The 54,102-nt window shown below is 63.1% G+C and carries 58 protein-coding genes (2 of these 58 running past the window's edge); 34 read left to right on the top strand and 24 right to left on the bottom strand.

The window, feature by feature from the left end; genetic code table 11:
* Positions 1 to 533 carry the 5' portion of a glycine--tRNA ligase subunit alpha gene (gene glyQ / locus AC0Z2B_RS10955; protein ID WP_008367129.1) on the bottom strand. The gene continues 415 nt to the left of window position 1, outside the view, so only the first 533 of its 948 coding nucleotides appear in the window; the start codon lies at positions 531 to 533; its stop codon lies beyond the left edge, outside the window.
* Between the two features lie 82 nt (positions 534 to 615).
* Between glyQ and AC0Z2B_RS10950 the strand changes: the two genes are divergently transcribed.
* The gene (locus AC0Z2B_RS10950) at positions 616 to 1,167 is read left to right on the top strand and encodes a DNA-3-methyladenine glycosylase I (RefSeq protein WP_476296623.1); all 552 of its coding nucleotides are present in this window, start codon (positions 616 to 618) and stop codon (positions 1,165 to 1,167) included.
* 38 nt (positions 1,168 to 1,205) lie between these two features.
* Entirely contained in the window at positions 1,206 to 2,093 is an 888-nt protein-coding gene (locus AC0Z2B_RS10945; protein ID WP_476296621.1) for a lysophospholipid acyltransferase, read from the top strand.
* Between the two features lie 153 nt (positions 2,094 to 2,246).
* On the opposite strand, the gene AC0Z2B_RS10940 is transcribed toward AC0Z2B_RS10945, so the two are convergent.
* The 5 genes from AC0Z2B_RS10940 to def are packed head-to-tail and all read right to left on the bottom strand — an operon-like array spanning position 2,247 to position 6,773.
* Entirely contained in the window at positions 2,247 to 2,540 is a 294-nt protein-coding gene (locus AC0Z2B_RS10940) for a tetratricopeptide repeat protein (RefSeq protein ID WP_476296745.1), read from the bottom strand.
* 33 nt (positions 2,541 to 2,573) lie between these two features.
* A complete protein-coding gene (trkA, locus tag AC0Z2B_RS10935; protein WP_416421674.1) occupies positions 2,574 to 3,947 on the bottom strand; it encodes a Trk system potassium transporter TrkA in 1,374 nt (457 codons plus the stop codon).
* Between the two features lie 12 nt (positions 3,948 to 3,959).
* Positions 3,960 to 5,273, bottom strand: coding sequence for a 16S rRNA (cytosine(967)-C(5))-methyltransferase RsmB (rsmB, locus tag AC0Z2B_RS10930; protein ID WP_416421675.1), 1,314 nt, complete (start codon positions 5,271 to 5,273; stop codon positions 3,960 to 3,962).
* Positions 5,270 to 6,208: a methionyl-tRNA formyltransferase gene (fmt, locus tag AC0Z2B_RS10925; RefSeq protein WP_476296619.1), complete on the bottom strand. Its 939-nt coding sequence runs from the start codon at positions 6,206 to 6,208 to the stop codon at positions 5,270 to 5,272. The genes rsmB and fmt overlap by 4 nt, the downstream gene beginning before the upstream one ends.
* 58 nt (positions 6,209 to 6,266) lie before the next feature.
* Positions 6,267 to 6,773: a peptide deformylase gene (gene def, locus AC0Z2B_RS10920; RefSeq protein ID WP_416421677.1), complete on the bottom strand. Its 507-nt coding sequence runs from the start codon at positions 6,771 to 6,773 to the stop codon at positions 6,267 to 6,269.
* A 150-nt stretch (positions 6,774 to 6,923) separates the two neighbouring features.
* Here def and AC0Z2B_RS10915 point away from each other — a divergent pair, with 150 nt between their 5' ends.
* From AC0Z2B_RS10915 to tsaC, 3 genes are all read left to right on the top strand, one after another.
* The gene (locus AC0Z2B_RS10915) at positions 6,924 to 7,949 is read left to right on the top strand and encodes a LysM peptidoglycan-binding domain-containing protein (RefSeq protein ID WP_476296617.1); all 1,026 of its coding nucleotides are present in this window, start codon (positions 6,924 to 6,926) and stop codon (positions 7,947 to 7,949) included.
* A 90-nt stretch (positions 7,950 to 8,039) separates the two neighbouring features.
* Positions 8,040 to 9,134: a DNA-processing protein DprA gene (gene dprA / locus AC0Z2B_RS10910; protein WP_476296615.1), complete on the top strand. Its 1,095-nt coding sequence runs from the start codon at positions 8,040 to 8,042 to the stop codon at positions 9,132 to 9,134.
* A gap of 36 nt (positions 9,135 to 9,170) precedes the next feature.
* Positions 9,171 to 9,725, top strand: coding sequence for an L-threonylcarbamoyladenylate synthase type 1 TsaC (tsaC, locus tag AC0Z2B_RS10905; RefSeq protein WP_416421680.1), 555 nt, complete (start codon positions 9,171 to 9,173; stop codon positions 9,723 to 9,725).
* 103 nt (positions 9,726 to 9,828) lie between these two features.
* Here tsaC and AC0Z2B_RS10900 read toward each other — a convergent pair whose 3' ends face one another.
* Positions 9,829 to 10,803 carry an NADPH:quinone reductase gene (locus AC0Z2B_RS10900; RefSeq protein ID WP_476296613.1) on the bottom strand — a complete coding sequence of 325 codons (975 nt, stop codon included), beginning with the start codon at positions 10,801 to 10,803 and terminating at the stop codon, positions 9,829 to 9,831.
* A 166-nt stretch (positions 10,804 to 10,969) separates the two neighbouring features.
* On the opposite strand from AC0Z2B_RS10900, the gene hemF reads away from it, so the two are divergent.
* Both hemF and aroE read left to right on the top strand, forming a co-directional pair.
* Complete coding sequence (hemF, locus tag AC0Z2B_RS10895) at positions 10,970 to 11,884, top strand: oxygen-dependent coproporphyrinogen oxidase (RefSeq protein ID WP_416421682.1); 915 nt, start codon at positions 10,970 to 10,972, stop codon at positions 11,882 to 11,884.
* Between the two features lie 54 nt (positions 11,885 to 11,938).
* Positions 11,939 to 12,763 (top strand): shikimate dehydrogenase, encoded by an 825-nt coding sequence (aroE, locus tag AC0Z2B_RS10890; RefSeq protein WP_416421683.1) that lies wholly within the window; start codon positions 11,939 to 11,941, stop codon positions 12,761 to 12,763.
* On the opposite strand, the gene AC0Z2B_RS10885 is transcribed toward aroE, so the two are convergent.
* From AC0Z2B_RS10885 to betC, 3 genes are all read right to left on the bottom strand, one after another.
* Complete coding sequence (locus AC0Z2B_RS10885) at positions 12,760 to 14,328, bottom strand: SulP family inorganic anion transporter (protein ID WP_476296611.1); 1,569 nt, start codon at positions 14,326 to 14,328, stop codon at positions 12,760 to 12,762. The genes aroE and AC0Z2B_RS10885 overlap by 4 nt on opposite strands.
* 121 nt (positions 14,329 to 14,449) lie before the next feature.
* Positions 14,450 to 15,370: a choline ABC transporter substrate-binding protein gene (gene choX / locus AC0Z2B_RS10880; RefSeq protein WP_416421685.1), complete on the bottom strand. Its 921-nt coding sequence runs from the start codon at positions 15,368 to 15,370 to the stop codon at positions 14,450 to 14,452.
* Positions 15,371 to 15,387: 17 nt separating this feature from the next.
* Entirely contained in the window at positions 15,388 to 16,908 is a 1,521-nt protein-coding gene (gene betC / locus AC0Z2B_RS10875) for a choline-sulfatase (protein WP_476296610.1), read from the bottom strand.
* A 115-nt stretch (positions 16,909 to 17,023) separates the two neighbouring features.
* Here betC and AC0Z2B_RS10870 point away from each other — a divergent pair, with 115 nt between their 5' ends.
* The 5 genes from AC0Z2B_RS10870 (at position 17,024) to AC0Z2B_RS10850 (ending at position 23,989) form a co-directional block, all read left to right on the top strand.
* Positions 17,024 to 17,932, top strand: coding sequence for a choline sulfate utilization transcriptional regulator (locus tag AC0Z2B_RS10870; RefSeq protein WP_476296608.1), 909 nt, complete (start codon positions 17,024 to 17,026; stop codon positions 17,930 to 17,932).
* 145 nt (positions 17,933 to 18,077) lie between these two features.
* Entirely contained in the window at positions 18,078 to 20,216 is a 2,139-nt protein-coding gene (locus tag AC0Z2B_RS10865; RefSeq protein WP_476296606.1) for a type I secretion system permease/ATPase, read from the top strand.
* Positions 20,213 to 21,637, top strand: coding sequence for an HlyD family type I secretion periplasmic adaptor subunit (locus AC0Z2B_RS10860; protein ID WP_476296604.1), 1,425 nt, complete (start codon positions 20,213 to 20,215; stop codon positions 21,635 to 21,637). Before AC0Z2B_RS10865 ends, AC0Z2B_RS10860 begins: the two co-directional genes overlap by 4 nt.
* 336 nt (positions 21,638 to 21,973) lie before the next feature.
* Positions 21,974 to 23,530 (top strand): hypothetical protein, encoded by a 1,557-nt coding sequence (locus tag AC0Z2B_RS10855; protein ID WP_476296602.1) that lies wholly within the window; start codon positions 21,974 to 21,976, stop codon positions 23,528 to 23,530.
* A gap of 126 nt (positions 23,531 to 23,656) precedes the next feature.
* Entirely contained in the window at positions 23,657 to 23,989 is a 333-nt protein-coding gene (locus AC0Z2B_RS10850) for a DOPA 4,5-dioxygenase family protein (RefSeq protein ID WP_476296600.1), read from the top strand.
* Positions 23,990 to 24,104: 115 nt separating this feature from the next.
* Here the strand turns inward: AC0Z2B_RS10850 and AC0Z2B_RS10845 are convergent, their stop codons facing one another.
* From AC0Z2B_RS10845 to trpB, 4 genes are all read right to left on the bottom strand, one after another.
* Positions 24,105 to 24,557, bottom strand: coding sequence for an anti-virulence regulator CigR family protein (locus tag AC0Z2B_RS10845; RefSeq protein ID WP_416421689.1), 453 nt, complete (start codon positions 24,555 to 24,557; stop codon positions 24,105 to 24,107).
* A gap of 33 nt (positions 24,558 to 24,590) precedes the next feature.
* Positions 24,591 to 25,031 carry a hypothetical protein gene (locus tag AC0Z2B_RS10840; RefSeq protein ID WP_416421690.1) on the bottom strand — a complete coding sequence of 147 codons (441 nt, stop codon included), beginning with the start codon at positions 25,029 to 25,031 and terminating at the stop codon, positions 24,591 to 24,593.
* A gap of 125 nt (positions 25,032 to 25,156) precedes the next feature.
* Positions 25,157 to 25,969, bottom strand: a complete 813-nt coding sequence (gene trpA, locus AC0Z2B_RS10835) for a tryptophan synthase subunit alpha (RefSeq protein ID WP_476296598.1) — start codon at positions 25,967 to 25,969, stop codon at positions 25,157 to 25,159.
* Positions 25,966 to 27,189, bottom strand: a complete 1,224-nt coding sequence (gene trpB / locus AC0Z2B_RS10830) for a tryptophan synthase subunit beta (protein WP_416421692.1) — start codon at positions 27,187 to 27,189, stop codon at positions 25,966 to 25,968. The genes trpA and trpB overlap by 4 nt, the downstream gene beginning before the upstream one ends.
* A gap of 113 nt (positions 27,190 to 27,302) precedes the next feature.
* On the opposite strand from trpB, the gene AC0Z2B_RS10825 reads away from it, so the two are divergent.
* Positions 27,303 to 28,199, top strand: a complete 897-nt coding sequence (locus AC0Z2B_RS10825) for a LysR family transcriptional regulator (protein WP_476296596.1) — start codon at positions 27,303 to 27,305, stop codon at positions 28,197 to 28,199.
* Here AC0Z2B_RS10825 and AC0Z2B_RS10820 read toward each other — a convergent pair.
* A complete protein-coding gene (locus tag AC0Z2B_RS10820; protein WP_416421694.1) occupies positions 28,196 to 28,519 on the bottom strand; it encodes an ElaB/YgaM/YqjD family protein in 324 nt (107 codons plus the stop codon). The two genes, AC0Z2B_RS10825 and AC0Z2B_RS10820, sit on opposite strands and share 4 nt — an antisense overlap.
* A gap of 150 nt (positions 28,520 to 28,669) precedes the next feature.
* On the opposite strand from AC0Z2B_RS10820, the gene AC0Z2B_RS10815 reads away from it, so the two are divergent.
* Together AC0Z2B_RS10815 and AC0Z2B_RS10810 are read left to right on the top strand one after the other, a co-directional pair.
* Positions 28,670 to 28,885: a dodecin gene (locus AC0Z2B_RS10815; protein ID WP_416421695.1), complete on the top strand. Its 216-nt coding sequence runs from the start codon at positions 28,670 to 28,672 to the stop codon at positions 28,883 to 28,885.
* A 123-nt stretch (positions 28,886 to 29,008) separates the two neighbouring features.
* Complete coding sequence (locus AC0Z2B_RS10810; protein ID WP_416421696.1) at positions 29,009 to 29,224, top strand: DUF1161 domain-containing protein; 216 nt, start codon at positions 29,009 to 29,011, stop codon at positions 29,222 to 29,224.
* 127 nt (positions 29,225 to 29,351) lie between these two features.
* Here AC0Z2B_RS10810 and AC0Z2B_RS10805 read toward each other — a convergent pair whose 3' ends face one another.
* On the bottom strand, positions 29,352 to 30,353 hold the full coding sequence (locus AC0Z2B_RS10805) for an LLM class flavin-dependent oxidoreductase (RefSeq protein WP_416421697.1): 1,002 nt from the start codon (positions 30,351 to 30,353) through the stop codon (positions 29,352 to 29,354).
* Positions 30,354 to 30,552: 199 nt separating this feature from the next.
* On the opposite strand from AC0Z2B_RS10805, the gene AC0Z2B_RS10800 reads away from it, so the two are divergent.
* Both AC0Z2B_RS10800 and AC0Z2B_RS10795 read left to right on the top strand, forming a co-directional pair.
* On the top strand, positions 30,553 to 30,981 hold the full coding sequence (locus AC0Z2B_RS10800; protein ID WP_416421698.1) for an OsmC family protein: 429 nt from the start codon (positions 30,553 to 30,555) through the stop codon (positions 30,979 to 30,981).
* Between the two features lie 85 nt (positions 30,982 to 31,066).
* Positions 31,067 to 31,303, top strand: a complete 237-nt coding sequence (locus tag AC0Z2B_RS10795) for a DUF1161 domain-containing protein (RefSeq protein WP_416421699.1) — start codon at positions 31,067 to 31,069, stop codon at positions 31,301 to 31,303.
* Here AC0Z2B_RS10795 and AC0Z2B_RS10790 read toward each other — a convergent pair whose 3' ends face one another.
* Positions 31,304 to 31,717, bottom strand: coding sequence for a PA0061/PA0062 family lipoprotein (locus AC0Z2B_RS10790; RefSeq protein WP_476296593.1), 414 nt, complete (start codon positions 31,715 to 31,717; stop codon positions 31,304 to 31,306).
* Between the two features lie 50 nt (positions 31,718 to 31,767).
* Positions 31,768 to 32,181, bottom strand: a complete 414-nt coding sequence (locus tag AC0Z2B_RS10785) for a PA0061/PA0062 family lipoprotein (protein ID WP_476296591.1) — start codon at positions 32,179 to 32,181, stop codon at positions 31,768 to 31,770.
* Positions 32,182 to 32,240: 59 nt separating this feature from the next.
* Here AC0Z2B_RS10785 and AC0Z2B_RS10780 point away from each other — a divergent pair, with 59 nt between their 5' ends.
* Positions 32,241 to 33,329 carry an aminopeptidase gene (locus AC0Z2B_RS10780; RefSeq protein WP_476296589.1) on the top strand — a complete coding sequence of 363 codons (1,089 nt, stop codon included), beginning with the start codon at positions 32,241 to 32,243 and terminating at the stop codon, positions 33,327 to 33,329.
* A 32-nt stretch (positions 33,330 to 33,361) separates the two neighbouring features.
* Here AC0Z2B_RS10780 and AC0Z2B_RS10775 read toward each other — a convergent pair whose 3' ends face one another.
* Together AC0Z2B_RS10775 and AC0Z2B_RS10770 are read right to left on the bottom strand one after the other, a co-directional pair.
* On the bottom strand, positions 33,362 to 34,009 hold the full coding sequence (locus AC0Z2B_RS10775; RefSeq protein WP_473004993.1) for an HAD-IA family hydrolase: 648 nt from the start codon (positions 34,007 to 34,009) through the stop codon (positions 33,362 to 33,364).
* 14 nt (positions 34,010 to 34,023) lie between these two features.
* Complete coding sequence (locus tag AC0Z2B_RS10770) at positions 34,024 to 34,587, bottom strand: gamma carbonic anhydrase family protein (protein WP_476296587.1); 564 nt, start codon at positions 34,585 to 34,587, stop codon at positions 34,024 to 34,026.
* An 89-nt stretch (positions 34,588 to 34,676) separates the two neighbouring features.
* Between AC0Z2B_RS10770 and prlC the strand changes: the two genes are divergently transcribed.
* Positions 34,677 to 36,728, top strand: coding sequence for an oligopeptidase A (gene prlC / locus AC0Z2B_RS10765; protein ID WP_476296585.1), 2,052 nt, complete (start codon positions 34,677 to 34,679; stop codon positions 36,726 to 36,728).
* A complete protein-coding gene (locus AC0Z2B_RS10760; protein WP_416421706.1) occupies positions 36,725 to 37,006 on the top strand; it encodes a YheV family putative zinc ribbon protein in 282 nt (93 codons plus the stop codon). Before prlC ends, AC0Z2B_RS10760 begins: the two co-directional genes overlap by 4 nt.
* Here the strand turns inward: AC0Z2B_RS10760 and AC0Z2B_RS10755 are convergent.
* Entirely contained in the window at positions 37,003 to 37,644 is a 642-nt protein-coding gene (locus tag AC0Z2B_RS10755) for a phosphatase domain-containing protein (protein WP_476296583.1), read from the bottom strand. The two genes, AC0Z2B_RS10760 and AC0Z2B_RS10755, sit on opposite strands and share 4 nt — an antisense overlap.
* 322 nt (positions 37,645 to 37,966) lie before the next feature.
* On the opposite strand from AC0Z2B_RS10755, the gene AC0Z2B_RS10750 reads away from it, so the two are divergent.
* The 5 genes from AC0Z2B_RS10750 to AC0Z2B_RS10730 all read left to right on the top strand — a co-directional run bounded on the left by AC0Z2B_RS10750 (position 37,967) and on the right by AC0Z2B_RS10730 (position 43,361).
* On the top strand, positions 37,967 to 38,707 hold the full coding sequence (locus AC0Z2B_RS10750) for a gluconate 2-dehydrogenase subunit 3 family protein (RefSeq protein ID WP_476296581.1): 741 nt from the start codon (positions 37,967 to 37,969) through the stop codon (positions 38,705 to 38,707).
* A 2-nt stretch (positions 38,708 to 38,709) separates the two neighbouring features.
* Positions 38,710 to 40,494 carry a GMC family oxidoreductase gene (locus AC0Z2B_RS10745; RefSeq protein ID WP_476296579.1) on the top strand — a complete coding sequence of 595 codons (1,785 nt, stop codon included), beginning with the start codon at positions 38,710 to 38,712 and terminating at the stop codon, positions 40,492 to 40,494.
* 12 nt (positions 40,495 to 40,506) lie between these two features.
* Complete coding sequence (locus AC0Z2B_RS10740; RefSeq protein WP_476296577.1) at positions 40,507 to 41,808, top strand: c-type cytochrome; 1,302 nt, start codon at positions 40,507 to 40,509, stop codon at positions 41,806 to 41,808.
* A 142-nt stretch (positions 41,809 to 41,950) separates the two neighbouring features.
* A complete protein-coding gene (locus AC0Z2B_RS10735) occupies positions 41,951 to 43,009 on the top strand; it encodes a PA0069 family radical SAM protein (protein ID WP_416421711.1) in 1,059 nt (352 codons plus the stop codon).
* A gap of 97 nt (positions 43,010 to 43,106) precedes the next feature.
* A complete protein-coding gene (locus AC0Z2B_RS10730; protein ID WP_476296575.1) occupies positions 43,107 to 43,361 on the top strand; it encodes a type II toxin-antitoxin system YafQ family toxin in 255 nt (84 codons plus the stop codon).
* Positions 43,362 to 43,376: 15 nt separating this feature from the next.
* Here AC0Z2B_RS10730 and AC0Z2B_RS10725 read toward each other — a convergent pair whose 3' ends face one another.
* Positions 43,377 to 43,643, bottom strand: coding sequence for a type II toxin-antitoxin system RelB/DinJ family antitoxin (locus AC0Z2B_RS10725; protein ID WP_476296573.1), 267 nt, complete (start codon positions 43,641 to 43,643; stop codon positions 43,377 to 43,379).
* Between the two features lie 329 nt (positions 43,644 to 43,972).
* Here AC0Z2B_RS10725 and AC0Z2B_RS10720 point away from each other — a divergent pair, with 329 nt between their 5' ends.
* Together AC0Z2B_RS10720 and AC0Z2B_RS10715 are read left to right on the top strand one after the other, a co-directional pair.
* Positions 43,973 to 44,692, top strand: coding sequence for a carbonic anhydrase (locus AC0Z2B_RS10720; RefSeq protein WP_416421712.1), 720 nt, complete (start codon positions 43,973 to 43,975; stop codon positions 44,690 to 44,692).
* Between the two features lie 202 nt (positions 44,693 to 44,894).
* The gene (locus tag AC0Z2B_RS10715; protein WP_416421713.1) at positions 44,895 to 46,424 is read left to right on the top strand and encodes a SulP family inorganic anion transporter; all 1,530 of its coding nucleotides are present in this window, start codon (positions 44,895 to 44,897) and stop codon (positions 46,422 to 46,424) included.
* A 112-nt stretch (positions 46,425 to 46,536) separates the two neighbouring features.
* On the opposite strand, the gene AC0Z2B_RS10710 is transcribed toward AC0Z2B_RS10715, so the two are convergent.
* Entirely contained in the window at positions 46,537 to 47,175 is a 639-nt protein-coding gene (locus AC0Z2B_RS10710) for a hypothetical protein (protein ID WP_416421714.1), read from the bottom strand.
* Between the two features lie 327 nt (positions 47,176 to 47,502).
* Between AC0Z2B_RS10710 and coxB the strand changes: the two genes are divergently transcribed.
* Genes coxB through AC0Z2B_RS10690 form a run of 4 tightly spaced genes read left to right on the top strand, consistent with a single transcriptional unit; the run spans position 47,503 to position 51,708 of the window.
* Entirely contained in the window at positions 47,503 to 48,630 is a 1,128-nt protein-coding gene (gene coxB / locus AC0Z2B_RS10705) for a cytochrome c oxidase subunit II (protein ID WP_416421715.1), read from the top strand.
* A gap of 34 nt (positions 48,631 to 48,664) precedes the next feature.
* On the top strand, positions 48,665 to 50,257 hold the full coding sequence (ctaD, locus tag AC0Z2B_RS10700; RefSeq protein WP_416421716.1) for a cytochrome c oxidase subunit I: 1,593 nt from the start codon (positions 48,665 to 48,667) through the stop codon (positions 50,255 to 50,257).
* Positions 50,254 to 50,787: a cytochrome c oxidase assembly protein gene (locus AC0Z2B_RS10695; RefSeq protein WP_416421717.1), complete on the top strand. Its 534-nt coding sequence runs from the start codon at positions 50,254 to 50,256 to the stop codon at positions 50,785 to 50,787. Before ctaD ends, AC0Z2B_RS10695 begins: the two co-directional genes overlap by 4 nt.
* A gap of 33 nt (positions 50,788 to 50,820) precedes the next feature.
* Positions 50,821 to 51,708, top strand: coding sequence for a cytochrome c oxidase subunit 3 (locus AC0Z2B_RS10690; RefSeq protein WP_416421718.1), 888 nt, complete (start codon positions 50,821 to 50,823; stop codon positions 51,706 to 51,708).
* A gap of 6 nt (positions 51,709 to 51,714) precedes the next feature.
* Here AC0Z2B_RS10690 and AC0Z2B_RS10685 read toward each other — a convergent pair whose 3' ends face one another.
* Positions 51,715 to 51,918, bottom strand: a complete 204-nt coding sequence (locus tag AC0Z2B_RS10685) for a twin transmembrane helix small protein (protein ID WP_416421719.1) — start codon at positions 51,916 to 51,918, stop codon at positions 51,715 to 51,717.
* 25 nt (positions 51,919 to 51,943) lie between these two features.
* On the opposite strand from AC0Z2B_RS10685, the gene AC0Z2B_RS10680 reads away from it, so the two are divergent.
* The 3 genes in view from AC0Z2B_RS10680 to AC0Z2B_RS10670 are tightly spaced (at most 9 nt apart) and all read left to right on the top strand, a layout consistent with a single transcriptional unit that may run on beyond the window.
* Positions 51,944 to 52,699, top strand: coding sequence for an SURF1 family protein (locus AC0Z2B_RS10680; protein ID WP_476296570.1), 756 nt, complete (start codon positions 51,944 to 51,946; stop codon positions 52,697 to 52,699).
* The gene (locus tag AC0Z2B_RS10675) at positions 52,665 to 53,258 is read left to right on the top strand and encodes a hypothetical protein (RefSeq protein WP_476296568.1); all 594 of its coding nucleotides are present in this window, start codon (positions 52,665 to 52,667) and stop codon (positions 53,256 to 53,258) included. The genes AC0Z2B_RS10680 and AC0Z2B_RS10675 overlap by 35 nt, the downstream gene beginning before the upstream one ends.
* Before the next feature lie 9 nt (positions 53,259 to 53,267).
* Positions 53,268 to 54,102, top strand: partial view of a COX15/CtaA family protein gene (locus AC0Z2B_RS10670; protein ID WP_476296566.1) — the 5' portion only. It continues 215 nt past the right edge of the window; 835 of the gene's 1,050 nt are visible here — the first part of the coding sequence; the start codon lies at positions 53,268 to 53,270; its stop codon lies off the right edge, out of view.

Raw genomic sequence — 54,102 nt, 5'->3', positions numbered from 1 at the left:
CCCTGCAGGTACATGGCCAGGCGTTCCAGGCCGTAGGTGATTTCGCCGGTGACCGGGTAGCACTCGATGCCGCCTACCTGCTGGAAGTAGGTGAACTGGGTGACTTCCATGCCGTTCAGCCAGATTTCCCAGCCCAGGCCCCAGGCGCCCAGGGTCGGCGATTCCCAGTTGTCTTCGACGAAGCGGATATCGTGGACCAGCGGGTCCAGGCCGATGTGCTTCAGCGAGCCCAGGTACAGCTCCTGGAAGTTCTCCGGGTTTGGCTTCAGGACCACCTGGAACTGGTAGTAGTGCTGCAGGCGGTTGGGGTTTTCACCGTAGCGGCCGTCACCAGGACGACGGCTTGGCTGCACGTAGGCAGCGTTCCAGGTTTCCGGGCCGACGGCGCGCAGGAACGTGGCGGTATGGAAAGTGCCGGCGCCTACTTCCATATCGTAGGGCTGAAGCACCACACAACCTTGCTCGGCCCAGTATTGCTGGAGCGCGAGGATCAAGTCTTGGAAGGTACGCACGGCTGGCGTAGGCTGGCTCACGAAATTCACCTGTTTCTAGGGCTGCGAATATAAAGAGCGGGAGTATACCCCGATTCGCCCTGACCTCTACCCATGGAGCCTTATGCCACGCTGCTTTTGGTGCTCGGATGAGCCGATCTACCAGGCTTATCACGACGAAGAATGGGGGGTTGAGCTGCGTGACCCCGGTCGTCTGTTCGAATTGCTGCTGCTGGAAGGCTGCCAGGCCGGCCTGTCGTGGATCACCGTGCTGAAAAAGCGCGAGCACTACCGCCAGGTGATGTTCGGCTTCGACCCGCAGCGGCTGGCGCGCATGACCGACGCCGAGGTGGAAGAGCGCATGCTCGACCCCGGCATCATCCGCAACCGCCTGAAAATCAAGGCCGCGCGGCAGAACGCCCAGGCCTGGCTGAAGCTTGAAGACCCCGTGGCGCTGCTGTGGTCGTTCGTCGGCGGCAAGCCGCGTATCAACCATTTCCCCGATCGCAGCCACATTCCCACGCAGACGCCGGAAGCCGAAGCCATGAGCAAGGCGCTGAAGAAAGCCGGGTTCACCTTCGTCGGGCCGACCATCTGCTACGCCTTCATGCAGGCCTCGGGCATGGTCATGGACCACACCCAGGATTGTGATCGCTACGCCGCTTTGTGCCGCTGACGGTTACAATGGCGCCTTGCTGAAGAAAGGAGTGGGCTGTGGATAAGTTCAAAGGCGCCCTGATGGTCGGGGCCCTGCGGTTGTTTGCGATGCTGCCGTGGCGCGCGGTCGAGGCCGTGGGCTCGGCCATTGGCTGGCTGACCTGGAAGCTGCCGAACCGGTCGCGGGAAATCGTGCGCATCAACCTGGCCAAGTGTTTCCCCGAGCTGGACCCCGTCGCGCGCGAGCGCCTGGTGGGCCAGAGCATGATGGACATCGGCAAGAGCCTGACCGAGAGCGCCTGCGCCTGGATCTGGCCGGCCGAGAAGTCGCTGAAGCTGGTGCGTGAAGTGCAGGGGCTGGAAATCCTCGAGCAGGCCCTGGCCTCGGGCAAGGGCGTGGTCGGCATCACCAGCCACCTGGGCAACTGGGAAGTGCTGAACCACTTCTACTGCATGCAGTGCAAGCCGATCATCTTCTACCGCCCGCCCAAGCTCAAGGCAGTGGACGAACTGCTGCAGAAGCAGCGCGTGCAGTTGGGCAACCGAGTGGCGGCGTCCACCAAGGAAGGCATCCTCAGCGTCATCAAGGAAGTGCGCAAGGGCGGCCAGGTGGGTATTCCGGCCGACCCGGAGCCGGCGGAATCGGCGGGTGTGTTCGTGCCGTTCCTGGGCACCCAGGCGCTGACCAGCAAGTTCGTGCCCAACATGCTCGCCGGCGGCAAGGCCGTGGGCGTGTTCCTGCACGCGCTGCGCCTGCCTGATGGTTCGGGCTTCAAGGTGATCCTGGAAGCAGCGCCGGAGGCCATGTACAGCACTGACACCGAGACCTCGGTGGCGGCCATGAGCGAAGTGATTGCGCGTTATGTGCGGGCGTATCCGAGCCAGTACATGTGGAGCATGAAGCGCTTCAAGAAGCGCCCTGCCGGCGAGGCGCGCTGGTACTGACGATCAGTGGCGACGCGGATTCCCTGTAGCCGCTGCCGAAGGCTGCGCTGGCTCTGAACCACACTGAAGATCTTCAGCGTACTCGGGGGCCAGCGCAGCCTGGCGGCAGCGGCTACAGAGACCGTGGCTTCAGCTGGAGCAGGCAGGTTGTTGCTAAGGCGCCATGCGATCGAGCTTTTTCAGAAACACCGTCATTTCCTTCTCGGCCTGCTTGTCGCCATGGGCCTGCGCCGCCGTAATCCCCCGCTGCCACGCCGCCCGCGCGGCGGCCACGTCGCCCTGCCCCTGCAGCGCCTTGCCCAGCAGCTTCCACGCCGCCGAATACTTGGGGTCTTGCTCAACGCAACGGGCCAGGTGCTCCGCCGCCTTGGCATGTTCGCCCAGGTCCAGGTAACCCTTGCCCAGGCCAAAGCGCAGCAGCGAGTTATCCACACCCTTGGCCAGCATCTTCTCCAGTGATTCGAGCACGCGACAATCCTTCTAGAAGAAACTCAAGCCCACGTGGAACAGCTTCTCCACGTCACGAATGTACTTTTTATCCACAACGAACAGGATCACATGGTCACCCGCCTCGATCACCGTGGTGCCGCGGGCGATGATCACCTGCTCGTCGCGGATGATGGCGCCGATGGTGGTGCCTGACGGCAGCGCGATGTTCTCGATGGCCCGGCCCACTACCTTGCTCGACTTGGCGTCGCCATGGGCCACCGCTTCGATGGCCTCGGCGGCGCCGCGGCGCAGGGAGTGCACGCTGACAATGTCGCCGCGGCGCACGTGGGCCAGCAGCGTGCCGATGGTGGCCAGTTGCGGGCTGATGGCGATGTCGATTTCGCCGCCCTGCACCAGGTCCACGTAGGCGGGGTTGTTGATCAGGGTCATCACCTTGCGCGCGCCCAGGCGCTTGGCCAGCAGCGACGACATGATATTGGCCTCGTCATCGTTGGTCAGGGCCAGGAAAATGTCGGCCTGGGCGATGTTCTCCTCCACCATCAGGTCGCGGTCCGAGGCACTGCCCTGCAGGATGACCGTGCTGTTGAGGGTGTCGGACAGGTGCCGGCAGCGCGCCGGGTTCATTTCGATGATCTTTACCTGGTAGCGGCTTTCGATGGCCTCGGCCAGCCGCTCGCCGATCTGCCCGCCGCCGGCGATCACCACGCGCTTGTTGCTCTCGTCCACGCCGCGCAGCTCGCCCATCACCGCGCGAATGTCCTCGCGGGCGGCAATGAAGAACACCTCGTCATCGGCCTCTACCACGGTGTCGCCGCGCGGCAGGATCGCCCGGTCACGGCGGAAGATCGCCGCCACGCGGGTCTCGACGTTGGGCATGTGCTGGCGAATCTGCCGCAGTTGCTGGCCCACCAGCGGGCCGCCGTGGAAGGCTTTCACCGCCACCAGTTGCGCCTTGCCGTCGGCGAAGTCGATGACCTGCAGGGCGCCGGGAATCTCGATCAGGCGCTTGATGTAGTGGGTGACCACCTGTTCCGGGCTGATCAGCACGTCCACCGGGATGGCTTCGTTGGCGAACAGCGCGTCGCGGGTCAGGTAGGCCGCCGCGCGCACCCGGGCGATCTTGGTGGGGGTGTGGTACAGCGTGTGGGCCACCTGGCAGGCGACCATGTTGGTCTCGTCGCTGTTGGTTACCGCCACCAGCATGTCGGCGTCTTCGGCGCCGGCTTTCAGCAGTACCGTGGGGAACGAGGCGTGGCCCTGCACCGTGCGGATGTCCAGGCGGTCGCCCAGGCTGCGCAGGCGCTCGCCGTCGGTGTCCACCACGGTGATGTCGTTGGCCTCGCCCGCCAGGTGCTCGGCCAGGGTGCCGCCGACCTGGCCGGCACCCAGGATGATGATTTTCATCCGCTACTCCTGTCAGCTCGCGCGCTGGGCGGCGATCTTGATCAGCTTGGCATAGTAGAAACCGTCGTGGCCGCCTTCCTGGGCCAGCAGCTGGCGGCCGTGGGGCTGCTTGATACCGGCCGTGGTCGCCAGGTCCAGCTCGCGGGCGCCAGGGGTACGGGCCAGGAAGGCCTCGATGACCTCGGTGTTTTCCGTGGGCAGCGTCGAGCAAGTGGCGTATAGCAGCACGCCGCCCACTTCCAGGGTTGGCCACAGGGCGTCCAGCAGCTCGCCTTGCAGCGTGGCCAGGGCCTGGATGTCATCGGGCTGGCGGGTGAGCTTGATGTCCGGGTGGCGGCGGATCACGCCGGTGGCCGAGCACGGGGCGTCGAGCAGGATGCGGTTGAAGCTCTGCTTGTCCCACCACTGGGCCGTATCGCGGGCATCGCAGGCGATCAGCTGGGCGTCGAGGCCCAGGCGGTCGAGGTTTTCGCGCACGCGCACCAGGCGCTTGGCTTCCAGGTCGATGGCCACCACGCCTTTCAGCGCAGGTTCGGCTTCCAGCAGGTGGCAAGTCTTGCCACCGGGTGCGCAGCAGGCGTCGAGCACGCGCTGGCCGGGGGCCAGGTCGAGCAGGTCGGCGGCCAACTGCGCGGCCTCGTCCTGCACGCTGATCCAGCCGTCGGCAAAGCCGGGCAGGTCGCGCACGTCGCAGGCCTGCTCCAGCACGATGCCGTCGCGGCTGAACTGGCAGGCGCTGGCGCTGACTTCGGCCTGCTCGAGCAGCTTCAAGTAGGCGTCGCGGCTGTGGTGGCGGCGGTTCACCCGCAAAATCATCGGCGGGTGAGCGTTGTTGGCGGCGCAGATGGCTTCCCATTGCTCGGGCCAGAAGGCCTTCAGCGATTTCTGCAGCCAGCGTGGGTGCGCGGTGCGCACTACCGGGTCGCGTTCCATTTCTGCCAGCAGGTCGTTGCCCTCGCGCTGGGCGCGGCGCAGCACGGCGTTGAGCAGGGCCTTGGCCCACGGCTTCTTGAGCTTGTCGGCGCAGCCCACGGTTTCGCCGATGGCGGCGTGGGCCGGCACGCGGCTGTAGAACAGCTGGTACAGGCCCACCAGCATCAGCGCCTCGACGTCGGCGTCGGCGGCCTTGAACGGCTTTTGCAGCAGCTTCTCCGCCAAAGCAGACAAGCGCGGCTGCCAGCGTGCGGTGCCGAAGGCCAGGTCCTGGGTGAAGCCGCGGTCGCGGGCTTCCACCTTGTCCAGTTGCAGCGGCAGCGAGCTGTTCAGCGAGGCCTTGCCGCTGAGGACAGCGGCAAGGGCGCGGGCGGCGGCGAGACGCGGGTTCATTGGCCCAGCACCGCGCCAACGGCGAATTTCTCGCGGCGGCTGTTGAACAGGTCACTGAAGTTCAGCGGCTTGCCGCCGGGGAACTGCAGGCGGGTCAGGCACAGGGCCTGGTCGCCGCAGGCCACCACCAGGCCGTCCTTGCTGGCGCCCAGGATGGTGCCGGGCGCGCCCTGCCCTTCGCAGGTAGTGGCGGCCAGCACTTTCACGGCTTCGCCGTTCAGGGTGCTGTGACAGATGGGCCACGGGAAGAAGGCGCGTACCAGGCGCTCCAGCACTTCGGCCGGTTGGCTCCAGTCGATGCGGGCCTCGTCCTTGTTCAGCTTGTGGGCGTAGGTGGCCAGGGCGTCGTCCTGCACCTCGCCTTGCAGCGTGCCGGCGGCCAGGCCGGCGATGGCTTCGATCACGGCCGGCGGGCCCATCTGCGCCAGGCGGTCGTGCAGGCTGCCGCCGGTATCCTCGGCGCTGATCGGGGTGCTGACCTTGAGCAGCATCGGCCCGGTGTCCAGGCCCGCTTCCATGCGCATCACGGTCACGCCGCTTGCGGCGTCGCCGGCCTGCACCGCACGCTGGATCGGCGCGGCACCGCGCCAGCGCGGCAGCAGCGAGGCGTGGCTGTTGATGCAGCCCAGGCGTGGGATATCCAGCACTACCTGGGGCAGGATCAGGCCGTAGGCCACCACTACCATCAGGTCGGGCTTGAGCGCGGCCAGTTCGGCCTGGGCGTCTTCGTTGCGCAGGGTGGGCGGTTGCAGCACGGGGATGCCGTGCTCCAGCGCCAGCTGTTTCACCGGGCTAGGCATCAGTTTCTGGCCGCGGCCGGCCGGGCGGTCCGGTTGGGTGTACACGGCGACCACTTCATAAGGGCTGGCCAGCAGGGCCTTGAGGTGTTCGGCGGCAAATTCGGGCGTGCCCGCGAAAACGATGCGCATGCTCATGGATTACTCGCTGGAAAAGAAAAAGGCTTGCCGTGGCAAGCCTTTGGAATGTGAGGGGTCAAGCTTGCTGGCGGTGGGCTTTTTCCAGCTTCTTCTTGATCCGGTCACGCTTGAGCGTAGACAGGTAATCGACGAAGAGCTTGCCGTTGAGGTGGTCGCACTCGTGCTGGATGCACACGGCCAGCAGGCCTTCGGCGATCAGCTCGTAGGCCTTGCCGTCACGGTCCAGGGCCTTGATCTTGACGCGCTGCGGGCGGTCTACGTTTTCGTAGAAGCCGGGCACCGACAGGCAGCCTTCCTGGTATTGGCCCATTTCGTCCGTCAGGGACTCGAACTCGGGGTTGATGAACACCATGGGGGCGCTGCGATCTTCGCTCAGGTCCATGACCACCACGCGCTTGTGCACGTTGACCTGGGTGGCCGCCAGCCCGATGCCAGGCGCTTCGTACATGGTTTCAAACATGTCATCGACCAACTGGCGAACTTCGTCATCCACCACGGCCACGGGCTTGGCGATGGTACGCAGACGCGAGTCTGGAAATTCGAGGATGTTTAAAATAGCCATATGCGTATTTGCTGCACTGTGAGGTAAAGTCAAAGGTAGCAGCCGCGCAAGGTGCTTGGGGGCGGTCTGCCTGTCAAACGTTCTCCCAGGGAGAGAAGGGCCGCGTGGGCTGCGTTTCACGTGAACGTACATAATAAAGGGATTCACGGCATGAGGAAATCACTACTCGCCCTGCTGCTCATGGCGTGCGCCGGCCTGGCCAACGCCGATGTGCAGCTCAAGGACGGTTATCCACAGCGCTACACTGTGGTTCAGGGCGACACACTTTGGGACATTTCCGCCAAATTCCTGCGCCAGCCGTGGCAGTGGCCGCAGATCTGGCACGCCAACCCGCAAATCGCCAACCCTGACCTGATCTACCCCGGTGATTCGCTGGTGCTGAGCTACGTCAACGGCCAGCCGCAGCTGATGCTGGAGCGCGGTGCGTCGCGCGGCACCATCAAGCTGTCGCCGCACATCCGCAGCACGCCGGTGGCCGAGGCCATCCCGAGCATCCCGCTGCAGTCGATCAACGCCTTCCTGCTCAGCAACCGCATTCTCGACAGCAGCGAGGCGTTCGACAGCGCGCCCTACATCGTCGCTGGCCAGGGCGAGCGAGTGGTCAGCGGCATGGGCGACCGCATCTATGCGCGCGGCAGCTTCGACCCGGCCCATGCCTCCTACGGTATTTTCCGCAAGGGCAAGGTCTACACCGACCCGGTCACCCACGAGCAGCTGGGCGTGAACGCCGACAACATGGGCGGCGGCGAAGTAGTGGCTACCGAGGGCGACATTGCCACCATCAACCTGCAGCGCTCCAGCGAGGAAGTGCGCCTGGGCGACCGCCTGTTCGTCAGCGAGGAACGGCCGGTGAACTCCACCTTCCTGCCCAGCGCGCCGAGCCGGCAGATCAGCGGCACCATCGTGGATGTACCACGGGGTGTTACACAGATCGGCAAGTATGACGTGGTCACCCTGGACCGCGGCAACCGCGACGGGCTCAAGGAAGGCAACGTCCTGGCCATCTACAAGACCGGTGAAACCGTACGCGACCGGGTGACCGGCGAGCAGGTGAAAATCCCCGACGAGCGGGCTGGCCTGCTGATGGTGTTCCGCACTTATGAAAAGCTCAGCTATGGTTTAGTGCTCAACGCCAATCGCTCCCTGGCAGTGATGGACAAGGTGAGAAATCCCTAGCCCGTCGGGAAAGTTGTCAAACAGTTACCAACAGAGTTATCCACAGCTTTTGCCTGCCGCTGTACAGGGGCCTGAATCAAGGATGATCAGATGCCGCTCTTTGCCAACGATGCACTTCCCATGGATGAACTGGAGGCGCGGTTGCGCCTCCATCGCTTGACCGACACCGGGCCAAAACGCTTCCACCAGTTGTTCGAAGCCTTCGGTTCGGCAGCCGAGGCGCTGCGGGCGCCGCTATCGGCCTGGCGGGCGCTGGGCATGACCGCGGCCGCTTGCGACGCCCGTGCCAGCCCTGCGGTAAAAGCCGGCGGCAAGGCCGCAATGGCCTGGCTAGAGCGCCCGGGCCAGCATTTGCTGATGTTTGACGACCCTGGCTACCCTGCGCTGCTGGCCGAAACCAGTGGCGCACCGCCGCTGCTGTTCGTTGCCGGTGACCCCACCATCCTGGAAAAACCGCAGCTGGCCATCGTCGGTAGCCGGCGTGCATCGCGCCCTGGCCTGGACACCGCCGCGGCCTTCTCGCGCAGCCTGGCCAAGGCCGGTTTCGTCATCACCAGTGGCCTCGCCGCCGGCGTGGATGGTGCCGCTCACCAGGCCGCCCTGGACGTTGGCGGCCACACAATCGGTGTGTTGGGCACAGGTATCGAAAAACTTTATCCACAGCGGCACAAGGCACTCGCGGCGCGGATGGCTGCCGAGGGCAGCGCGGTGGTTTCCGAGTTCCCACTGGACGCCGAGCCCATCCCCGCCAACTTCCCGCGGCGCAACCGCATCATCAGCGGCTTGTCCCTTGGCGTGCTGGTGGTGGAGGCCAGCCTGGCCAGCGGTTCGCTGATTACCGCACGCCTGGCCAACGAGCAGGGCCGCGAGGTGTACGCCATTCCCGGCTCCATCCATCACCCGGGGGCCAAGGGCTGCCACCAGTTGATCCGCGATGGCGCGCAGCTGGTGGAGACCGTGGAACACATTCTCGAGCCCCTGCGCGGCTGGCAGCGGGTGGCCCTGCCGGCGCCACTGGTGGACCACCCGCTGCTGGCGCTGTTGCACGCGGCGCCGCAAAGCAGCGAGGCACTGATGCGTTCCAGCGCCTGGCCGCTGCCCAAGCTGCTGGAGGCGCTCACCGAGCTGGAGCTTGAGGGGCGCGTGGTCAACGAGGCCGGGCGTTGGTTTGCGCGCTCCAGCTAAGTACACTGCTCACAGCATTCAAGCGGAGTAACAGTGATGGTGAGCAGTTGGCGTGTGCAACAAGCCGCGCGTGAAGTGAAGGCAGGCGCGGTAATTGCCTATCCAACCGAAGCGGTTTGGGGTCTGGGCTGTAACCCGTGGGACGCGGAAGCGGTCTATCGGTTGCTGGCGATCAAGTCACGGCCTGTGGATAAGGGCCTGATCCTGGTAGCGGACAACATCCGCCAGTTCGATTTCCTCTTCGAGGATTTCCCCGAGATCTGGCTGGACCGCATGGCCAGCACCTGGCCGGGCCCCAACACCTGGCTGGTGCCGCACCAGGGCCTGCTGCCCGAGTGGATCACCGGCAAGCACAACAGCGTGGCGATTCGTGTCAGCGACCACCCGCTGGTGCGTGAGCTGTGTTCGCTGGTGGGGCCGATCGTGTCGACCTCCGCCAACCCGACCGGGCGGCCGCCAGCCATGAACCGCCTGCGCATCGAGCAGTATTTCCGTGGCCAGGTGGACCTGGTGCTGAACGGTGAACTGGGCGGGCGCAAGAACCCCAGCGTCATCCGCGACCTGGTGACCGGCGACGTGATCCGCCCGTAACGCTGGCCGTAAACACCCCGTCGTAGCAGCGGCCGAAGGCCGCGTCAGGCCCAACGCGGTGCCTGGGACGCGGCCTGCGGCCGCTGCTACGGTGCGTGTGGCGTTATGGCAGCAGAATGGTCGAACCCATGGTGCGCCGCGCCGACAGCTCGGTCTGCGCCTTCGCCGCTTCGGCCAGTGGGTAACGCTGGCTGATCTCCACGTCCAGCTTGCCGCTGGTGATCATCCCGAACAGCTCGTCGGCCATGGCCTGCAGGGTGCTGGCGGTGGCGTAGGTGCCCAGCGTCGGGCGGGTCACGTACAGCGAGCCCTTGGACGCCAGGACACCCAGGTTGACGCCGCTGACCGCGCCCGAGGCGTTGCCGAAGCTGACCACCAGACCGCGCGGTTCCACGCAGTCCAGCGAGGTTTCCCAGGTGTCCTTGCCGACGCCGTCGTACACCACCTGGCATTTCTTGCCATCGGTCAGCTCAAGCACGCGCTTGGTCACGTCTTCGCGGCTGTAGTCGATGGTTTCCCAGGCACCCAGGGCCTTGGCCCGCGCGGCTTTTTCCGGCGAGCTGACGGTGCCGATCAGCCGGGCGCCGATGGCTTTGGCCCACTGGCAGGCCAGGGAGCCGACACCGCCGGCGGCGGCGTGGAACAGAATGGTTTCGTCACGTTTCAGTTCATAGGTCTGGCGGAACAGGTACTGCACGGTCAGGCCCTTGAGCATCACCGCGGCGGCCTGTTCGAAGCTAATGGCCTCCGGCAGCTTCACCAGCACGGCGGCCGGCAGGGTGTGCACTTCGCTATAAGCGCCCAGCGGGCCGCCGGCGTAGGCCACGCGGTCGCCGACCTTCACCGAGGTCACTTCGCTGCCCACCGCCTCTACCACGCCCGCACCTTCGGTGCCCTGCCCCGACGGCAGGGACGGCACCGGGTACAGGCCGCTGCGGTAGTAAGTGTCGATGTAGTTCAGGCCGATGGCCTTGTTGCGTACCCGAACTTCCTGCGGGCCCGGCTCGGCTGGCTGGAAGTCGACGAATTCGAGGACTTCCGGACCACCGTTAGTGCTGAACTGAATACGTTTGGCCATCTGCAATCTCCTGAAACAGGCATGGAAAGCCCCTATCGGACGCCTTTGTAACCGCGCCGTCAACCGCTCAAAGTGGGCCGCGGGTGCTATGCTACGCGCCGAATTTGCTCTCGGGCGGCGGTAATCCCCAGCGCTGCCCGGCCTTTGCCCGTTACAAGGTGATGCCATGACTACCCGCACCGAAGCCGTAAAAGCCTACCTGCTCGACCTGCAAGAGCGGATCTGCAGCGCCCTTGAAACTGAAGACGGTGGCGCCCGTTTTGTCGAGGACGCGTGGAACCGCGCCGCCGGTGGCGGCGGCCGCACCCGGGTGATCGAGAACGGCACGGTGATCGAGAAAGGCGGGGTCAACTTCTCCCACGTCTTCGGCAGCGGCCTGCCGCCGTCGGCTAGCGCCCACCGCCCGGAACTGGCGGGCCGTGGCTTCGAAGCCCTGGGTGTGTCTCTGGTGATCCACCCGCACAACCCCCACGTGCCGACGTCCCACGCCAACGTGCGCTTCTTCATTGCCGAGAAGGAAGGCGAGGAAGCGGTGTGGTGGTTCGGTGGCGGCTTCGACCTGACGCCCTACTACGCCAACGAAGACGACTGCATTCACTGGCACCGCGTGGCCGAGCGCGCCTGCGCGCCGTTTGGCGAAGACGTGTACCCGCGCTACAAGGCCTGGTGCGACCGCTATTTCCATATCAAGCACCGCAACGAACCGCGCGGCGTGGGCGGCCTGTTCTTCGACGACTTGAACGAGTGGGACTTCGACACCAGCTTCGCCTTCATGCGCGCCATCGGCGACGCCTACCTGGAGGCGTACCTGCCCATCGTGCAGCGCCGCAAGGCCATGGCCTACACCCAGCAGCAGCGTGAATTCCAGGAGTTCCGCCGTGGCCGCTACGTGGAATTCAACCTGGTGTACGACCGTGGCACCCTGTTCGGCCTGCAGTCGGGCGGCCGCACCGAGTCGATCCTGATGTCGCTGCCGCCGCAAGTGCGCTGGGGCTACGATTGGAAGGCGGCGCCGGGCAGCGAAGAAGCGCGCCTCACCGACTACTTCCTCACCGACCGCGACTGGCTCGGCCAGGCCTGACGGCCGCTGTGGATAACCTATTATTTGCCTGCCCTTGAATTAGGAACTGCCTGCATGGACCGTTACGTCGTCTTCGGTAACCCGATTGGCCACAGCAAGTCGCCCGCCATCCACCGCCTGTTTGCCGAGCAGACCGGCCAGGCCATGGAATACGGCGCGCGGCTGGCGCCGCTGGATGACTTTGCCGGCAACGCCCTGGAGTTTTTCCAGGACGGCCTGGGCGCCAACGTGACGCTGCCGTTCAAGGAAGACGCCTTCCGCCTGTGCAGCGTGCTCACCCCCCGCGCCCAGCGCGCCGGCGCGGTGAACATGCTCACGCGCCTGCCCGACGGCACCCTGCGCGGCGACAACACCGACGGCGTGGGGCTGGTGCGCGACCTGCTGAACAACGCCGGTGTCACCCTCAAGGGCAAGCGCATTTTGCTGCTGGGCGCCGGTGGCGCGGTACGCGGCGTGGTGGAATCGCTGCTGGAACAGCAGCCGGTGTCACTGGTCATCGCCAACCGCACCGTGGACAAGGCCGAGTTGCTGGCGCAGATCTTCGCCGGCCTGGGCCCGGTGGCCGCCAGCGGTTTCGACTGGCTGGAAGAGCCGGTGGACGTGATCATCAACGCCACCTCGGCGAGCCTTGCCGGTGACCTGCCGCCGATCAAGAGCAGCCTGATCCAGCCGGGCGTCACCGTGTGCTACGACATGATGTACGGCAAGGAGCCCACGCCGTTCTGCCGCTGGGCCGCCGAGCACGGCGCCGCCCAGGCCCTGGATGGCTTCGGCATGCTGGTGGAACAGGCCGCGGAGGCCTTCACCTACTGGCGTGGCGTGACCCCGGACTCGAAGACGGTGATGGCCACCCTGCGCCAGGAAATGGCCGCCGGCTAACCTTCGAACTGGATGGGGCAGTTGGCCGCCCCTTCCAGCTTGTGCAGCTCCTCGATCACCTGCGCCCGTGCGTGGCGCAGGGTCAGGCTGCGGGCCTGGGCGCGCAGCCGCCGCGCTTCCTGGTGCAGCATCTCCACCCCCGAATAATCGATGAAGTTGATCTGCTGCGCGTCGATCACCACGCGCTGGCCCTGCGCGCGCTGCAGCCGTACCTGCAGGTAATGGCTGGCGCCGAAGAAGATCGAACCGCCTACGCGCAGCACTTCCTCGTCGCCGTCGCGCCACTGCTGCACCCGCGGTTGCGAGGTGCGCTTGAGGTAGAAGAACAGCGATGCCAGCACCCCGGCGTAGATGGCCGTCTGCAGCTCCAGCAGCAGGGTCGCCAGGCACGTCAGCGCCATCACCACGAACTCCGAGCGGCTGACCCGGAACAGCGCGCGAATGCCGCGGTGGTCCACCAGCCCCCAGCTGATCAGCAGAATGCTGCCGGCCATGGCGGCAATGGGAATCTGCGCGATCAGCTGCGCGCCGGTCACCGCGAATAGCGCCACCCATAGCGCCGAGAACACCCCCGCCAGCGGCGAGCAGGCGCCGGCTTCATAGCTGAGCCCGGAGCGGGTGAACGAGCCTGCCGACAGCGAGCCGGAGAAGAATGCACCGATGACGTTCGACAGGCCCTGGGCGCGAACTTCCTGGTTGGCGTCGAGCAACTGTTGCGAACGTGTGGCGATCGAGCGGGCAATCGACAGGCTGGTCACCAGCCCCAGCATGCCCACGGCCACGGCGCTGGGCAGCAGCCGCAGCACCAACGCCGGGTCCGTGGGCAGCGGGCTGAACGGCGGCAGCTGGCCGACGAATTCGCTGACCCGGCGCACGTGGCCGAACATCCCCGGCCACAGCCACGCCAGCAGGCTGCCGCTGACCAAGGCAATCAGCAGGGTCGGCCAGCGCGGCACCAGCGCCTTGAGCACCAGGCCCAGCACCAGGGTGAACAACCCCAGCAGCAGCGACGGCTGGTCCACTTCGGCCAGGTGCTGGAACAGGTTGCCGAGGCTGGCCAGCGCGGTCGCCTGGCTGCTGAGCTCGATGCCCAGCAGGCTTGGCAGCTGGCCGATGGCAATGACAATGGCGGCGCCGAGGGTGAAGCCCAGCACCACCGAATGGGAGACAAAATTCACCAGCGCGCCGAAGCGCAGCATGCCCAGCAGCCACTGGAAAATGCCGGCGAGGAAGGTCAGCAGCAGGATCAGCGTCACGTAGTCCTGGGTGGCCGGCACCGCCAGCGGGCTGACGCTGGCGTACAGCACGATGGAAATGGCCGCCGTGGGCCCGCAGATCAGGTGCCACGACGAGCCCCACAGGCACGCGATCAGCACCGGGATGATGGCTGCGTACAGGCCGTATTCCGGCGGCAGGCCGGCGATCAGCGCGTAGGCGATGGACTGCGGCAACGCCAGGATCGCGCCGCTCAGGCCCACCACCAGGTCACGGCTGACGCTGGCGCGGGTCTGGCGTGGGAGCCAGGCCAGGAAGGGCAGGATTTTTTCCAGTCTGGAGCGCTGCATTGATTCCTCTTGTTGCCAACCCCGTAGCCGCTGCCGCAGGCTGCGCTGGCCTTCGGGTACGCTGGGGATCTTCAGTGAAGCGAAGGGCCAGCGCAGCCTTCGGCAGCGGCTACGGGGCCGGTTAAAGCTTGGCTTTCACGGCGGGCAGCGCGTCCTGCCCGTCCACGGTCTTCACGCCGTCCAGCCACTTGTCCAGCACCGTGGGGTTGGCCTTGATCCACTTCTTCGCCGCGTCCGGGTAGCTGGCCTTGGTCTTCACCACGTCGGCCATGATGCTGTTCTCCATGTCCTGGGTAAAGGTCAGATTGCCCAGCAGCTTGGCGACGTTCGGGCACGCCTGTGCATAACTCTTGCGGGTCAGGGTGTAGACGCTGCCGCTGGCGCCGAAGTACGCCTCGCCGCCGCTCAGGTAGTGCATCTTGATCTCGACGTTCATCGGGTGCGGCGTCCAGCCCAGGAACACGATGAAGCGCTGCTTATCCACAGCCCGGCGCACTTCCGACAGCATCGCCTGCTCGCTGGATTCCACCAGTTTCCATTGGCCCAGGTCGAACTCGTTCTTCTTGATGATCTGCTGGATCGACAAGTTCGCCGGCGCACCGGAGCCAATGCCGTAGATCTTGCCGCCGAACTTGTCGGCGTATTTGTTCAGGTCGGCGAAGCTGTGCACGCCGGCGTCCCACACGTAGTCCGGCACCGCCAGGGTGAACTCTGTGCCTTCCAGGTTCTTGGCGTACTGGGTGACGTCGCCGGTGGCCACGAACTTGTCGTAGAAACCCTGTTGCGCCGGCATCCAGTTGCCGAGGAAGACATCCACCTTGCCGTCTTTCAAGCCGCCGTAGGCGATGGGCACCGCCAGGCTGTCGACCTTGGCCTTGTAGCCCATGCCATCCAGCAGCAGACCGGTGATGGCGTTGGTGGAGGCGATATCGCTCCAGCCGGGGTCGGCCATCTGCACCGTGCTGCAGCTTTGCTCATCGGCCAGTGCCTGCAGGCTGGCCACGGCCAGCAACGCGGATACCACCACTGTGGATAACTTCATCGGCTTCCCCTCATCGATTATTGATCTTGGCAGGGTTGTGGATAACGGGCCTTGCGCTCCAGGTCATCGAGGTCGATGTGGTTGCGCATGTACTGCTGGCTGGCGTCCACCCACGGCTGGTGGTCCCAGCTCTTCAGCGTGCCCAGGCTCAGGGCCTGGGCCACCAGGCGGCGCCGGCGCTGGCTGGCCAGCACCTGTTGGCGTATGGCCGCCACGTCCCACTTGGCGCGCGCCTCGGCCAGCAGCGCGGCGAACAGCGTCGCGTGTTGCGGCGATTGGCTCAGGTCCTCGCGTTCGTGCGGGTCATGGCGCACGTCGAAGAGTAGGCAAGGGTCGTCCTCGCTGTAGATAAATTTGAAGTCGCCGCGGCGAATCATCATCAACGGGCCCACCGTGCCTTCGGCCATGTACTCGCCGAACACCTCGTCGTGGCCGCCCTGGCCTTGCAGGTGGCTCACCAGCGAGCGGCCGTCCAGCGGCAAGCGCGAGTCGACTTCACCGCCGGCCAGTTCCACCAGGGTGGGCAGCAAGTCGGCGGTGGAGACTGCCGCGCTCACCCGCCCGGCCTGGAACTGCCCCGGTGCACAGACCAGCAGCGGCACCCGCGCCGACATCTCGAACCAGTGCATCTTGTACCAGAGCCCGCGCTCGCCGAGCATGTCGCCGTGGTCGCCGGAGAAGACGATGATGGTGTCCTCGGCCAGGCCGGTTTCCTCCAGCGTCTCCAGCAGCTTGCCGACGTTGCTGTCGATGTAGCTGCAGGCGCCGAAATAGGCGCGGCGGGCTTCACGAATCTTGTCCACGGGCAGCGGCTTGTCCCACAGGTCATACACCTTCAGCAGGCGCTGGGAGTGCGGGTCCAGTTCCGCCTGGCCCGGCACGTTGGCCGGCAGCGGAATGTCCTCGTCGCGGTACAGGTCCCAGAAGCGCTTGGGAATGGTGTAGGGGTCGTGGGGATGGGTCATGGATACGGTCAGGCAAAACGGCTGTTCGCCGTCCTCACGTACGTGGTCGTAAAGATACTGTTGGGCCTTGAACACCACCTCTTCATCGAAATCCAGCTGGTTGGTGCGCACGCACGGCCCGGCCTGCAGCACCGAGGACATGTTGTGGTACCAACTGGGGCGCACGTCAGGTTCATCCCAGTTCACCGCCCAGCCGTAGTCGGCGGGGTAGATGTCGCTGGTCAGGCGCTCTTCGTAGCCATGCAGCTGGTCCGGGCCGCAGAAATGCATCTTCCCCGACAACGCCGTGCGGTAGCCCAGGCGGCGCAGGTAGTGGGCATAGGTGGGCACGTCGGCGGGGAAATCGGCGGCGTTGTCGTAGGCGCCGATTTTGCTGGGCAACTGGCCGCTCACCAGGGTGAAGCGCGACGGCGCACACAATGGGCTGTTGCAGTAAGCGGCGTCGAACACCACGCCGCTGGCCGCCAGGCGGCTCAGGTGGGGCAGCTTGATCGGCGAGTTTTCGGCATAGAAGGGCAACAGCGGCGCGGCCATCTGATCGGCCATGATGAAGAGAATATTCTTGCGCTTCATGGGTGGGCGGCATTCCATAGTGTTGAATTATGCGAAAGTGCTTCCAACCGAGCATGCGACCGCGCTGCCATGCGGTAAAGCCCACGTCAGGCAATGCCTAGGATAAGCCCAGCTAATGTTTGATAGCCTCGCCGATCTGTCCCTCGACCTGCTGCGCGCCTTTGAATGCGCCGCCCGACAGCGCAGCTTCACCGCCGCTGCGGCCGAACTGGGCACCACCCAGCCTGCCGTCAGCCAGCAGATCAAGCGCCTGGAAGAGCAATTGGCCACGCGCCTGTTCGACCGCATCTACCGCGGCATCGAACTGACCGACGCCGGCCGCAGCCTGTTCGATGCGGTGCAGGCCGGTTTCGGCCAGATCGACGATGCCCTGGCCGCCCTCACCGCCCAGCCCCAGCACGAGGTGCTGCAGGTGGCCACCGACTTCGCCTTCGCCGCCTACTGGCTGATGCCGCGCCTGCACCGCTTCCACCAGGCCCACCCCCATGTCGATGTCAGCCTGGTGACCAGCGAACGCAGCCACGCCATGCTGCGCAGCGACATCGACGTCGCCGTGCTGTTCGGCGACGGCCGCTTCAAACAGGGCGACAGCCACTGGCTGTTCGCCGAAGAAGTCTTCCCCGTGTGCAGCCCGCGCCTGCTTGAAAACCAGGTCACCCCCCTGCCCGCCCAAGCCCTGCTCGACCTGCCGCTGCTGCACCTGCGCGGCGAAAGCACCACCCACTGGTTCAACTGGACCACTTTGTTCCGCCAGCTGCACATCCCCAGCGCCCCTGCCCCGGGCCAACTGCGGTTCGACAACTACACCCTGCTGATCCAGGCCGCCATCGCTGGCCAGGGCGTGGCCATCGGCTGGCGCCACCTGGTGGACGCGTTGATCGAGCAGGGCCTGCTGTGCCGGCCCATCGCTGCAACGGCCAGTTCGGCGCTGGGGTATTACGTGGTGGTGCCGCAACGGAAACGGCGGGGGGAGATGGTGGGGCGGTTTGTGGAGTGGTTGATGGCTGAGCAGCTGTCCTCGTAGAACCGGAATCGTCCTACGTTGATGTCGGAGGCGGGACTACTTACGGATGCGAAATCGTCTCATATGCTCGGGACTTGGAATTAATCCTACAGCGCTGGTCGACTGAGTTTCGTCCTGGCTGTGGCCAAGTTCAGGGACAGAGAAAATGTCGACCACGGATTCTGCCGATTGCACAGATACAGGGCTCGCCTGCCTGTTGATGCTGGCTCGTTTGCATCAGATCGTTGTATCGCCTGAGCAGCTAAGGCATGAGCTAGGCAGCGGCTGTACGAATTTTGACCCAACGCAAATTCTGCAGGCCGCGAAAAAGCTAGGGCTCAAAGCAAAGCTCACGCGCAGCTCCGTCGATCGGCTCGCGCACCTTCCTCTGCCCGCGATAGGCGTATGCACGGACGGTCAATTTTTCATCCTCGCCAAGCTTATTGATGGGCGGGTACTGATTCACGACCCCTTGGTCGGGCGTGCTGAATATTCGAGCTTTGAGGATCTTGCCGAACGCTGGGTTGGAGAATTGATCCTCCTGAGGTCTCAAGCGTCAATCGTGGGGGAACTGGCTCGGTTTGACTTTACCTGGTTCATTCCAGCAATCATCAAATACCGGAGATTGCTCACCGAGGTCTTCGTCGTCTCATTCGTGCTGCAGATATTTGCCCTTCTCACTCCGCTCTTTTTTCAAGTTGTCATGGACAAGGTCCTGGTGCATCGAGGCCTGACCACCTTGGATGTCATCGCAGTAGGGCTGTTGGTAATCATGCTGTTCGAGACCGCGTTAAGCGGCCTTCGTACCTACATCTTCTCCCACACTGCGAGCCGGATCGACGTTGAGCTTGGTGCTCGGTTGTTCCGACATCTTGTGGCGCTGCCAATCTCCTATTTCCAGGCACGACGAGTGGGGGATTCGGTTGCTCGAGTACGAGAACTGGAAAACATTCGGAGCTTTTTGACTGGGAACAGCATCACGCTGGTACTGGATGTTTTTTTCTCGGTCGTTTTTATTGGTGTCATGTTCATTTACAGCGGGTGGCTGACACTCGTTGTGGTGCTGTCGCTGCCCCTCTACTTCCTGGTTTCGCTGATAGTTACGCCAATTTTAAGGGGCAGGATTAACGAAAGTTTTGCGAGAGGTACCGAGAACCAGGCTTTCCTGGTGGAAACGGTGAACGGCATCGACACGCTGAAATCTATGGCGGTAGAGCCACAAATAACCCGGCGTTGGGAGAATCAGCTGGCCGCCTATGTGTCAGCCGGCTTTAAAACCCAGAATTTATCTGCCGTCGCCAATGAGTGCGTAGGGTTGATAGGAAAACTGGTGACGGTTGCCACGCTGTGGTTAGGCGCCCGGCTAGTGATTGATGGCGAACTGAGCGTTGGCCAATTGATCGCGTTCAACATGCTGGCTGGGCGCGTCTCGCAACCCATAATGCGCTTGGCCCAGCTATGGACGCAGTTTCAGCAGACAGGCGTATCAATCCAAAGGCTGGGAGACATTCTCAATACCCGAACCGAGCTAAACCAACGAACTCGCAGCACTGTACCGCCCATCAGCGGGCGCATCGAATTCGACCAGGTGCGTTTCCGCTACCGGCCAGATGGCTCAGAGGTTCTGCGTTCCGTCAGCCTGAGTATCTCCCCTGGCGAGGTTATTGGGATCGTGGGGCGGTCAGGGTCGGGGAAAAGCACACTCACACGACTGATCCAGCGGCTGTATGTGCCTGAGCGTGGTCGGGTGCTCGTGGACGGCATGGACTTGGCCTTGGTCGATGTCTCGTCACTGCGTCGCCAAATCGGCGTAGTGCTTCAGGACAGTCTGCTTTTCCAGAAAAGCATTCGCGAAAACATCGCCCTCAGTGACGCAGGCGTTTCATTGGAGGTTGTTATCCACAGCGCGAAAATGGCGGGCGCTCACGACTTCATTCTGGAGTTGCCCGAGGGCTATGACACGTTGGTGGGTGAGCATGGTGCATCGTTATCGGGAGGTCAGAGGCAGCGCATCGCAATTGCCAGGGCGTTGATGGGCGACCCGAGGATATTGATTTTTGACGAGGCAACCAGCGCCCTTGATTACGAGTCCGAACGCGTCGTCCAGCAAAATATGCGTCGGATATGTGAAGGGCGAACGGTCATCGTTATCGCCCACCGACTGTCAGCTGTAAGAGATTCCCATCGAATCATCGTCATGGACCGTGGGCAAATTATCGAGGAAGGCAGCCACGATGATTTGATTGTCATTCCCGACGGTCACTACGCCTATCTGTACCACCTGCAGCAAGGTGGTAAAGGATGAACAGATTCGATGCTGCGCTCGGCCTGTGGCGCAAATACCACCTTGCGTGGAAATGTGCCTGGTCGAACCGCCAAGCCAATGCCAGCGTGAAGCGCAAGGCCGAAGAGCTTCAGTTCCTGCCTGCGACGTTGGAGTTGCAAGAGAAGCCTCCGCATCCAGCTGCACATTGGGTGTTGGCCTTTCTTCTGCTTTTTAGCGCAATAGCGTTCCTGTGGTCCTGCTTAGGAAAAATTGACGTCGTCGCGACCGCAGAGGGAAAAGTAATTGCCAGTGGGATGAGCAAATTTATCCAGGCCAGCGAGGTTTCGATCGTTAAAGCTGTGCTTGTCCAAGAGGGGCAGGCCGTAACGAAAGGTCAGGTAATAATCGAGCTTGAAGCCGTCAATTCACAAGCTGATGTGAACCGCTTGAAGGCTGAACTGGTAGCCGCTCAATCGGACTGGGCGCGCGCAACGGCGTTACTTAAAGCGATTGAAGAAAAATCGGAACCGCAACCTATTCAGGACCTGATGCCAGGCGCGCCTTTGGAGCAAGTTGCAGCGACTACCACCTGGCTGCGAGGACAGTACATTGAATTGAACAGCAAAATCGGCCAGATGGATGCCGAGGTAAACCAATTTGATGTGCAGATAATTTCCGCAAGGACGAATATAAAGACAGCTGCCAAGGTGTTGTCGATCTCTACAAGGGTGGCAGAAAGTTCCAAGAATTTGGCTGAAGGCGGCTACATACCACGAAACGTCTACTTGGAAAGGGAGCGCCTGCGGATTGATCACGTCCGGGAAATAGAGCTTCAACAAAATAAAATTCGGGAGCTTCAAGCCTCCATTCGAATCACGCGCCAGCGCAGGGATAATCTGGTAGACCAAGTTCGTATTGCAATGCTGGATTTGGAGGGGCAGTCCCGCAGGGTAATTAAAAGAGTAACCCAAGAGCTTGAAAAAGCCGAGTATCGACACAGGTTGATGTCATTAGTTTCACCGATAGACGGTACCGTTCAAGAACTGTCCATTCATACGGTGGGTGGTGTGGTGACTGCGGCGCAAAATCTTATGGTGGTGGTGCCGCACACTCAGCCTTCTGAAGCAGATGTCTGGTTGGATAATAAGGATATTGGTTTTGTATATCCTGGGCAGGAAGTGGCAGTAAAGATTGATTCGTTTAATTACGTTAAATACGGGGTGTTTATTGGGAAAGTTGTCTCGATCTCCCAGGATTCGATATCGAGTGAGGAAATGCCATCTAAATACAGCGTTCGGATAAAGCTGAATGCTGCCCCAGCACTAGTTGTGAACCGAAATCTTGTAGTGTCGCCAGGTATGACGCTTACGGCCGAGTTAAAACTATATAAGAGATCCGTGCTCGGATATTTTATTGAACCATTATGGCGATCGCTGCAAGAAGGGCTAAGAGAACGATGAGATTATAAAGTGAGCCGATTTTGATTTGGGGGGGGTTGCAATATGGTTGTGAAGATATACAAGCCAATACTTTATGGGTTGTTGGCTGGAGCCGGGTACTGTTTTTTTTGGGGATTTTATCTCGGCATTGACAAAACAAATCTTTCAACGTTACATCAGGATCTGATGATGTTGACAGGGTTAACGGGATACAGCGCGCTTTATGCTAGGCATAAGCTTGGTTTCAAATTCAGATATTTGATTTGGGGTATGGCTTTCGCAGCTTCAGCGATCATGGCTGTTTACACGTACTGCGTTTTTTATCAAGCGGTATTTTTTTGGTCTAGGAGGTGACGTATGGCGATAAAAGATCCAACTGTAATTGCAAACTTAATTGATGGTGCTTTTACCGGCCGTAGCATTTTGATGCACCCAGAATTTGAAGGAAGTCCTCTGGCAGATATGGGGAACTGGGGAGCTATGGTCAACTCGCTTGCCGCAGTGCATCCGGCCGCTGCAGGAATCGCTTCCACGGCGACGGCTCCCATGATCATCGCGTCAGCGATCCATAAGTTTTCGAACGGCACCGCCGATATTGGTACATATGCTGATATCGCGGCTCTTATAGCCGCGAGAACTAGCCACCCGGCACTTAAAGCAATGGCGATTTCTTTTTCAGTGGGTGTGAAAATCGGTGGTTACATAAACGAAAGATGGGGAGACGAAATAAACGACGCTGTGTGGGATGCATCTGATCACATGGGCGCTATGGTTGATGATATTCGCACCCTCCCAGGGATGGGTGATGTATTCAGAGATCTGTCAAAAAAGCTTGCATACACCATCGCTTTCCCAAAAGATTCCCCACATACTGAAGAGCTAACCACGTGGATTGAAACTCAAAAGCAGTCAGATAGCGCTTTCCAAGGAATAGACACCTCCCAAGGATTCAATTCCGATCAAGTGTTTGGTCCTGTGGCGGGCCACTCTAGTGATATAAATAAACTGACAATCGATCTTTGGAGCAGTTTCCGTTACCGTAATCCTTTCGGGGGAATTCCGCTAGATACTTCAGGTTTTGGGGGGGGCTTTAGACCCGGACCAGCTGGCGCGCTTCCATCCGCTCGAATTGATACTCCATGGATTATGTTTAATGGGAACAAGCTCTGTTTGGAGCCGGGGCCCCGCGACCCGTTAGTTCTAGATCTTTCAGGAATTGGCATTAAACTTTCGAGTTTGACGTCGACTGAAACCTATTTTGATATGGATAATAATTCCAGCCGATTGGAGCGTACTGGGTGGATAAGACCCGGAGAAGGCCTAGTGGTAGTGGATTTGGACGGGAACGGGAAAATTGATAGTGCCCGGGAACTTGTCTCTGAATTTTTGGGTGCTGCGACAGTCACTGGATCAGCTGAAAGCGTAAAGCCTTTCAAAAACGGGTTTGATGCACTTAAATCTTTAGATAGCAACAATGACGATGTGTTCGATAATAAGGATGAAGCATGGGCAACGGTTAAAGTGTGGGCTGACGACAACCAAGACGGATTGAGTTGGGCTGACACGAATGGAAATGGTACGCTGGATGACGCCGAGAGCAATGAGTTGTTATCGCTAGACGAGCTGGGTATCGAGCTGATAAGCCTGACTGCTGAGGAGGTTTCAGATGAATATAGAGCCGGTAACAAGATTTTAGCTAGCGGCAACTTTTTGCAAGCAGGAGTGCAAAAAGAAGCTTTAGCAGTAGGTTTCCAAACTTACAACATAGACAGTGCTCCAAAACTCTCAATGGAGGCACAAGTTGATGGACTCATCGGCATGATGGCAGCTATCGGTTCTGTTTCATTAGACTCTAGCAGTGGAGATGGCAATCCACTATATCGATCTGATTACGTCTTGGCAGCTAGTGCATGATAATTAGGAGCTCGTAGCCCTCTGGAGTGAGGCAGCCTTCTGCCTCACTACTCTATCCTTGGAGAGACTACGACCAGTATTTTACTGCATGGTACTCTGACGCCATGAATTTCGGAGACCCCCACCGTGCAACCAATCCAGGGCTACCACGCCCACATCTATTTCGACGCCTCCACCCTCGACCAGGCGCGCGCCCTGTGCGAAGAAGCCGCGCGGTTGTTTCCCGTGGTGATGGGGCGTGTGCATGAGAAGCCGGTAGGGCCGCACCCGGACTGGAGCTGCCAGTTGGCGTTCGCGCCGCAGGTGGTGGCGCAGGTGTTGCCGTGGCTGGCGATGAACCGCAAGGGGCTGGTGGTGTTCATGCACCCGCTGAGCGGGGATGAGTTGGCGGACCACCGTGATCATGCGATCTGGATGGGGGCGGTGCGGCCGTTGAAGTTGTCGATTTTCGGCGGGTGATGAACCCAATCCCGTAGCAGCGGCCATCAGGCCGCGTCCTTGGCGCCTCGGTATTTCTGGTGTACCGGGGGGGTCAGGACGCAGCCTTTGGCAGCTGCTACGGGGTGGTGTTATTTCAGTTCAACACACCATCGAGGATCTCGTAGACCACGCCGGTGCCTACCGAGATCAGCACCACGTCGTTGCCCAGGCGGCGCCATTCGTAGCCGGGGTAGCGTGGCAGCTGCGACAGCGCGCGGCTGTCCAGGCGCTTGCCGTAGCCGTGGGGCAGCGGGCGGCCTTTGACCACGTGGACGTTCGGTGGCAGCGGGCTGCCGTGGCCGAAGCTGTCGCGGTGCTGCTGGATGGTCTGGCGCACAGGGCCGAAGTCCTGTGGTGGGCGGTTGCCGCCGCCAGCGTGTTGCTGCTGTTGCGGCGCGCCATGCTCGTCGCCGCGCGGGCCACCTTGTTGCTGGTGCTGTTCACCACCCTGGCGCTGGTCGTCCGGGCCTGGGGCAGCTTGCAGCAATGGGGTGACGCCAACCAGCAGCACGCCCATGCCTGCGATCAGGGATTTTGGCAGTTTCATACGCGTTCCTCGCGGTGGTGTGTCGAAAATGAATCAGTAGGCCAGGACGCCTTGCAGCACCTGGTAAACCACACCGGTGCCATCTTGGATCAGCACGATATCCGGGCCGTAGGCGATCCATTGGTAGCCTGGGTAGTACGGCAGTTGTTCCAGTTCACGCGGGCCCAGCGGGCGACCGTAGCCGGGCGCCAACGGGCGGCCCTGGACGACGAACACGCCTGGCGGCAGGCGCTCGGCACGGCCGAAGTAGCCGCGGTGTTCGAAGGCGTGCTGGCGGATGGGGCCGAAATCACGGGGCGGGCCGCCATGGTCGAAGCGGTGGTCGTCACGATGGTCGTCGCGGTGGTCATCGCGATGATCGTAGTGGCCACGGTCATCCGGGCCACCCGGGCCCCATTGGTCGGCATGGGCCAGGGATGTCATGCCGACAAGCACAAGCCCCAGGCTGGCAATCAATGGTTTGGAGAGTTTCATCGAGCGAATCCTCACTGCTCAAACAACAAAAAAGGGAACCAGATCTTACGGATCAGGTTCCCTCTGGTCTGTGAAATTAGTCCGGAAAATCAGCAACTAATTCCTTTGTAACAAATTATTTACCTTCAGCTGACACGGGCCTTACGCACGCCTTGGGCCAATTGCGAACACAGCTCAAGTACATCCCCCACGGCCTGGTCGGGCGAGCCGGCCTTGGCGATCTTGTCCACCAGCGCCGAACCCACCACTACACCGTCGGCCAGGCGCGCGATGGCGGCGGCCTGCTCGGGGGTGCGGATGCCGAAACCGACGCTGATCGGCAGGCTGGTGTGGCGGCGCAGGCGCTCGATGGCGCTGCTCACGGCCTCGGTGGTGGCAGAGCCGGCACCGGTCACGCCGGCCACCGACACGTAGTAGACGAAGCCGGAGCTGCGCTCCAGCACGCGCGGCAGGCGCACGTCGTCGGTGGTGGGCGTGGTCAGGCGGATGAAGTCGATGCCCGCGGCCTGGGCCGGGGTAGCCAGCTCGGCGTCGTGCTCGGGTGGCAGGTCGACTATGATCAGGCCGTCCACACCCACTTCGCGGGCCTCGGCCACGAAGGCCTCGACGCCAAAGCGGTGGATGGGGTTGTAGTAGCCCATCAGCACGATTGGCGTGGTGTCGTTGCCAACCCGGAACTCGCGCACCATCTGCAGGGTTTTCTTCAGGGTCTGGCCGGCATCCAGGGCGCGCAGGGTGGCCAGCTGGATGGCCACGCCGTCGGCCATGGGGTCGGTGAACGGCATGCCCAGTTCGATCACGTCGGCGCCGGCGGCCGGCAGGCCCTTGAGGATGGCCAGGGAGGCGTCGTAGCCAGGGTCGCCGGCAGTGACGAAGGTCACCAGGGCGGCGCGGCCCTCGGCTTTCAGATCGGCGAAGCGTTGTTCAAGACGGCTCATGCCAGTTTCTCCTGCTCGGCGGCGGCCATATGGCTCATCACGGTTTGCATGTCTTTGTCGCCACGGCCCGAGAGGCAGACGACCATCAGGTGATCCTTGGGCAGGGTAGGCGCGCGCTTGATGGCTTCGGCCAGGGCGTGGGCGGTCTCCAGTGCCGGGATGATGCCTTCCAGGCGGCAGGTGGTGTGGAACGCGGCCAGGGCTTCGTCATCGGTGATGCTGACATAGTTCACGCGCTTGATCTCGTGCAACCAGGCGTGTTCCGGGCCGATGCCAGGGTAGTCCAGGCCGGCGGAGATCGAGTGGGCGTCGGTGATCTGGCCGTCGTCGTCCTGCAGCAGGTAGGTGCGGTTGCCGTGCAGCACGCCCGGCACGCCGCCGTTGAGGCTGGCCGCGTGTTTGTCGGTGTCCACGCCGTGGCCGGCGGCTTCAACGCCGTAGATTTCCACGCTGGCGTCGTCCAGGAACGGGTGGAACAGGCCCATGGCGTTGGAACCGCCGCCCACGCACGCCACCAGGCTGTCGGGCAGGCGCCCTTCCTTGGCGTGCAGTTGCTCGCGGGTTTCCTTGCCGATGATCGACTGGAAGTCGCGCACCATGGCCGGGTAGGGGTGTGGGCCTGCGACGGTGCCGATCAGGTAGAAGGTGTCGTCGACGTTGGTCACCCAGTCGCGCAGCGCTTCGTTCATGGCGTCTTTGAGGGTGCCGGTGCCAGCGGTGACCGGCACGATCTCGGCGCCCAGCAGGCGCATGCGGAATACGTTGGCCTGTTGGCGCTCGATGTCGGTGGCGCCCATGTAGATCACGCAAGGCAGGCCGAAGCGCGCGGCGACGGTGGCAGTAGCCACGCCGTGCATGCCGGCGCCGGTCTCGGCGATCAGGCGTTTCTTGCCCATGCGCTTGGCCAGCAGCACCTGGCCGATGCAGTTGTTCACCTTGTGCGCGCCGGTGTGGTTCAGCTCTTCGCGCTTGAAGTAGATCTTGGCGCCGCCGCAGTGTTCGGTCAGGCGCTCGGCGAAGTACAGCGGGTTCGGGCGGCCGATGTAGTCGCGCTGGAAGTAGGCCAGCTGCTCGAGGAATTCGGGGTCGGCCTTGGCGGCTTCGTATTCGCGGGCCAGGTCGAGCACCAGCGGCATCAGGGTTTCAGCCACGTAGCGGCCGCCGAAGGCGCCAAACAGGCCGTTGGCATCCGGGCCGTTGCGCAAGTTAGTCTGGGTCATGGGTCGCTCCAGGTGAAAAGTGATGGGCTAGCTATGAATCTACTGTAACCACGGCGGCCGGCGAAAAAAACCGATAAGATTGCTGCAACATGTCAGGAAAACTCACAGATACTATGAGCCGCGACCTGCCCCCCCTCAACGCCCTGCGCGCGTTCGAAGCCACTGCCCGGCTGAACAGCGTAAGCCGCGCGGCCGAACAATTGCACGTGACCCACGGCGCCATCAGCCGCCAGCTGAAGGTGTTGGAAGAGCACCTCGGGGTGAGCCTGTTCGTCAAGGAAGGCCGTGGCCTGAAACTCACAGATGCCGGCCTGCGCCTGCGCGATGCCAGCGGCGATGCCTTCGAGCGCCTGCGCACCGCCTGCGCCGAGATCAGCCAGGGCGCCAGCGACGCGCCCTTCGTGCTGGGCTGCTCGGGTAGCCTGCTGGCGCGCTGGTTTATCCCCAGGCTGGGCAAGCTCAACGCCGACCTGCCGGACCTGCGCCTGCACCTGTCCGCCGGCGAAGGCGACCTGGACCCGCGGCGCCCCGGCCTCGATGCCTGGCTGGTGTTCGCCGAGCCGCCGTGGCCGGCCGACATGCAGGTGTATGAACTGGCGCACGAACGTATCGGCCCGGTGCTGAGCCCGCGCTTTGCCCGTTTCGAAACGTTGGCCGAGGCGCCTGCGCAGGTGCTTGCCGGCGAGCCGTTGCTGCACACCACTTCGCGCCCGCAAGCGTGGCCCAATTGGGCGGGGGCCCACGGCATCGCGCCCGGCCAGTTGCAGTACGGCCAGGGGTTCGAGCACTTGTATTATTTGCTGGAGGCGGCGGTGGCCGGCCTGGGGGTGGCCATCGCCCCGGAACCGCTGGTGATTGACGACCTGCGGGCGGGGCGACTGGCGGCGCCGTGGGGCTTCAGCGAAACCTCGGCGCGCCTGGCGCTATGGGTGCCCCGGCGCGCCGACGATGGGCGCGCCCGGCAGCTGGCGCACTGGCTCACCGCGGAGCTGGCGCGCCAGGTGGATTAGTTGCCGCGCTTGATCAGCAGGTAGCCGGCCAGCAGGCCCAGTGCGCCGATGGCCACGCCTGCGGTGGTCCAGGGGTGTTCCTGCGCGTAGTCGCGGGTGGCGACGCCGGTCTCGCGGGTTTTCACCTTCACGTCTTCGTACACGTCGCTGAGCAGATGACGCGAGTGTTTCAGGGCGTTTTCAGCGTTGGCGCGCAGGCTTTTCAGGGTTTTGCGCGACTCGTCGGACGCATCGTCCTTCAAGCTCTCCAGCGATTTGAGCAGACTTTCGATTTCCGCTTCCATGCTTTGCAACGAAGCTTTGCGAAGTGAAGTAGCCATAGGTGTCTCTCCTGCGTGGTGAGTTGCGTGTGTAAGTTTCCGACTGCGGCGCTTCAGGAAAGTGCAGTGCATCTGAACTTTTGCGCCCCGATTCGGCACAGAGCTAAAAGGCCACCTACGCTCAAGACCACTATCGAAAGGAGATTCACCATGTCTGACCATCGCACCTACAAGCTGATCGAACTGGTTGGTTCTTCGGCCAACAGCATCGAGGAAGCCATCAACAACGCCCTGGCCGAGGCCGGCAAGACCGTCAAGCACCTGGAGTGGTTCGAGGTGCTGGAAACCCGCGGCCACATCGAGAACAACAAGGCCGCGCATTTCCAGGTCACGCTGAAGGTCGGCTTCCGCATCGCAAACAGCTGACACGATTCTGAGAAGCGTCTTACTGGCCGAATGGCCAGTATTCCGCTACAAACAGTGCTGGGGGGCTCCGGCAATCTTGCCGGGGCACTTGTCTGCTCATGATCTGACCAGGGAATGTGACCGATGAAGAATATTTTGTTGGCAGCAGGGTTGTTCTGCATGGCGGGTTCGGCACTGGCGGCGGGGAAGCCGTGTGAAGAACTGAAATCGGAAATCGCCGCGAAGCTCGACGCCAAGGGCGTCAGCCACTACACGCTGGAAATTGCCGACAAGGGCACCGGCGGCAAGGTTGTCGGCACCTGCGAGGCCGGCCGCAAGGAAATTGTGTACAAGAAATAACCTGTAGCCGCTGCCGTCAGGCTGCGCTGGCCTTGCCGTTCGCTGGAGATTTCCAGCGAGGCAGAGGGCCAGCGCAGCCTGGCGGCAGCGGCTACTGATCGGCGCCTAATGCAGGCGCCTTTTTTTTTCAGCCCTTGGCGATCTGCGCCAGCAGTTCGTAGGAATGCAGCCGGTCGGCGTGCTCATACAGGTCGCAGGTAAAGATCAACTCATCTGCCTGCGTCTGCTCCAGCAACACCTCCAGTTTTGCGCGAATCTTCTGTGGGCTGCCCACCATGGCCAGGCCCAGGAAGTCGGCGACCGCGGCTTTCTCGTGGGGTAGCCAGCGTCCTTCCATGCTGTCTACCGGCGGTTGCTGCACCAGGCTCTGGCCGCGCATCAGGTTGAGGATGCGCTGGTACACCGAGGTGGCCAGGTAGTCGGCCTGCTCGTCGGTGTCGGCGGCCACCAGTGGCACGCCCAGCATCACGTACGGCTTGTCCAGCACCGCCGAGGGCTTGAAGTGGTTGCGGTAGGTGCGAATCGCTTCATGCATGTAGCGCGGCGCGAAGTGCGAGGCGAAGGCGTACGGCAGGCCGTACATGCCGGCCAGCTGGGCGCTGAACAGGCTGGAGCCCAGCAGCCAGATCGGCACCTGGGTGCCGGTGCCGGGCACAGCGATCACTTTTTGCTCAGGGGTGCGCGGGCCCAGGTAGCTCATCAGTTCCAGCACGTCATCGGGGAAGTCGTCGGCGCTGCCCGAGCGCTCGCGGCGCAGGGCGCGGGCGGTCATCTGGTCGGAGCCCGGCGCACGGCCCAGGCCCAGGTCGATGCGGCCCGGGTAGAGGCTTTCCAGCGTGCCGAACTGTTCGGCGATCACCAGCGGCGCATGGTTGGGCAGCATTACCCCGCCGCTGCCGACGCGGATGGTGGAGGTGCCGCCGGCCAGGTAGCCCAGCAGGACGGCGGTGGCCGAGCTGGCGATGCCGTCCATGTTGTGGTGCTCGGCGACCCAGAAGCGGTGGTAGCCGAATTTTTCCAGGTGTTGCGCCAGGTCCAGCGAATTGCGCAGCGAGTGCGCCGGGCCCTTGTCGGCGCGCACGGGCACCAGGTCCAGGGCGGAATACTTGATATCGGAGAGTCGTTTCATGGGTAGCACTTCCTCAGGCGTCGAGTGGAAGGCTGGTGCACGCTGCCATGGGTAACACCACCCTGCCCTTTATCCAACAGTATGGGCATATTGAGAAACTTCAATACCATCTTGTCAATCGGTGTGAACTTGCAAGCCCTGCTGCCCCTCCTAACCTCAGTACCTGCGCGAACCTTCGCGTGCAACCCGAGGAGGCATCATGAAGAAGACAGCATCAGCCGTCTGGCAAGGCGGCTTGAAGGATGGCAAGGGCCAGATTTCCACTGAAAGCGGCGCGCTGAAGAGCAACCCTTATGGCTTCAACACCCGGTTTGAGGGGCAGCCTGGTACCAACCCGGAAGAGCTGATTGGTGCGGCTCATGCGGGTTGTTTCTCGATGGCCCTGTCGATGATCCTGGGCGGCGCCAACCTGACCGCCGACCGCATCGACACCATCGCCGAAGTCACCCTGGACAAGGTGGGCGAAGGTTTCGAGATCACCGCCGTGCACCTGATCCTGAAAGCCAAGGTGCCGGGCGCCACCAACGAGCAGTTCCAGGAACTGGCCAACAAGGCCAAGGAAGGCTGCCCGGTGTCGAAAGTGCTCAAGGGCGCCAAGATCAGCCTGGACGCCACGCTGGTCAGCTAGGCCGGCACTGGAACAGGTGATGGCATTTGTGGTCTAGATGTAGGAGCCGACCTGTCGGCTCCACCCGCAATTCAAGGATGCCATCATGATCAAGCGACTGATATTGACCCTCGCCTGCTGTGCTGCGGCCACCAGCGCCATGGCAGCCCCCAAGCCCTGTGAAGAACTGAAGGCCGAGATCGAAGCCAAGATCCAGGCCCAGGGCGTCACGTCCTACACCCTCGAAATCGTCAGCAACGAAGAAGTCCACGACAAGAACATGATCGTGGGTTCGTGCGAAGGCGGCAGCAAGAAAATCATCTACCAGAAGAACGACCGCTAGCTAGTACAGGCAGTTAACGCTGCGATCCTCTGCCACCACCTGCTTGCGTTGGTCATAAAGCCGCGCGCTGGGGTTGATGCCCAGCGTGCGGGCTTCCAGCAGGTAACGTTGGCCGGCCTGGAAGCCGTCGTAGCGCAGGGTGAGATAACAGGTGCGCTCATCGGGCTCCATCATGATCAACCCGCCGGCGTAGATCTCGAAGTCGTAGCGCACCATCAGCTCATGGCTGCCCGGGGTAACCTGGAAATAGCGACCGTCCTTGAGGCGCACGCCATCGAGGCGTTCGGCCATGACCACCTTGCCGCCCAGCATGGTCATGTCCACCCAGGCCTGTTGGGGATTGACCGGGGGCAAGGGGGTGATGCTGCAACCGGCCAGGGTAATGAATGATGCGACAGCAAGGGCGCGGCGCATGATGGGCTCCAGGGTGGGGACAGGCCTCCAGCATACCCCCGCGCGGCGGTCTACGTCGCTTGGCAGCCCGCCGGTTGCGCCTTGCCCACCACGTAGCGTTGTTCGTCATACAGCTTGGCCCAGGGTTGGAAGCCCAGGCTGCCCGCCTCCAGCCGGTAGCGCTGGCCGGCGCTGAAGTCCTTGAAGCTGAGCTTCATCTTGCAGTCCCGCCACAGCGGCTGGGCCACCGGGCCGATATTGGTGGGGGCCACGGGGAATTGAAAAGTTACCCACAATTCATGAGCGCCTGGCTGCACTTCGAAGTAACGTGGGTCGGTCCAGTCATGGTTATCCACCTTCACCGCCTTCAGCGAGTTGTCGGAGCCGGCCGCAAGGTCCACCCAGGCCTGGTGCGGGTCGGGGTCGGGCAAGGTCGAACAACCGGCCACGGCCGCCAGACCGCAGACAAGTAACAAGGCACGCATGGCAATACTCCCGATGGCAATGGTGGCCGGTTCGTCCCAATGAAGGATTCACCCGACAGATGATTGATCTTCTTTTTTTAAGGCGCGCAGACCCTGGGGCACTCGACCGCAAAATTCGCCGCTTGGTTCCCCTGTTGGCCGTTTTGCTGCTGAACGGTTGCTCCACCTATTACGGCCAGTTGCTTGATGGCCAGGTGCAACTCTTGAGGGCGCGCGAGCCGGTGAGCCGGGTGATCGCCGATCCTACGCGGGACGCGAAATTGCGCGCGCAGCTGCGCCAGTCCCAGGCAGCGCGGGACTTTGCCAGCAGCCATCTGCACCTGCCGGACAACCGCAGTTACCGCCTTTATGCGGACGTGAAACGCAGTTCCGTGGTGTGGAACGTGTTTGCCACCGAGGAATTTTCTTTAGACCCGCAAACCCACTGCTTTCCGATAGCCGGTTGCGTGGCCTACCGCGGCTACTACAGCCTGGGGGCTGCCCGGGGTGAGGCGGCGCTGCAGAAGCAGGCCGGGATGGACGTGTACATTGGCCGGGTGGACGCCTACTCCACCCTGGGCTGGTTCGATGACCCGATCATCAACACCATGATGGACCGCGGCGACGAACGCCTGGCCACGCTGATTTTCCACGAGCTGGCGCACCAGCGCTTTTACGTGAAGGACGACAGCGAGTTCAACGAGTCCTACGCCACGTTCGTCGAGCAGGAAGGCACCCGGCAATGGCGGGCGTACCAGGGCCTGCCGCCGGCCAACGTCGACCAGTCGAAGCAGATCCACCAGTTCACCCAACTGGTGCTCGACACCCGTGACCGCCTGAAAGCCCTGTACGCCCAGCCGCTGGCGCCGGCGGCCATGCGCCAGGCCAAGCAGCAGGCGTTCGAGCGCATGCGCGCCGATTACCGCCAGCTGCGCGACAGCCAGTGGAACGGCGACAAGCGCTACGACGCCTGGGTCAACGCGCCGATGAACAACGCCAAGCTGCTGCCGTTCGGGCTGTATGACCAGTGGGTGCCGGCGTTCGCGGCGTTGTTCCGGCAGGTGAACGGCGATTGGCCGACGTTCTTCAGCGAAGTGGAGCGGTTGGGCAAGTTGCCGCCTGACCAGCGCAAGGCCGCATTGATCAAATTAAACACAACCGCCCCGTAGCAGCGGCCGCATGGCCGCGTTCCAGGCGCCGGTCAGGCCTTGAAAGCCTGGTGCAGCTCAGCCAGCGTATCGAAATGATAGGTCGGCGCCTCGGCCTCCAGCTCCTCGCGGCTGCCGAAGCCGTAGCCCACCGCCACCACGTCGAGGCCGTTTGCCTTGGCGCCGATCAGGTCGTGCTTGCGGTCGCCGATCATCAGCGTCTGGGCCGGGTCCAGGCCCTCTTCCTTGAGCAGGTGGGCGAGCAGCTCGACCTTGTTGGTGCGGGTGCCGTCCAGCTCGCTGCCGTAGATCACCTTGAAGTGCTTGGCGAAGTCGAAATGCCGGGCGATCTCGCGGGCAAATTCCCACGGCTTGGAGGTGGCCACGTACAGATGGCGGCCCTGGGCTTCCAGGGTTTCCAGCAGCTCGATCACGCCCTCGAACACTTCGTTCTCGTACAGGCCGGTGACCTTGAAGCGCTCGCGGTAGAAATTCACCGCCTGCCAGGCCTTCTCTTCCTCGAACCCGTAGAACTGCATGAACGCCTGCAGTAGCGGCGGGCCAATGAAGTGCTCGAGCTTGCGCAGGTCTGGCTCGATGATGCCGAGCTTTTCCAGGGCGTACTGGATCGAGCGGGTGATGCCTTCGCGCGGGTCGGTGAGGGTGCCGTCTAGGTCGAAGAGAATGTTCTGATAATGCATGGGAATTTTCCGAATCAGTCGGTGGACAGCGGGTTGGGGCTGGCGAAGCCGGCCTCCAGGTGCTGGTCCTTGAGTTTCACGTAGTTGCCGGCGGTGTAGGTGAAGAAGCCGCGCTCCTTGTCGGTCAGCGGGCGCGCCTGCTTCACCGGGCTGCCCACGTACAGGAAGCCGCTTGCCAGGCGCTTGCCCGGTGGTACCAGGCTGCCGGCGCCGATGATGACCTCGTCTTCCACCACGGCGCCGTCCATGACCGTGCTGCCCATGCCGATCAGGATGCGGCTGCCCACGGTGCAGCCGTGCAGCATCACCTTGTGGCCGATGGTCACGTCGTCGCCGATGACCAGCGGGAAGCCGTCGGGGTTGAAGGGCCCGGCGTGGGTGATGTGCAGCACACTGGCGTCCTGCACGCTGGTGCGCGCGCCGATGCGGATGCGGTGCATGTCACCGCGGATCACGGTCATGGGCCATACCGAGCTGTCCTCGCCGATTTCAACATCGCCGATGACAACCGCCGAACGGTCGACAAACGCCCGCGCGCCCACCTGGGGCGTGTGCTGCTGGAAAGTGCGAATGGCCACGATAGGCTCCTTCTCTGGCGTTGATAGCTGCGGTCAGCGCCGATTGTAATTAAGATGGGCTGGTGTTTCTTCAGCCAAGGTGTGTATCCGTGAGCGCGACCAACCCGCTACTGCAGTCTTATGACCTGCCACCGTTCTCGGCGATCCGTGCCGAGCACGTACAGCCGGCGATTGAACAGATCCTGGCCGACAACCGTGCGGCGATCGCCAAGATTCTCGAAACCCAGGCCAAGCAGCCTACCTGGGCAGGCCTGGTACTGGCCATGGACGAGCTCAACGACCGCCTCGGCGCGGCCTGGAGCCCAGTCAGCCACCTTAACGCAGTCTGCAACAGCCCGGAACTGCGCCAGGCGTATGAAGCCTGCCTGCCCGCCCTGAGCGCCTATTCCACCGAAATGGGCCAGAACCGTGAGCTGTTCCAGGCCTATGAAGCGCTGGCCAACAGCCCGGAAGCGGCGTCCTTCGACGTGGCGCAGAAAACCATTCTCGAGCATTCGCTGCGCGACTTCCGCCTGTCGGGTATCGACCTGCCGCCAGAGCAGCAGCAGCGCTACGCCGAAGTGCAGAGCAAACTCTCGGAGCTGGGCAGCAAGTTCTCCAACCAGCTGCTGGACGCCACCCAGGCCTGGACCAAGCACGTCACTGACGAAGCGGCCCTGGCCGGCCTGACCGACTCGGCCAAGGCGCAAATGGCCGCCGCCGCCAAGGCCAAGGGCCTGGATGGCTGGCTGATCAGCCTGGAGTTCCCCAGCTATTACGCGGTAATGACCTACGCGCAGGACCGTGCTCTGCGCGAGGAAATCTACGCTGCCTACTGCACCCGCGCCTCGGACCAGGGCCCCAACGCCGGCCAGAATGACAACGGCCCGGTGATGGAACAGATCCTCGACCTGCGCCAGGAACTGGCCAGGCTGCTGGGCTACGCAAGCTTCGCCGAGCTGAGCCTGGCCACCAAGATGGCCGAGTCCAGCGACCAGGTGCTGGGTTTCCTGCGCGACCTGGCCAAGCGCAGCAAGCCGTTCGCTGCGCAAGACCTGGCCCAGCTCAAGGCCTACGCCGCCGAGCAGGGCTGCCCGGACCTGCAAAGCTGGGACAGCGGTTTCTACGGTGAAAAACTGCGTGAGCAACGCTACAGCGTCTCCCAGGAAGCGCTGCGCGCCTACTTCCCGATCGACAAGGTGCTGACGGGCCTGTTCGCCATCGTTCAGCGCCTGTACGGCATCGAAATCGCCGAGCAGACCGGCTTCGACACCTGGCACCCGGACGTGCGCCTGTTCGAGATCAAGGAAAACGGCAAGCACGTTGGCCGCTTCTTCTTTGACCTGTACGCCCGCGCGAACAAGCGTGGCGGTGCGTGGATGGACGGCGCCCGTGACCACCGCCGCACCGCCGATGGCGCGCTGCAAAGCCCGGTGGCTAACCTGGTGTGCAACTTCACCCCGGCCGACGCCGGCAAGCCAGCGCTGCTGACCCACGACGAAGTGACCACTCTGTTCCATGAGTTCGGCCATGGCCTGCACCACCTGCTGACCCGCGTCGAGCACGCTGGCGTATCCGGTATCAATGGCGTGGCGTGGGATGCGGTCGAGCTGCCAAGCCAGTTCATGGAAAACTGGTGCTGGGAGCCTGAAGGCCTGGCGCTGATTTCCGGCCATTACGAAAGCGGCGACGCCCTGCCCCAGGACCTGCTGGAAAAAATGCTGGCGGCGAAAAACTTCCAGTCCGGCCTGATGATGGTGCGCCAGCTGGAGTTCTCGCTGTTCGACTTCGAACTGCACGCCACCCACGGCGATGGCCGCGGCGTGCTGCAGGTGCTCGAAGGCGTGCGCGACGAGGTCTCGGTCATGCGCCCACCGGCGTACAACCGCTTCCCCAACAGCTTCGCGCACATCTTCGCCGGCGGTTACGCGGCGGGCTACTACAGCTACAAGTGGGCCGAAGTGCTGTCGGCGGACGCGTTCTCGCGTTTCGAGGAAGAAGGCGTGCTCAACGAAGCCACTGGCCGCGCATTCCGCGAAGCCATCCTGGCGCGTGGCGGTTCCCAGGAACCGATGGTGCTGTTCGTCGACTTCCGCGGCCGCGAGCCGTCGATTGATGCACTCTTGCGCCATAGCGGCCTGAGTGAGGACGCGGCAGCATGAGTGAAGTGACCGTGATCAAGACCAAGAAACGCTTCATCGCCGGGGCCGTCTGCCCGGCGTGCAGCGAGTCCGACAAGTTGATGATGTGGAGCGAGGACGAGGTGCCGCACCGCGAGTGCGTGGCCTGCGGCTACAGCGACACGCTGAACGCCCAGGGCCAGTCGATTCCCAGCGAGCTGGGGACGCGGGTCAACCAGGCCGCGCCGAAGGTGGCCAACCCGAAAGTGCAGACGGTGCAGTTCTTCCCCAACCCCAAGTTGAAGAAGCCCCAGGCTTAGATCAACGCCTTGAACAGCCCCTTGACCGCGCACGCGGCCAGGGGGTTGGTGCTGCACGCCCCGCTGGCCAGGGCGTTGCGCACGCTTTCCACGTCAACGCCGTTGATGTAGTCGATACCGTATTTCATTCGCTTGAGGTCGCCGAACCCGCCCTGGGTCATCTCGGCCACCGCGTCCTGCTTGCTCCAGCCCTGCACCACCACCCGATACATTGCCGACACCAGGCCGGTGCGGTCCATGCCGTGCTTGCAATGAATCAGCACCGGGCCCTTGGCCTGGGCCTCCTGGATGGCCCGCAACGCCGCGATGATCTGCGCGTCATCGGCGTGCACGGTGCGCATCGGCAGTTGCACGCGGTTGATCTGCGGCTCCTTGAGCCAGGTTTCATCCGACTCGGGCAGGAAACTGACCACGGTCTTGATCTGCAGTTTGCCCAGCAACGGCACCGCCTGTTCGTCAGGCAGGGCGCTGCGGTACAGGGTGGGGCTCATCTGGTACAGGTTGTAGTGCGGCTCCACCGATTGCGCCCACTGCGCTGGGCGCTGGGCCACGTCCACGCTGGGCTCGCCGGCGAAGCAGGCGGTGGCCAGGCTCAACGACAGCGGCAGGCAAAACAACAGGCGGCGCAGCAAAGACATGGCAGATCCGGATGGGCGGTGGGCTTATGGGGCGCAAGAATGGCCCCGATGGCGTGAAAGCTGTGTTGGGTGTTTGTAAAAACTTCGTATAAAAACCCTGTAAAACCGGGCTGAAACCGGTTACATTTTCGCTTCTCAAAACGCCTCTACGTAGGCTGAAGCAACACCCTGGCGTGCCGCCCAGACTCGATAAAACTAAAAAACGTCGCGATGTTCTTTACTAAGGGCAACGCGATGCCTGCCTGTGCAGCTCGATGAGCAATTCAAAACGATAAAGCAGCCCCAAGGCTGCGAATAATCCGTGATCGGATGAGGATCCCCCATGTCTGAGCAAGACCACGACAACCCGCGCCGGGATTTCCTGCGCAAGACTCTCACCCTGATACCCGTAGTGACCGTGGCCAGCACTGGCCTGGGCATGGGTGTGGGCGAGCTGATGGCCGCGCCGGAGAAAAAGCCCGAGCCCGTGCCAGTCAAGCCTGCGCAGGACTACCAGCCCAGCTATTTCACCGCCGAGGAGTGGGCGTTCGTCAACGCCGCCGTGGCGCGGCTGATCCCGGCCGACGACCTGGGGCCGGGCGCGCTGGAAGCCGGTGCGCCGGAATTCATCGACCGGCAGATGAACACCGCCTACGCCAGCGGTGCGTTGTGGTTCATGCAGGGCCCGTTCGTGGCCGACGCGCCGCCGGAAATGGGCTACCAGCTCAAGCTGGTGCCCAAGGAAATCTACCGCCTGGGCATCGCCGCTACCGACGCCTGGTGCAAGAAGCAGGCAGGCAAGGTGTTCGCCCAGCTGGATACCGCTGCCCAGGAAAGCGTGCTGACCAAGCTTGAGTCCGGCGAGATCCAGTTCGATGACGTGCCGTCCAAGGCGTTCTTCGCGCTGCTGATCCAGAACACCAAGGAAGGCTTCTTCAGCGACCCGGTGCACGGCGGCAACAAGGGCCTGGTGGGCTGGACCCTGGTGGGCTTCCCCGGCGCGCGCGCCGATTTCATGGACTGGGTTGAACGCAACGAGGCTTACCCCTTCCCGGCAGTATCCATTCGCGGCGAGAGGGCTTGAGCATGGCGACCGTATTGAAAAAAGTCGACGTCGTGATCGTCGGCTTCGGCTGGACTGGCGCAATCATGGCCAAGGAGCTGACCGAGGCCGGCCTGAACGTGGTGGCGCTGGAGCGCGGCCCGATGCAGGACACCTACCCGGACGGCAACTATCCCCAGGTCATTGATGAACTGACCTACAGCGTGCGCAAAAAACTCTTCCAGGACATCTCCAAGGAAACCGTCACCATCCGCCACAGCGTCAACGACGTAGCCCTGCCGAACCGCCAGCTGGGCGCGTTCCTGCCGGGCAAGGGCGTGGGCGGTGCCGGCCTGCACTGGTCGGGCGTGCACTTCCGGGTCGACCCTATCGAACTGCGCATGCGCAGCCACTATGAAGAGCGCTACGGCAAGAACTTCATTCCCAAGGACATGACCATCCAGGACTTCGGCGTGACCTACGAAGAGCTGGAGCCGTTCTTCGACTTCTCGGAAAAGGTCTTCGGCACCTCTGGCACCGCCTGGTCGGTGAAGGGCCAGGTGGTGGGTGAAGGCAAGGGCGGCAACGCCTACGCGCCCGACCGTTCCAACCCGTTCCCGTTGGAAGCGCAGAAAAACGGCGTGTCGGCAATGCTGTTCCACAAGGCCGCCACCGAGTCGGGCTACAAGCCCTACAACCTGCCGTCTGCCAACACTTCGGGGCCGTACACCAACCCCTACGGCGCGCAGATGGGCCCGTGCAATTTCTGCGGTTTCTGCAGCGGCTATGTCTGCTACATGTATTCCAAGGCCTCGCCGAACGTGAACATCCTCCCGGCGCTGCGCCAGGAGCCCAAGTTCGAGCTGCGCACCAACGCCCACGTGCTGCGCGTGAACCTGACCGACGACAAGAAGCTGGCCACCGGCGTCAGCTACATCGACGCCCAGGGCCGCGAAGTGGAACAGCCGGCGGACCTGGTGATCCTCGGTGCGTTCCAGTTCAACAACGTGCGCCTGATGCTGCTGTCGGGCATCGGCAAGCCCTACGACCCGATCAGCGGCGAAGGTGTGGTGGGCCGCAACTTCGCCTACCAGAACATGGCTACGGTGAAGGCGTTCTTCGACAAGGACACCCACACCAACAACTTCATCGGCGCCGGCGGCAATGGCGTGGCGATCGACGACTTCAACGCCGACAACTTCGACCACGGCCCCCACGGCTTCGTCGGTGGCTCGCCGTTCTGGGTCAACCAGGCCGGTAGCCGCCCGATTGCCGGTACTTCCAACCCGCCGGGCACCCCGGCCTGGGGCAGCGCCTGGAAAAAGACCACGGCCGAGTACTACACCCACCAGGTGTCCATGGACGCCCACGGCGCGCACCAGTCCTACCGCGGCAACTACCTCGATCTCGACCCTACCTACAAGGATGCCTACGGCCTGCCGCTGCTGCGCATGACCTTCAATTGGCAGGAAAACGACATCAAGATGAACATGTTCATGGCCGACAAGCTGAGCAAGATCGCCAAGGCCATGAACCCCAAGTCCATCGCCATCCTGGGCAAGAAGGTCGGTGAGAAATTCAACACCGCCGCCTACCAGACCACCCACCTCAACGGCGGCGCGATCATGGGCACCGACCCCAAGACCAGCGCTATCAACCGTTACCTGCAGAGCTGGGACGTACACAACGTGTTCGTGCCGGGCGCCTCCGCCTTCCCACAAGGCCTGGGCTATAACCCTACCGGCCTGGTGGCAGCCCTGACCTACTGGTCGGCCAAGGCTATCCGCGAGCAGTACCTGAAGAACCCCGGCCCGCTGGTGCAGGCTTAAGGAGCGATGATCATGAGCAAACTGTTTATCGCATCCCTGGCCCTGGCCAGCCTGCCCGTGTGGGCAGCCGAACCTTCGTTCGACCCGGCCCTGGTGCAGAAAGGCGAATACCTGGCGCGCGCCGGTGACTGCGTGGCCTGCCACACCGCCAAGGGCGGCAAGCCCTTCGCCGGTGGCCTGCCGATGGAGACGCCGATCGGCACCATCTACTCCACCAACATCACCCCGGACAAGACCGGCATCGGCGAATATTCGTACGAAGACTTCGACCAGGCCGTACGCCACGGCGTCGGCAAAAGCGGCAGCACCCTGTACCCGGCCATGCCCTACCCGTCCTACGCCCGCGTCAGCGACGAAGACATGCAGGCCCTGTATGCCTACTTCATGAAGGGCGTGCAACCGGTGCCCCAGGAGAACAAGGACGTCGATATCCCGTGGCCGCTGAGCATGCGCTGGCCGCTGGCGATCTGGCGCGGCATGTTCGCGCCCAAGGTCGAGCCGTTCAAGGCCGCGGGCACGGATGAAAGCATCAACCGCGGCGCCTACCTGGTCGAGGGCCTGGGCCACTGTGGCGCCTGCCATACCCCGCGTGCCATCACCATGCAGGAAAAAGCCCTGAACCCGGCCGACGGCAAGGCGTTCCTGGCAGGTTCCGCGCCGCTTGAAGGCTGGATCGCCAAGAGCCTGCGCGGCGACCACAAGGACGGCCTGGGCAGCTGGAGCGAGGCGGACCTGGTGGCCTTCCTCAAGACCGGCCGCAGCGACCGTACCGCGGTGTTCGGCGGCATGAGCGACGTGGTCGAGCACAGCATGCAGTACATGAGCGACGCCGACCTGACCGCTATCGCCCGTTACCTGAAGTCGTTGCCGGCGGTGAATCCCGACGACAAGCCGCAGGCCTACGACAAGGCCGTGGCCGACGCGCTGTGGAAGGGCGACGACAGCAAGCCGGGCGCCTCGGTGTACATCGACAACTGCGCCGCCTGCCACCGTACCGACGGCAAGGGCTACACCCGCGTGTTCCCGGCCCTGGCCGGCAACCCGGTGCTGCAGACCGACGACCCGACGTCGTTGATTCACATCGTTCTCAAGGGCGGCACCCTGGTGGCGACCAAGACCGCGCCGTCGAACTTCACCATGCCGTCCTACGCCTGGCGCCTGTCGGACCAGGAAGTGGCGGACGTGGTGAACTTCATCCGCACCAGTTGGGGCAACCAGGGGTCGCAGGTGTCGGCGAAGGACGTGAAAGCGTTGCGCACCGATGACCTGAAGACCACCTCGGGGGATGACCTCGGGCAGGTGACGTCCAAGTAGTGCCCTGACGCCGCCTTCGGCAGCTGCTACAGACACCGTAGCAGCGGCCGCAGGCCGCGTCCCCGACGCCGTCAGACTACCGGCCCTATCCAAACCCAAGGTCTCGATGTACTGTATATAAATACAGCCTGGAGGCCCGTCCATGTCCACGCCCCTGCCCCCACGCGGCCGCGGCACCGCCGCCAACCCGCACAACCGCTTCGCCGCCCACCGTTCGGTGGCCGAGGACGACGGCTGGTACCAGGAAGTGCCTGTCACCCAGGGCACCGAAGTGCGCATCGAGACGGCCAAGAGCATCATCACCCGCAACAGCTCCCCCGACCTGCCCTTCGACCGCACCATCAACCCCTACCGCGGTTGCGAGCACGGCTGCATCTACTGCTATGCCCGCCCCAGCCATGCCTACTGGGACATGTCCCCCGGCCTGGACTTCGAAACCAAGCTGATCGCCAAGACCAACGCCGCGGCGCTGCTGGAGCAGCAGCTGTCCAAGCGCGGCTACAAGGTGGCACCGATCAACCTGGGCTCCAACACCGACCCCTACCAGCCCATCGAGCGCGAGCACAAGCTGACCCGCGCCGTGCTGGAGGTGCTGCTGCGCTACCGCCACCCTGTCACCATCGTTACCAAGGGCTCGCTGATACTGCGCGACCTGGACCTGCTCAGCGAACTGGCGAAGCTCAACCTGGTGTCGGTAATGATCAGCCTCACCACCCTCGACGACGAACTCAAGCGCACCCTGGAACCCCGCGCCGCCGCGCCCAAGGCGCGCCTGCGGGCCATTCGCGTGATGCGCGACGCCGGCATCCCGGTGGGCGTGCTGTGCTCGCCGATGATCCCCATGATCAACGACATGGAGCTGGAAAGCCTGCTGCGCGAAGCCAAGGCCGCCGGCGCCCTGACCGCCAGCTACATCATGGTGCGCTTGCCGCTGGAGGTGGCCCCGTTGTTCGAGGAGTGGCTGCAGCAGCACTACCCCCAGCGCGCCGAGCATGTACTGAGCCTGATCCGCCAGAGCCGCGGCGGCGAACTGTACGACAGCCGCTTCGGCGCACGCTTTCGCGGCGAGGGGGTGTTCGCCGACTTGCTGGAGCAGCGCTTCAGGGCAGGCATCAAGCGCCATGGGCTGGAGCGGCGCGAGGGGTATGCGCTGGATTGCACGGCGTTTTGCCCGCCAGGGGGGCAGATGTCGTTGTTGTGAGGTTGTAACTGGGGGTGAATGTAGGGTGTCGCGGCGATGCTTACGTCATTAGGCTCGGGTCTTTTGCCGAGTAGGCTTACCCTTGCTAAGAATTTTGATGACACCCCAATTCGCCGAGGACTTTAGACGGCACAGTGCTGGACGCGATGCGTCCTTTTTCAAGGAAATAGTCCAGTTATTGGAGCGCCAGCTGCCGTTACCTCCGAAGGCATGCGATTGCCCGCTCGTAAATACGCACGGGCGTTGGAATTGCCGAGTCGGCTTTGACTGGTGGGTAATCTACCGGTGTGACATTGGTTGTGGAACCATCACATTCGAACAGACAGGCGGTTTCCATGATCTGTTCGAATGACTGGGCATAGCGCGCTTATACCCCAAGGTCCTTGAAGAACGCCTCGGAGTTCTCGTACTCAGTGGCCACAGGATTGGAGTCCTGGTCCTCCATGATTTTGCGGGACCGGGCGTTAAGGGACGGCGCTTTTACCTGGAAAGGTAGCTCTTTGTTCTGGGCAACCTGAACCAGCATCATGCGAATTGCCTGGGAAATGGTCATGCCCATCTCTTCAAGCACGGCCGTCGCGTTCGCCTTTAGCTCGCTATCGATACGGGTCCTGACTACTTCGGTATTTGCCATGTCATCATTCCTGGGGAGCATGTTGTAGCTACAACGAGCTTACGCAATCAGCGTAAGGATGTACAGGCCAGGGAGCAGAGCGGGGTAAAAACACCGAGCAACGGCTGAAATCATACCCTTTTGCCATCACTTCGTAGCTTCCTGAAACACTTCAAACCCCCGCCCCAGAGCCTTCCATTCAGGTTGAATTAAGATTTCATCTCTACCTTGAATCCCACGTGACCCAATAGTCACTAAGCTGCATCAAACGCCTTGCATAGTTTCTTCTTGTAGGACGTTTTACCCCGTAAAATGGGAAAAATCCTTTAACCGACTCACGAGGACGAATCATGACCGACAAGGACTCTTCCCTGAACGAGCCGGCCGTCGAGGCTGAATCTGCGGAAGCTGCGTTGAAGACCATCGTCGATGGCTTCCTGCATTTTCATCACGAAGTGTTTCCGCAGCAGGAAGAACTGTTCAAGAAGCTCGCCACGGCCCAAACCCCGAGGGCGATGTTCATTACCTGCGCAGACTCGCGGATCGTGCCAGAGCTGATTACCCACAGCTCGCCGGGTGACCTGTTCGTGACCCGCAACGTGGGCAACGTGGTGCCGCCGTACGGGCAGATGAACGGTGGTGTTTCCACCGCCATCGAATACGCCGTGATGGCGTTGGGCGTGCACCACATCATCGTGTGCGGGCACTCGGACTGCGGCGCCATGCGTGCCGTGCTCAACCCGCACACGCTGGAAAAGATGCCGACGGTGAAGGCCTGGCTGCGTCACGCCGAGGTGGCCAAGACCGTGGTGCACGACAACTGCAACTGCGCCACCGAAGCCGAAAGCATGCAGGTACTGACCGAAGAGAACGTCATTGCCCAGCTGCAACACCTGCGCACCCACCCCTCGGTGGCCTCGCGCATGGCCGCCGGCCAGTTGTTCATCCATGGCTGGATCTACAGCATCGAGACCAGCGAAATCAAAGCCTACGATGCTGAGCGTGACTGCTTCGTCCCTCTGGACGGCTCCCTGCCGACACCGAGCGCAACGCCCAAAGGGCGCTTCTAAACGCTCGACCTTGCGATAAACGAGGCCTGAACGACGACGTACTTCGGTACGCCGTCCGCCCCGTTGCCGTTATCGAAAACCATGTGTGTGCCAGCCGGCCCTGCCAGACCGGTTGCGGGCAGCTGCACGCCCGAAAAAAGCCACAGGGTTTTCGACAGCGGCCATGGAATGGGTCCCAGGCACTATTTTCAGGAGAAACGTCATGAACATGACACAGTTGAAGGCGGTATTGCCGCGAGAGTTATTGGCGTCGGTGGTGGTGTTCCTGGTGGCGCTGCCACTGTGCATGGGCATCGCCATCGCGTCCGGCATGCCGCCGGCGAAAGGGTTGATCACCGGCATCATCGGTGGCGTGGTGGTGGGTTTCCTGGCGGGCTCGCCCCTGCAGGTCAGCGGGCCGGCAGCGGGCCTGGCGGTGTTGGTGTTCGAGCTAGTGCGCCAGCACGGCATGGCCATGCTGGGGCCGATCCTGTTGCTGGCGGGCTTCCTGCAGCTGCTGGCCGGGCGTTTCAAGCTGGGCTGCTGGTTTCGGGTTACAGCGCCGGCGGTGGTGTACGGCATGCTCGCCGGTATCGGCGTGTTGATCGTGTTGTCCCAGGTGCATGTGATGCTCGACCGTACGCCGCAGCCCTCCGGCATGCATAACCTGCTGGGCTTCCCCGGCGCGGTGGCCGAAGCGCTGCCGGTCATGGGCGGCGGCCTGGGCTGGCAGGCTGGCCTTTTGGGGCTGGGCACCATCGCCATCATGTTTGCCTGGGAAAAGCTGCGGCCACAGCGCCTGCGCTTCGTGCCGGGGGCGTTGCTGGGTGTTGGCGTGGCTACCGGCGTGAGCCTGTGGCTGGGCATGGCAGTGAAGCGCGTGGAGGTGCCGGCCAACCTGGCGGAGGCCATCGACTGGCTGCGCCCTGCGGACCTGATGAGCCTGGCCGACCCGACCCTGCTGGTCGCCGCGTTCGCCGTGGCGTTTATCGCCAGCGCCGAGACCTTGCTGTCGGCAGCGGCCGTGGACCGCATGCACAACGGCGTGCGCTCGGATTTTGACCGCGAATTGTCCGCCCAGGGCGTGGGCAACATGCTCTGTGGCATCGTCGGCGCGCTGCCCATGACTGGGGTGATCGTGCGCAGCTCGGCCAACGTCCAGGCGGGTGCGCAGACGCGGCTGTCGGCAGTGTTGCATGGCGTATGGCTGCTGGCGTTCGTGGTGGCGCTGTCCAGCGTGCTGCAAAGCATTCCTGTGGCCAGCCTGGCGGGCGTGCTGGTGTACACCGGCTTCAAGCTGGTGGACCTCAAGGCGCTGCGCAGCTTGGGCCGCTATGGGCGGATGCCGATGTTCATCTACGGCGCGACGGCCTTGGCGATCATCTTCACCGACCTGCTGACCGGCGTGTTGCTGGGCTTTGCCCTGACCTTGCTGATGCTGGCGCTGAAGGCGGCGCGGTTGAAGATCAACCTGGTGCCGCGCGGCGACGGTGAACTTGAACTGCGCCTGACCGGCGCCGCCACCTTTCTCAAGGTGCCGGCGCTGACCCAGGTCCTCGATACCATTCCAGCGGGTAGCGTGGTGCATGTGCCGCTGGGTGGGCTGCGCTACATCGACCATTCCTGCCTGGAACTGCTGGAGGACTGGGGGCGGGCGAACCGCGCCAGTGGCTCGCGGTTGATCATCGAAAGCCGCGGGTTGAAGCGCAGGATCGAGGGTCAGATGCGTACCAGTGCTGGCGTCAACGCCTGACGTCACCGCCACGCAATCCCTCGCACCATCTGCGTCGTCTGTATCGCGGCCAAGGCCGGCTCCTACCACGGATGGCGTAGGAGCCGGCCTTGGCCGCGATGAGGTCAGAAAATCAATTCAGATCCAGCTCCAGCCCGAACTGCCGCGACAGGCACGGCCACTGGCTCCAGGCCTCGCCGGTTTCCTTGGCCGACAGCTTGTCGCGGTACTGCTCTACCGACTCCAGCGCGAAGCTTTCGTCGTTGAGCATGTTGTCCACCGAATGGTGCACCACCTCGTCCAGCTGGTTGGCAAACGCCTCGCCAATCAGCTGGTGGGCGATCAGGTTGGCCACCGTGGTATCCAGCGGAATCAGCGGCTGCTGGAAGTGCTTGATGTACAGGTCGTTCACCTCTTCCACCAGGCGGTGCGCCAGGTAGGCTTCATCCAGCAGGCAGTCCAGGCCTTCGTGTCCGTTCAGTTCCTTTGGCGGCTGGATGAAGTAATGTTCGGCGATTTTCAGCACCGGTTTGATCTGCGACTCGATGCCGGCCTTGACCGCGACATCGTTTGCGGCGTCGAGCATGTCAGGGACCTGGTCGATGTAGGCCTTGACGAACCGGGTCAGCACGCCCTGGCGATCCGCTTCGGGAAGCTGGATGGCGGGGTGCAGGTGAGGAAGCTGTTTTTCCAGTTGCTGGGTCAGATGGCCGGTGTCGGCCTCGTGTTGATGGGCACGTTGGATCTGCTCGCGCAATGCGGCGGTGTTCATGAAGACTCCAGGAAGGAACGATTTCAAACGGAAGACCTAGGGTAGCTGGGTTCTGACGCCGCCTAAGACGCATTTGTCATAATTATTTAACCTTTATATGGAACGGCTATAACGGCCTGTGGTCACCTGCTAGGAAATTTTCATTTCCGGCCTTTCATTGCACCCCTAGGGCTGCTGTCTATACTCGCCTTAGTAACGCGTTGCCTGATGCCCGACTGCAAGCGCAGCAAGGCCCCGGCCGTTGAAGTTCGTAGTCTTGACCGCCGCTCCCTTAGCCGTGGGCTTGCAAAGCCTGGGGTAGAACAAGAACGATAAGGGGAACCCGCGATGATGCGACATCCACATGTCTGGATGGGCCTAGCGCTGTGGTCGACATTCACACCTGCCCACGCTGCCTGGACCACCAACATGGCCCCCGGCGTGACGTACATCAGCAACCAGGTCTTCGACCTGCACATGACCATCTTCTGGATCTGCGTGGTCATCGGCATCGTGGTGTTCGGCGTGATGTTCTGGTCGATGGTCATCCACCGCCGCTCCACCGGCCAGGTCGCCGCGCATTTCCACGAAAGCACCAAGGTGGAAATCCTCTGGACCGTCATACCGCTGGTCATCCTCGTGGTCATGGCGATTCCGGCCACCCGCACCCTCATCCGCATGTACGACACCAGCGAGCCCGACCTGGACATCCAGATCACCGGCTACCAGTGGAAGTGGCACTACAAGTACCTGGGCCAGGACGTGGAATTCTTCAGCAACCTGGCCACGCCCCAGGAACAGATCCACAACCAGGCGCCCAAGGACGAGCACTACCTGCTGGAAGTGGACAACCCGCTGGTGCTGCCGGTGGGCAAGAAGATCCGCTTCCTGGTCACCGGCGCCGACGTTATCCATTCCTGGTGGGTGCCGGCCTTCGCGGTCAAGCGTGACGCCATCCCCGGCTTCATCAACGAGGCCTGGACGCGCATCGACAAGCCAGGCATCTACCGCGGCCAGTGCAGCGAACTGTGTGGCAAGGACCACGGCTTCATGCCCATCGTGGTGGAAGCCAAGACCCAGGCCGACTTCGACACCTGGATGGGCGAACGCAAGGCCGAGGCGGCCAAGCTGAAAGAGTTGACCAGCAAGGAATGGACCCTGCAGGAACTGGTGGAACGCGGTGACAAGGTCTACCACACCACCTGCGTCGCCTGTCACCAGGCCGAGGGCCAGGGCCTGCCGCCGATGTTCCCGTCGCTCAAGGGATCGCCTATCGCTACCGGGCCGAAGGAAGGCCACCTCAACCGGGTGTACTTCGGCAAGCCGGGCACTGCCATGGCTGCCTTCGGCAAGCAGCTCTCGGAAGTGGATATCGCCGCCGTGGTGACCTACGAACGCAACGCCTGGGGCAACAACAAGGGTGACATGGTCACGCCCCAGGACGTGCTGGCATTGAAACAGGCCCAAGCCAAATGAACCGGGCAAGCGTGCTTGCCCAGGGAGACAGGACATGAGTGCAGTGATCGATGATCATGGCCACGCCGGGGCCGACCACGCCCACGGCCCGGCCAAGGGCCTGATGCGCTGGGTGCTGACCACCAACCACAAGGACATCGGTACCCTGTACCTGTGGTTCAGCTTCTGCATGTTCCTGCTCGGTGGTTCGTTCGCCATGGTCATCCGCGCCGAGCTGTTCCAGCCTGGCCTGCAGATCGTGGAGCCGGCGTTCTTCAACCAAATGACCACCATGCACGGCCTGGTGATGGTGTTCGGCGCGGTGATGCCAGCGTTCGTCGGCCTGGCCAACTGGATGATCCCGCTAATGATCGGTGCGCCGGACATGGCCCTGCCGCGCATGAATAACTTCAGTTTCTGGCTGCTGCCGGCGGCCTTCCTGCTGCTGGTGTCAACCCTGTTCAGCCCAGGTGGCGGCCCCAACTTCGGCTGGACCTTCTACGCGCCGCTGTCCACCACCTACGCGCCGGCCAGCGTGACCTTCTTCATCTTCGCCATCCACCTGATGGGCATCAGCTCGATCATGGGCGCCATCAACATCATTGCCACCATCCTCAACCTGCGCGCCCCCGGCATGACCCTGATGAAAATGCCGCTGTTCGTGTGGACCTGGCTGATCACGGCGTTCCTGCTGATCGCGGTGATGCCGGTGCTGGCTGGGTGCGTGACCATGATGCTGATGGATATCCACTTCGGCACCAGCTTCTTCAGCGCTGCTGGTGGCGGCGACCCGGTGCTGTTCCAGCACGTGTTCTGGTTCTTCGGCCACCCCGAGGTGTACATCATGATCCTGCCGGCCTTTGGCGCCATCAGCTCGATCATCCCGGCGTTCTCGCGCAAGCCGCTGTTCGGCTACACCTCCATGGTCTACGCCACGGCCAGCATCGCCTTCCTGTCATTCCTGGTGTGGGCGCACCACATGTTCGTGGTGGGCATCCCGCTGGTGGGCGAACTGTTCTTCATGTACGCCACCATGCTGATCGCCGTGCCCACGGGGGTGAAGGTGTTCAACTGGGTGAGCACCATGTGGCAGGGCTCGCTGACCTTCGAGACGCCCATGCTGTTTGCCGTGGCCTTCGTGATCCTGTTCACCATCGGCGGCTTCTCCGGGCTGATGCTGGCCATCGCACCGGCCGACTTCCAGTACCAGGACACCTACTTCGTGGTAGCGCACTTCCACTACGTGCTGGTGCCGGGGGCCATCTTCGGGATTTTCGCCTCGGCGTATTACTGGCTGCCGAAGTGGACCGGGCACATGTATGACGAAACCCTGGGCAAGCTGCACTTCTGGCTGTCGTTCATCGGCATGAACATGGCCTTCTTCCCCATGCACTTCGTCGGGCTGGCCGGCATGCCGCGGCGGGTGCCGGACTACAACCTGCAGTTCGCCAACTTCAACATGGTCTCGTCCATCGGCGCGTTCACCTTTGGCGCCACGCAGATCTTCTTCCTGTTCATCGTGATCAAGACCATCCGCGGCGGCCCCCCTGCCCCGGCCAAACCCTGGGATGGCGCCGAGGGCCTGGAATGGACCATTCCATCGCCTGCCCCCTACCACACCTTCACCACGCCGCCGGAGGTGAAATGAACACCCGCCGCCTGGTGCCACGGCTGTTGCTGGTGGTGGCGCTGATGTTCGCCTTCGGCTTTGCCCTGGTGCCGCTGTACGACGTGATGTGCAAGGCGTTCGGCATCAACGGCAAGACCGCCGGGCAGTACGAGGGCAGCCAGGTGGTGGATGCCACGCGCGAGGTGCGCGTGCAGTTCCTGCCCACCAACAATGCCGACATGGTCTGGGAGTTCTACTCCATGGCGCCGGAGGTGACGGTGCACCCCGGGGCGGTCACGCAGATGCTGTTCGTGGCGCGCAACCCTACCGACCACGCCATGAGCGCCCAGGCGGTGCCCAGCATCGCGCCTTCCGAGGCGGCGCAATATTTCCACAAGACCGAGTGCTTCTGTTTTACCCAGCAGGTACTGGACCCCGGCGAGCGTATCGAGATGCCGGTGCGGTTCATTGTCGATCGTGACCTGCCCAAGGACATCAAGCACCTGACGCTGGCCTACACGCTCTTCGACATCACCGCCCGCCACCCGCCCATCAAGACCGGCAGCTAAGGGCGGGCACCTGCAACAACGGAGACCACGCACATGGCAACCCACGAGCACTATTACGTCCCGGCGCAGAGCAAGTGGCCGATCATTGCCACGGTGGGCCTGTTCACCACGGTGTTCGGCCTGGGCACGTGGTTCAACGACCTGAAGGCGGCCCACCAGCATTCCCACGGGCCGTGGATCTTTTTCGTCGGCGCGCTGATCATTGCCTACATGATGTTCGGCTGGTTTGGCGCGGTCATCAAGGAGAGCCGCGCCGGGCTCTACAGCCCGCAGCTGGACCGCTCGTTCCGCTGGGGCATGTCGTGGTTCATCTTTTCCGAGGTGATGTTCTTCGTGGCGTTCTTCGGCGCCCTGTTCTACGTGCGCAACATCGCAGGCCCGGCGCTGGGCGGCGAAGGCCCCAAGGGCATCGCCCATATGCTGTGGCCCAACTTCCAGTTCGCCTGGCCACTGCTGCACACCCCCGACCCCAAGCTGTTCCCACCGCCCAAGGCGGTGATCGACCCCTGGCACCTGCCGCTGATCAACACCGTGCTGCTGGTCAGCTCCAGCGTCACCGTGACCATTGCCCACCACGCGCTGAAACGCGGGCACCGCGGCCCGCTGAAGCTGTGGCTTGGGGCGACCATTCTGCTGGGGGTGAGCTTCCTGTTCCTGCAGGCCCATGAATACGTCGAGGCTTACCAGGAACTGGGCCTGACCCTGGGTTCGGGCATCTACGGCGCCACATTCTTCATGCTTACCGGCTTCCACGGTGCCCACGTGACCATGGGCACCTTGATTCTCACGGTGATGCTGATCCGCATCCTGCGCGGGCATTTCGATGCCGAGCACCAGTTCGGCTTCGAAGCGGCCAGCTGGTACTGGCACTTCGTCGACGTGGTGTGGGTGGGGCTGTTTATCTTTGTGTACGTGCTGTAGCGGCGGCTACCAGGGCGCCTGGGACGTGAGCTGGCCGCTGTAGAAGCCCCACGCCACCAGGCCGATGGTCAGCGCCGCCAGGATCACGCGTATGGTCAGCGCCTTGACCAGGCGGTTGGAGTGGCCCTCGTCCTTCACCAGGAAGAACAGGCCGCTGAACAGGCTGGCCACCGTGGCCAGCAACATCAGCACGATCGCGGCTTTGAGCATGGCGGCACTCCACAGGGGGCAGGCGATGAATTCAAGTATAGCGAGGCGCTTTCGCCCCGGCCTGTGGCCCACCCTGGTGGTGCTGGCGCTGCTGCCGGCGCTGGTCAGCCTGGGCTTCTGGCAGCTGGGGCGTGCCGAGGAAAAACGCCAGCTGTTGGCGCTGGATGCCCAGCACCGGTTGGCGGAGCCCGTGACCAGCACGCAGTTGGCGAGCCTGGATGCGCCGGCGTTTCGGCGGGTGCTGCTGCGCGGCCAGTTCGATGCCGATCACAGCCTGATCCTCGACAGTCGCCAGCGCGACGGCCATGTCGGCGTGGAACTGCTGCAGCCGTTCCATGACCAGGCCAGCGGCCTGTGGCTGCTGGTCAACCGCGGCTGGCTGCCCTGGCAGGACCGCCGCACCCCGCCGCATTTCGACACCCCCGCCCAGGTGCTGAATCTGGAAGCCTGGGTGTACGTGCCGCCGGGCGCCACCTATCAACTTAGCGCCGACCCCATCAATCAACCCTGGCCCCGGCTGGTGACCGCACTGGCCCCCGGCAAGCTGTGGGCCGAGCTGGGGCGCGAGGGTTATGACCATGAGCTGCGCCTGACGCCCGGGCCGGCCACCTACCAGCTGGGCTGGCCGGTGGTGGCGCTGGGGCCCGAGCAGCATATCGGCTATGCCGTGCAGTGGTTCGCCATGTCCCTGACCCTGGCGGGGCTGTACCTGTACTTCGGCTTCCATAATAAAAAGGAGAAACGCCATGGGCGCGGCCATGAATCCACCCGAGCTGTCTGAGGCCAAGGTAAAGCCCTCGCGCCGCAGCGGGCGCCTGCAGCTGCTGCTGATTTTCATCGTCACCGTCGGCCCCATGGTGCTGGCCACCTTCATGTACAAGCTCGACTTCTGGGTGCCCCAGGGCCGCAGCTACCACGGCGAGCTGATCGCCAACGGCCAGGGCCGGGCCGACCTGGGCGTGCCGGCCGATGAGAAACGCTGGCAGCTGCTGGTGACCAGCCCGGGTGCCTGCGCCGCCGACTGTCAGCAGCTGGTGTACCTGGCGCGGCAGATCCAGATCGGCCTGGGCCGTGACGCCTCGCGCGCCAGCCATGCCTTGGCCGCGCCGCAGCCGCAGAGCGCCGACTATGAAGCCTTGCTGGCCCGCGACTACCCACGCTTGCAGCGCTACCCGCTGGCGCTGGACAAGTACACCGCGCTGGTCGACGGCAAGCCTGGGCCGTACCTGTGGATCATCGATCCGCACGGCAACCTGGTGCTGCGCTACGGCGCCCAGGTCAACGGTAAGGACCTGCTCGACGACCTGCGCCAACTGCTGAAACTGTCCAACATCGGTTAGGAGTCGACCATGGCCCGACCTGGCTTTCGTCTCGCGCTGCTCGCCACCGCCCTGGCCCTGGTGGTGGTGCTGCTGGGCGCCTACACCCGCCTCACCCATGCCGGGTTGGGCTGCCCGGACTGGCCGGGCTGCTACGGCTTCATCGCCGTGCCCAGCTCCGACGCGCAATTGGCCCACGCCCAGGCACGCTTCCCGGAACACCCGGTGGAGGCGGAAAAAGGCTGGAGCGAGATGGTGCATCGCTACTGTGCCGGCAGCTTGGCGCTGTTGGTGGGCCTGCTGGCCATCCAGGCATGGCGCCGCCACGGCAGCGACGGCCAGCCTTACCGGCTGCCGCTGGCCCTGCTGGGGGTGATCGTGGCGCAGGCGGCGTTCGGCATGTGGACGGTGACGTTGAAGCTGTGGCCGCAGGTGGTCACCTCACACCTGCTGGGCGGCTTCGCCACCTTGAGCCTGTTGTTGCTGCTCAGCCTGCGGCTGTCGGGTGCTTTCGCCCCGCTGCCGGCGGTGTCGCCACGGCTGCGGCGCTGGGCGCTGCTGGGCTTGAGCCTGGTGATCGGGCAGATCGCCCTGGGCGGCTGGGTCAGCTCCAACTACGCGGCCATGGCCTGCACCGACTTTCCGCTGTGCCAGGGGCAATGGCTGCCCGACGCCGACTTCGCCAACGGCTTCCACCTGGCCCAGCACATTGGCCCCAATTACCTGGGTGGCCACCTGGACAGCGAGGCACGCACCGCCATCCACCTCACCCACCGCGCTGGCGCCTGCGTATTGAGCCTGGTGCTGCTGGGCCTGGCCTGGCGGCTGCGGGTCGAAGGGCTGGGCCGACTGTCTGTCGGCGTGC

The sequence above is a fragment of the Pseudomonas sp. GYB4201 genome, assembly GCF_056312595.1.
This window is presented reverse-complemented; position numbering and strand designations above follow the sequence as displayed.

Coding starts and splice junctions, on each gene's coding strand:
- AC0Z2B_RS10950 (WP_476296623.1), top strand. CDS start 616: ATGCCACGCTGCTTTTGGTGCTCGGATGAGCCGATCTACCAGGCTTAT.
- AC0Z2B_RS10940 (WP_476296745.1), bottom strand. CDS start 2,540: ATGCTGGCCAAGGGTGTGGATAACTCGCTGCTGCGCTTTGGCCTGGGC.
- trkA (WP_416421674.1), bottom strand. CDS start 3,947: ATGAAAATCATCATCCTGGGTGCCGGCCAGGTCGGCGGCACCCTGGCC.
- rsmB (WP_416421675.1), bottom strand. CDS start 5,273: ATGAACCCGCGTCTCGCCGCCGCCCGCGCCCTTGCCGCTGTCCTCAGC.
- fmt (WP_476296619.1), bottom strand. CDS start 6,208: ATGAGCATGCGCATCGTTTTCGCGGGCACGCCCGAATTTGCCGCCGAA.
- def (WP_416421677.1), bottom strand. CDS start 6,773: ATGGCTATTTTAAACATCCTCGAATTTCCAGACTCGCGTCTGCGTACC.
- AC0Z2B_RS10915 (WP_476296617.1), top strand. CDS start 6,924: ATGAGGAAATCACTACTCGCCCTGCTGCTCATGGCGTGCGCCGGCCTG.
- dprA (WP_476296615.1), top strand. CDS start 8,040: ATGCCGCTCTTTGCCAACGATGCACTTCCCATGGATGAACTGGAGGCG.
- tsaC (WP_416421680.1), top strand. CDS start 9,171: ATGGTGAGCAGTTGGCGTGTGCAACAAGCCGCGCGTGAAGTGAAGGCA.
- AC0Z2B_RS10900 (WP_476296613.1), bottom strand. CDS start 10,803: ATGGCCAAACGTATTCAGTTCAGCACTAACGGTGGTCCGGAAGTCCTC.
- hemF (WP_416421682.1), top strand. CDS start 10,970: ATGACTACCCGCACCGAAGCCGTAAAAGCCTACCTGCTCGACCTGCAA.
- aroE (WP_416421683.1), top strand. CDS start 11,939: ATGGACCGTTACGTCGTCTTCGGTAACCCGATTGGCCACAGCAAGTCG.
- AC0Z2B_RS10885 (WP_476296611.1), bottom strand. CDS start 14,328: ATGCAGCGCTCCAGACTGGAAAAAATCCTGCCCTTCCTGGCCTGGCTC.
- choX (WP_416421685.1), bottom strand. CDS start 15,370: ATGAAGTTATCCACAGTGGTGGTATCCGCGTTGCTGGCCGTGGCCAGC.
- betC (WP_476296610.1), bottom strand. CDS start 16,908: ATGAAGCGCAAGAATATTCTCTTCATCATGGCCGATCAGATGGCCGCG.
- AC0Z2B_RS10870 (WP_476296608.1), top strand. CDS start 17,024: ATGTTTGATAGCCTCGCCGATCTGTCCCTCGACCTGCTGCGCGCCTTT.
- AC0Z2B_RS10865 (WP_476296606.1), top strand. CDS start 18,078: ATGTCGACCACGGATTCTGCCGATTGCACAGATACAGGGCTCGCCTGC.
- AC0Z2B_RS10860 (WP_476296604.1), top strand. CDS start 20,213: ATGAACAGATTCGATGCTGCGCTCGGCCTGTGGCGCAAATACCACCTT.
- AC0Z2B_RS10855 (WP_476296602.1), top strand. CDS start 21,974: ATGGCGATAAAAGATCCAACTGTAATTGCAAACTTAATTGATGGTGCT.
- AC0Z2B_RS10845 (WP_416421689.1), bottom strand. CDS start 24,557: ATGAAACTGCCAAAATCCCTGATCGCAGGCATGGGCGTGCTGCTGGTT.
- AC0Z2B_RS10840 (WP_416421690.1), bottom strand. CDS start 25,031: ATGAAACTCTCCAAACCATTGATTGCCAGCCTGGGGCTTGTGCTTGTC.
- trpA (WP_476296598.1), bottom strand. CDS start 25,969: ATGAGCCGTCTTGAACAACGCTTCGCCGATCTGAAAGCCGAGGGCCGC.
- trpB (WP_416421692.1), bottom strand. CDS start 27,189: ATGACCCAGACTAACTTGCGCAACGGCCCGGATGCCAACGGCCTGTTT.
- AC0Z2B_RS10825 (WP_476296596.1), top strand. CDS start 27,303: ATGAGCCGCGACCTGCCCCCCCTCAACGCCCTGCGCGCGTTCGAAGCC.
- AC0Z2B_RS10820 (WP_416421694.1), bottom strand. CDS start 28,519: ATGGCTACTTCACTTCGCAAAGCTTCGTTGCAAAGCATGGAAGCGGAA.
- AC0Z2B_RS10815 (WP_416421695.1), top strand. CDS start 28,670: ATGTCTGACCATCGCACCTACAAGCTGATCGAACTGGTTGGTTCTTCG.
- AC0Z2B_RS10810 (WP_416421696.1), top strand. CDS start 29,009: ATGAAGAATATTTTGTTGGCAGCAGGGTTGTTCTGCATGGCGGGTTCG.
- AC0Z2B_RS10805 (WP_416421697.1), bottom strand. CDS start 30,353: ATGAAACGACTCTCCGATATCAAGTATTCCGCCCTGGACCTGGTGCCC.
- AC0Z2B_RS10800 (WP_416421698.1), top strand. CDS start 30,553: ATGAAGAAGACAGCATCAGCCGTCTGGCAAGGCGGCTTGAAGGATGGC.
- AC0Z2B_RS10795 (WP_416421699.1), top strand. CDS start 31,067: ATGATCAAGCGACTGATATTGACCCTCGCCTGCTGTGCTGCGGCCACC.
- AC0Z2B_RS10790 (WP_476296593.1), bottom strand. CDS start 31,717: ATGCGCCGCGCCCTTGCTGTCGCATCATTCATTACCCTGGCCGGTTGC.
- AC0Z2B_RS10785 (WP_476296591.1), bottom strand. CDS start 32,181: ATGCGTGCCTTGTTACTTGTCTGCGGTCTGGCGGCCGTGGCCGGTTGT.
- AC0Z2B_RS10780 (WP_476296589.1), top strand. CDS start 32,241: ATGATTGATCTTCTTTTTTTAAGGCGCGCAGACCCTGGGGCACTCGAC.
- AC0Z2B_RS10775 (WP_473004993.1), bottom strand. CDS start 34,009: ATGCATTATCAGAACATTCTCTTCGACCTAGACGGCACCCTCACCGAC.
- AC0Z2B_RS10760 (WP_416421706.1), top strand. CDS start 36,725: ATGAGTGAAGTGACCGTGATCAAGACCAAGAAACGCTTCATCGCCGGG.
- AC0Z2B_RS10755 (WP_476296583.1), bottom strand. CDS start 37,644: ATGTCTTTGCTGCGCCGCCTGTTGTTTTGCCTGCCGCTGTCGTTGAGC.
- AC0Z2B_RS10750 (WP_476296581.1), top strand. CDS start 37,967: ATGTCTGAGCAAGACCACGACAACCCGCGCCGGGATTTCCTGCGCAAG.
- AC0Z2B_RS10745 (WP_476296579.1), top strand. CDS start 38,710: ATGGCGACCGTATTGAAAAAAGTCGACGTCGTGATCGTCGGCTTCGGC.
- AC0Z2B_RS10740 (WP_476296577.1), top strand. CDS start 40,507: ATGAGCAAACTGTTTATCGCATCCCTGGCCCTGGCCAGCCTGCCCGTG.
- AC0Z2B_RS10735 (WP_416421711.1), top strand. CDS start 41,951: ATGTCCACGCCCCTGCCCCCACGCGGCCGCGGCACCGCCGCCAACCCG.
- AC0Z2B_RS10730 (WP_476296575.1), top strand. CDS start 43,107: ATGACACCCCAATTCGCCGAGGACTTTAGACGGCACAGTGCTGGACGC.
- AC0Z2B_RS10725 (WP_476296573.1), bottom strand. CDS start 43,643: ATGGCAAATACCGAAGTAGTCAGGACCCGTATCGATAGCGAGCTAAAG.
- AC0Z2B_RS10720 (WP_416421712.1), top strand. CDS start 43,973: ATGACCGACAAGGACTCTTCCCTGAACGAGCCGGCCGTCGAGGCTGAA.
- AC0Z2B_RS10715 (WP_416421713.1), top strand. CDS start 44,895: ATGAACATGACACAGTTGAAGGCGGTATTGCCGCGAGAGTTATTGGCG.
- AC0Z2B_RS10710 (WP_416421714.1), bottom strand. CDS start 47,175: ATGAACACCGCCGCATTGCGCGAGCAGATCCAACGTGCCCATCAACAC.
- coxB (WP_416421715.1), top strand. CDS start 47,503: ATGATGCGACATCCACATGTCTGGATGGGCCTAGCGCTGTGGTCGACA.
- ctaD (WP_416421716.1), top strand. CDS start 48,665: ATGAGTGCAGTGATCGATGATCATGGCCACGCCGGGGCCGACCACGCC.
- AC0Z2B_RS10695 (WP_416421717.1), top strand. CDS start 50,254: ATGAACACCCGCCGCCTGGTGCCACGGCTGTTGCTGGTGGTGGCGCTG.
- AC0Z2B_RS10690 (WP_416421718.1), top strand. CDS start 50,821: ATGGCAACCCACGAGCACTATTACGTCCCGGCGCAGAGCAAGTGGCCG.
- AC0Z2B_RS10685 (WP_416421719.1), bottom strand. CDS start 51,918: ATGCTCAAAGCCGCGATCGTGCTGATGTTGCTGGCCACGGTGGCCAGC.
- AC0Z2B_RS10680 (WP_476296570.1), top strand. CDS start 51,944: ATGAATTCAAGTATAGCGAGGCGCTTTCGCCCCGGCCTGTGGCCCACC.
- AC0Z2B_RS10675 (WP_476296568.1), top strand. CDS start 52,665: ATGGGCGCGGCCATGAATCCACCCGAGCTGTCTGAGGCCAAGGTAAAG.